A 56,774-nucleotide genomic window follows, 5' to 3' on the forward strand; every position below is an offset into this window, starting at 1 on the left:
CACATCAACGGTGTGATGAACCACTACAAGGGCAAGATCTACGCCTGGGACGTGGTGAACGAGGCCTTCGCCGACGGTAACTCCGGCGGACGGCGTGACTCCAACCTGCAGCGCACCGGCAACGACTGGATCGAGGTCGCCTTCCGCACCGCGCGCGCCGCGGACCCGGCCGCCAAGCTCTGCTACAACGACTACAACATCGACAACTGGAGCTGGGCCAAGACCCAGGCCGTCTACAACATGGTCCGTGACTTCAAGCAGCGCGGCGTGCCGATCGACTGTGTGGGCCTGCAGTCGCACTTCAACAGCCAAAGCGCCTACAACAGCAACTACCGCACCACCATCTCCAGCTTCGCCGCCCTCGGCGTGGACGTGCAGATCACCGAGCTGGACATCCAGGGCGGCTCTGCCCAGACCTACGCCGCGGTGGTCAACGACTGCCTGGCGGTGGCGCGCTGCACCGGCATCACCGTGTGGGGTGTGCGCGACAGCGACTCCTGGCTGGGCGCCAACACCAGCCCGCTGCTCTTCGACGGCAACGGCAACAAGAAGGCCGCCTACACCTCGGTGCTGAACGCGCTCAACGCCGCGAGCCCCAACCCGAACCCCACCCCGACGGTGACCCCGACCACGACCCCGCCGCCCTCGGGTAGCGGGGGACAGATCCGGGGCGTGGCATCCGGCCGATGTGTGGACGTACCGAACGCCTCGACCACCGACGGTACCCAGCTCCAGTTGTGGGACTGCCACACCAACTCCAACCAGCAATGGACCTACACCTCCGACCAGGAGCTCCGCGTTTACGGCAACAAGTGCCTGGACGCCGCGGGCACCGGTAACGGCTCCAAGGTGCAGATCTACTCCTGCTGGGGCGGCAGCAACCAGAAGTGGCGCATCAACTCGGACAACTCCATCGTGAACGTCCAGTCGGGTCAGTGCCTCGACGCCGCCAACTCCAACAACGGGGCCCTGCTCCAGACCTACTCCTGCTGGGGCGGCAACAACCAGAAGTGGACCCGAAGCGGGTCGTAGGACGGCACCTGCCGGTGCCGATCGGGGCCGGGGCGGCAACGCCTGAGAACAGCGGCCGGCGGCCTCCCACCGGCACGGCATATCCGCAGGAAGCAGGCTGAAGGAAGAAGGACGAGCCTCCCCTGGTCCGGGGTGATCCCCCGGACCAGGGGAGGCCGACTCCGTTCATGGTCCGCCACCGGGTCACAGGGTGGAGGTGAGCCCTTCCCCGATCTTCTTCAGCTCGGCGTCGACGGCCTCGGCGTCGGAGAACTCCTTGGCGTACACCGGGCTGAACATGATCTCGGCCCTCTGAGCTTTCCCGGCTTGGGATGCCTCACCTGAGTCGATCGCGTGCAGGCCGGGGAAGGGGAGTCCACGCCCGCACCATGGCCGGCATGGGGCCGATGAGGCCCTTACCTGGCGTCGGTGTGATGGGAGCGGGCCTCGTTGATGTCGGCCTCGTGGCGCACCGCCCAGTCGGCGAGGGCCGAGAGGGGCTCCAGCAGGGTCCGGCCGAGCGGGGTGAGGCTGTACTCGACGCTGGGAGGAACGGTGGGATACACCTCGCGCCGTACCAGACCATCGGTTTCCAGGGTGCGCAGCGTGCGGGTCAGCATGCGCTGGCTGATGCCTTCGATCGCGCGGTGCAGCTCGTTGTACCGATGAGGGCGACCGCCGAGCAGGACCAGCAGCAGCATGCTCCACCTGTCGCCCAGGCGTCGGAACACGTCCCCGACCGGGCACGCTTCGAACTCGTCGATCGGCACCGGACGAGGCAACGTGTGAGCCAGCACCGAGGGAACACCCGTGTGCGTACCGGACATGAAACTGCCTTCTTCCGTCTCCGACGTGGCAGCCCGACGATTGGACCGGCCGATCACCAGCCTATGGAGGACACGATGCCGGGCCAACGGGGAAAAACCGTGATCATCAGTGGGGGGACCGATGGCATGGGGCGCGCGACCGCTCTGGAACGGCTCGCGAGGGGCGACCGCGTCACCGTGATCGGCAGCAGCGAGGCCAAGGGGCGCGCGCTGCTCGACCACGCCGCGAATCCGAACCTGCGGTTCCTGCGCGCGGACCTGTCCTCGATCGCCGAGGTCGAACGGGTCGTCGCCGACATCGCCGAGCGCCACGACGCCGTCGACGCGCTCGCCCTGTTCGCCAACCGGATAAGCCCGAAGCGCAGGGAGACCGTGGACGGGCTGGAGTTCACGTTCGCCCTGTACTACCTGAGCCGCTATCTGCTCGGTTCTCGTCTGCGGCCGCTGCTGAACGCCGCACCCGCCCCGGTCGTCGTCAACGTCGCCGGGGTCGGCAACACCGCGGGCCGGATCTTCTGGGAGGACCCCCAGCTGACCCGCGGGTACGGCCAGGTGCGTGCACAGCTCCAGGCCGGGAGGGCGAACGACCTGCTCGGCGTCGCTTTCGCCAATCAGTCCGGGAGCTCCGGGAACGGCGGGGACGGCGGGGACGGCGGGGACGGCGGGGACGGCGGGGACACAGTCCGCTACGTTCTCTATCACCCCGGCTTCACCCGCAGCGGGGTCGACGGCCATCCGAATCCGCTGGTCCGCGGGACGATCAAGCTGCTCGCGACCTTTTTCGCGCGCCCGGTGGCCGACGCGGTCCGGCCGATCGTCGAGTGGATCGACAACCCGCCGACCGAACCGCTCTCCGCGATCGACCGGGGCAAGGCGGTCGACAGGTCACTGAAGACGCTCGACCCTGACGACGCCGCGCGCCTGGTCGCCTACACCGAGGACCGCCTTCGCCGTCTCCGCGATCTCGGAAGGCCGGAAGCTCCTCAGACCGGACGGTAGACGTCCTCATCCCTTCCGGGGGCGTCACTGTTTCCGCGGTGCTGCCGCGCGTAGTGGCGGACGGCCAAGCCTCCGGTGGCGAGGATGAGGAAGACGAGCGCGATGTCCAAGGGGTTCACCATGCGCGCCCTCTGCCCTGTTTCGGGGTGGATAGTCACGATTCATCCGCGCCTCCCGGGACCGGGGCGGGTCGGCTACGACGGCGGCGAGCGTCTCTACGGTGTGGCGAGCGCCTCCGTCGGGGAGAGCCGGGAGGCGCGGACGGCGGGGTAGAGGCCGGCGAGGGCGCCGATGACCAGGGTCGTCGCGAGACCGCCGATCGTCGCCCAGACGGGGAGCAGGAGCGGCCACCCCTGGTAGAGCGCGTATCCGGCGGTGACGCCCATGCCGAGGAGGACGCCGCCCGCCCCGCCCAGAGCCGAGAGCAGCAGCGACTCGGCGAGGAACTGCGTGCGGATCTGCCCGCGCGTCGCACCGAGCGAGCGGCGCAGGCCGATCTCCGGGCGCCGTTCCAGCACCGAGATGACCATGGTGTTCGCCACCCCGACGCCGCCGACGAGCAGCGCGACCGCGCCGACCCCGAGAAGGAGCCCGGTGAACGCCTGGCTGGTGGCCTGCTTGGCGGCGAGGGCGTCGGACGGGCGCGAGACCTCGACCTCGTTGGGCGCCTGCGGGTTCGCCGTACCGGCCAGGACCGAGCGGACGGACTCCAGCCTCGACTCGTCGGAGCGGGTGTAGAGGGTCGTGGGATACCCGTCGAAGTCGAGCGCCCTCTCCGCGGCCGGCCAGCCGATCAGCGCCGCGTCGTCCAGTTCGGTGGCGAGCGGCACCGGGTCGAGGATTCCGATGACGGTGAACCGCACGCCGCCGACGACGACCTGGGTGTCAGGTGCCGCCGCGCCCACCCCGAGCCGTTCCGCCGCCCGCGATCCGAGCACCACGGCCGGATAGCGTTCGGTCGCCCCGTTGAGCCAGGTGCCGCTGCGCACCGTCGCGCCCACCGTGGACAGCAGGTCGAGGCGGGCGGCGTGGGTGGAGATCCCCCCGGTCTGCGCCTCGGAGATCTCCTCGGACCGGTAGACCTTGGCGTCGTCGACGCGCCCGGCCGCGGAGACGGACTCCACGGGGCCGATCCGCTCGATCATCGCCTCGGCGTCCATCGGCATCTTCGCCGTCTCGCCCAGCAGCGTCCGGCCGGAGGAGACGGTGAGCAGGTTCGTGCCCAGTGCCGAGAGCGTACGGTCGAGTTCGGCCCCCGACGAGGAGGAGATGCCGACCACGCCGACCATCGCGGCGATGCCGATGGCCACCCCGAGTGCGGACAGGAACGCCCGCAGGGGGCGGGTGCGCAGGCCGACCGCGCCGACCCGCATCACGTCGCGCGGTCGCATCCTGGCCGGGACCAGCTTCGGAGGTTCCGTCCGATCGGTCACGGCCATCACGCCACACCGAGGCCGGCGACGATTCGGCCGTCGCGCATCCGTACCTGCCGGGGCAGGCTCGCGGCGATCTCCCGGTCATGCGTGATGATCACGATGGTGGTGCCCGAGGCGTTCAGATCGCGCAGCAGTTCCATCACCCCGGCTCCGGAGACGGAGTCCAGTGCGCCGGTCGGCTCGTCGGCGAGGAGCAGCGGAGGATCCCCGGCCACGGCGCGGGCGATCGCGACGCGCTGCCGCTCGCCACCGGACAGCTCGTGCGGCTCGTGGTCGAGGCGGTGGCCGAGCCCGACCCGTTCCAGCGCGGCCGAGGCCCGGCGTCGCCGTTCGGACAGGCCGAGACCGGTGTAGAGGAGGCCGTCGGCCACGTTGTCCAGCGCCGGAACCCTGGCGGCGAGGTGGAAGTGCTGGAAGACGAAGCCGATCCGCGTCGCCCGCAACGCGGAGAGCCCGCTGTCCGGCAGCGTCGAGACGTCGTACCCGTCGATGCGTACGGTTCCCGAGGTGGGACGGTCGAGCGTCCCGACGACGTTGAGCATCGTCGACTTGCCCGAGCCGGAGGGGCCCACGATGGCGACGAGTTCGCCGGGTCCGATCTCCAGGGAGACCGCGGCCAGCGCGGTGACCCCTCCGGGGTAGACCCTGGTCACATTCGACAGCGAGATCATTTCGGCATCCCCACGGTCATCCCCTCGTCGAGGCCGTCCCCGGAGATCTCGACCCGGCCGCCGGAGAACAGGCCCGTCTTCACCGTGAGATAGCGGGACCGGGCGCCCTCGACGACCTCGACGCCGAACCCGCCCTCCCTCAGCGCCACGAGCGCGGAGATCGGTACGGTCAGCACGTCCTCGCGCCTGGACGCCGTGAAGGTCACGTCCACCGCGGCCTGGTCGAGGCCGGCCGCCGCCTTCTGGCGGTCGAGGGAGACGAGCGCCTCAAGCCTCGTCTGCGGCTCCGCGTTCGGGCCCTCCCCGGGTTCGATGATCGTGGCGACCTCGGTGACCATGCCCGCCACCTTTCTGCCGTCGGGCATGGTGACCGACACCTTCGCCCCCTTCTTCGCCATCCGCCGGTCCTCCGCCTGCAGCCGGACGGTGACCACCTTGGTGGTGCCGGTGTAGGTGAGCACCTTCTGGCCGGGGGCGACGGGCTGGCCCGCCTCGGCCTGCAGGCTGTCCACACGGATCCTGCCACCGGCGAAGACGACCTGGCCGAGCTCGACGACGCCGGTTTCCGCCAGACCCCGGTCGTCCTGCCACCGCATGACCGCCGAGGCCGTGGCGCCGGTGTACTCGTCGTCCACGGTGAAGCCGGTGTAGCCCAGCTCGCGGAGGTTGCGCTCCAGGCGCCTGACGTCGGCCCCCTTGGTGCCGATCCGCAGGTCGCGATAGGCGGGCGTCGCGCCGTACATGAGTACCACCGGTTCGTTGTCCACCCTGTAGAGCGGCTTGCCGCGGGTGACCTGGTCACCGCTGTCCGGAAGCCAGGTGAGCGTGCCGGGCCGCCGGCTCACCGCGGTGGTGGCCGGGCCGTAGCCGAGCTCGCCGTCGGCGTCCCGCGTGTCGGTGAGCGTCTGCCGCTGCACCGTCGTGGTGGCCGGGGGCAGCACGTTCGCCGTCCTGTCCGTTCCGGTGCCGCCCGGCCGGAGCAGGCCGTTCGCGGCCGCGGTGGCCGCTCCGAGGACGGCGACCGCGACGACCAGTCCGGCGACCTTCCTGCCACGGCCTCGGCCGCGGCGTCGCCGCGAGGGGGGAGAGGACGCGTCCATGTCCGTTCCGTCGTCGAGGGTGTCCGTGCCCATCAGGAGTCCTCCCGACGGGGCGGATGGGGATGGGGGCGTCTTGGCAGGAGGGTGGTCGGGCTCATCGGGAGTCCTCCTGACGGGGCGGATGGGGATGGGGGCGTCTTGGCAGGAGGGTGGTCGGGCTCATCGGGAGTCCTCCTGACGGGTCGGATGGACTTGGCAGGAGGGTGGCCGCGCTCATCGGGAGACCTCCTGACGGGCCGGACCAGGGTGGGCGCGTCTCGGCAGGTGAGTGGTCGCGCACATCAGGAGCCTCCCTGACCCGCCTCGGGCAGGAACTTCTTCGAGCACTTCTCCTGCGCGGTCTGGAAATCGGGGTCCTCGCCGATGGCCCCGGTCACGCGCAGCCCGCCGCCCTCGGGGTCCGGGAACTCCTCCACACCGTTCTCGCGCATGCACTTCGCGAACTCGCGCATCGACTCGGCCCTCTGCGGGTCCGTACCCCCGCCCGGTCCGGCGTCGCCCATCGGGGAGAACTCCTTGCAGGCCGCCGTGGCCTTCTCCATCGCCTCCTTGGAGGTGCCCTTGCCGATCCGGACGGCGACGCCCTTGCCGGGTTCGGGATCCGGCATGTCGACGCCGTTCTCCCGCATGCACTGCGCGAACTTGATCCCCTTCTCGTGCTGGTCCAGGCTCGGCGCGGCGCTCACGGCGGGCTTGTCGCCGCCGGTCGCGGAGGCCACGTCCGCGTCGTCGCCGGCCGTACCGCACCCTGTCAGGACCAGGGCGAGCGCCAGGGCGCCGAGAACTCTCATGATCTTCTCCTCTTCCTTCGGCCGGCTCTCCACCGGCCGTTCGAGAGGCGATGCAACAGGGGAGCGCGTTTCGGTCGCGTTTCCATCGGAGCTAACGGCGAGCAAACACCGCGTACGCCACCATCGCCTCGTCCGTACACGACGAGGGAGTACGAGAACGCGATGCGAGTGCTGGTGGTGGAGGACGAGCGCGTGCTGGCCGGTGCGATAGCCGAGTGGCTGCGCGGCGAGACACACGCGGTCGACACCGCGCACGACGGCGCGGCGGCGCTGGAACGCATCGCGGTCAACGACTACGACGTGGTCGTTCTCGACCGTGACCTGCCCGTTGTGCACGGAGACGACGTCTGCAGGGAACTGGTCGCGTCGGAGTCGACCGCGCGGGTGCTCATGCTCACCGCCGCCGCGGAGATCGGTGACCGGGTGGCCGGACTGTCCCTCGGGGCCGACGACTACCTCGCCAAGCCGTTCGCCTTCGCCGAACTCGCCGCTCGTGTCCTGGCACTGGGACGGCGCTCGCGACCGGCCGTGCCACCGGTGCTGCGGCGGGCCGGGATCACCCTCGACCCCGCGCGCCGGGAGGTGTTCAGGAACGGGCGGTACGTGCCGCTGTCGAAGAAGGAGTTCGCCGTCCTGGCCGAACTGCTGCGCGCGGAAGGGGCGCTCGTCTCCGCCGAACGGCTGCTGGAGAAGGCGTGGGACGAGTACGCCGACCCCTTCACCGGCGTGGTGCGCCTCACCATACTCAAACTCCGGCGCAAGCTCGGGGAGCCGCCGGTCATCGAGACGATGCCGGGGGAAGGGTACCGGATCGCATGATCATCGACAGGTTGCCCGGTCTCACGCTGAGAACCCGCCTCACCCTCGTGTACGGCGCCCTGTTCCTCGCCGCGGGTCTGACCCTGCTCGGCGTCACCTACCTGCTGTTCGACCAGCAGCTGGTCCAGTCCTTCGCCGACAGGTACGGAGGGCTCGGGAGCGAGCGGAAGGTGGTCTTCATCACCTCGAAAGGGCACGTGTTCACCGGGCCGGAGGCGGTTCAGTGGCTGCAGCGGCAGGAGGAGGCGCTGCGCGCCGCCGCGACCACCTCGCTGCTCACCCAGGGGGCGGTCGCGCTGGTCGCGGTCGGTTCCGTCGCCGTGGGCCTCGGATGGGTGGTCGCGGGGCGGGTGCTCGCCCCGCTGCGCCGGGTGACCGAGACGGCGCGGCGGATCGCGGTCACCACGGTCGCCGACCACGGCCTGCACGCGCGGATCGCGCTACGCGGCCCGGAGGACGAGGTCAAGGAGCTCGCCGACGCCTTCGACACCATGGTCGAGCGGCTCGACCACTCCTTCGACGGCCAGCGCAGGTTCGTCGCCAACGCCTCGCACGAACTCCGCACCCCGCTGACGCTCAACCGGGCGCTGGTCGAGCTGGCCATGCACCGCAGGGCGGCGTCGTCCGACGTGAAGCAGCTCGGCGAGAGCCTGCTGGAGATCAACGCCCGGCACGAGCAGCTCATCTCGGGACTGCTGCTGCTCGCCCGCGCCGAACACGAGATCGCCGACCGGTCGCCGGTGGACATGGCCGACGTGGTTTCTCACGTGATCGCGCAGACCGCCCAGCAGGCGGAGCAGGTGAAGGTCACCGTCCACGAGTCGGCGGGGCACGCGCCCACCAGCGGGGACGCGCTCCTGCTCGAACGCCTGGTACACAACCTGGTCGAGAACGGGATCCGGCACAACACCGGCGACGGTACCGGCTGGGTGCGGGTCGTCAGCCGTACCGCGTCCGAGGGGCACGTCGAAGTGGAGGTCAGCAACACCGGACCCGCCGTACCGCCCTACGACATCCCGGAACTCTTCAAACCCTTCCGCCGCCTGGGGGCCGACCGCCTGGTCACGTCGAAGAGCGCGGGACTGGGCCTGTCCATCGTCCGCTCCGTGGCCCGTGCCCACGGCGGCGACGTCACGGCCCGCCCGCGCGGCGGCGGTGGCCTGGTCATGACGGCTGTTCTTCCCCGGGCCAGGGAGTGAGGCGCGGGTCGTGTCGCGGCTTCATGTCGGGGAGCGAGGGGTGGGTCGCACCGCGACGTCGCGCTGGAGAGTGAGACGCGGGTGTGTCGCGGCTCCGCGTCGGGGCGTGGGGTGTGGGTCGTGTCGCGGTTTCGCGCTGGGAGTGAGCTGTGGGACCGTTTCGCGCTGGAGAGTGAGCCGTGGGGGCCGTGTCGAGACTCCGAGCCGGTACGGCCACCGCGTGATCCTCGGTCCCCATTCCCGACGGATCACGCGGTGGCCGTACCGGCCGGCCTCGTCCGCGCCGCCACCAGGTGCTGTGACGGCGCGATCCGGGGTCGTACGGATTTCGCGAGGTCATACTCGTGTACCGAAGCGGCCTGTCCCCTGTCCCGTGCGGTTCTCACCGCGGCACGCCGCTTCGGTACGGCCTAGCATCCGACGGGTTCCGCCGTGCTGAGAACGCTGACGGTGCTGTACTGGCCGGGCAGGCAGAGAGAGCCGGCGTATGCGGTCGAGGCGACGGGAATGACGGGAACGCTGAGAGAGGTGACGGAGCACACCGGTGTAAGAGCGATCACGGGGCTGGCCGTGACGCATCCCGTGGGCTTGGTCGGCTTCGCGAGCGTTGTCGCGCCCGCCGGGCCTGTCGGTCCCGTTGGGCCCGCCGGTCCTGCCGGCCCTGTCGGGCCGGCGGGTCCCGCTGGCCCTGCGGGGCCTGTCGGTCCGTTCGCTCCCGGAAGTCCGTCCGCTCCGTCCGCTCCTGCGGGTCCCGCTGGTCCTGCCGGTCCCGCAGGTCCGGGTGGTCCTGCGGGTCCGGGTGGTCCTGCCAGTCCTTTCAGTCCTGCGGGTCCTGCCGGTCCTGCCGGTCCTGCCGGTCCCGCCGGTCCGGGTGGTCCTGCGGGTCCGGGTGGTCCTGCCAGTCCTTTCAGTCCTGCGGGTCCCGCCGGTCCTGCCGGTCCTGCCGGTCCCGCCGGTCCGGGTGGTCCTGCGGGTCCTGCGGGTCCGGGCGGTCCCGCGGGACCGGGAATTCCAGGCAGGCCCGGCAGTCCACGGGGCCCCGGGCGCCCAGGTCCGGCGGCATTGGTGGAGCTGGTCGCGGTGGGAGCCGGGGGCCTTCTCCTGACGGGGACGACGATCACTCTGCCGTCGTCGTCATCATCGTCGTCGTCCAGGTGTCGTGGCCGGTCTCGGTCGTCGTTCCAGCGGCACCCCTTCCCTCGACCGCCGGGTCCCGGCCCGCGACCGCCGGATGGGCAGTCGCAGTTACGCGCACCCTTGGTGGGGCGGCACGGGCGAAGAATGGACTTCTCGCCACGGTGTACGGAATTTTGAAGCCGGGCTTTCCCGCCGGCACCCCCGGTGTCCCCGTTGTCGCTGTGGGGTGCGAAATTGAGAAGATTCGTCTCCCCTGTGGCGTTCGCCGGTGCCTGATTCGACGACATCACGAGGATGCCGGCCATCGCTGCGACGGCCAGGGCGCCGACCCGCTTGCCGGAAAGGGCCGGCACCCGCTTGCTATTACGAGGAAGCACGTTATTTCCCCATGTCGTTACTAATTCCGAAACTATTCGGACCTGTCAGGTGATCACGAAAGTGATGACGCACAGGAGATACCCGGGGCTTATGTGGATAACGCGCCGCCATAGTTCGGGAAGAGCAAATAAACAGTGTTGTGAAGGAAAACCTGCACCTCATCTACGATTTAGCTACATTTATAATGATTGTTCGTTCATAGTGTTCAACGGCTGATTTCAGGATGGCCGGTGGAGAGGGGGTGGCCGGGTTCATGCGGGGCGACTCGCTTTTGCCCGGAACCGCTGTGGCCCGCTCGCTCCGGTACGCGGAATGCCGATGAGAGTGAAGCGGGAACGGTGGTGCGCGGCCGGTTCCTCGTCGTGTCGTACCGGTCGCCCGGTGGGCTTCGGCGGCCGGTCCCCGTCGCGGTGGTGCGCGGCTTTTCGCGTTCTGTCGCGACGGGGCACGGGAAATGGCCCGCCGGATTTATTTCTCGCGAACGATGATCTCTGGGAATGACGGGTCGTCCTGGAGCTCCCTCATCATCCGCTCCTCTCGGGAGAGGCGCTCGCGTCCCGCCGGCGCCGCGTTCTCGCCCCTGCGCCCGCGGTAGCGATCACGATCGCGGTCGCGGCCGTGGGGTCGGTCCTGATAGCGCTGCGGCTTTCCCCGCCACCTGTCGGAGGGCCTCATCTCACGTCCGCGATGCTGGTCGCGGGAGGGGTCGGGGCGTCGGGAGGAGTGGCCGTCGGGATGCGGCTGTGAGATCGAGCCGGGCGTCTGGGCCTGCCCGATGGTGGCGTTGGCCGGTACCTGGTTCGACGTCATGAGGATGCCGGCGACTGCCGCGATGGCGAGAACGCCCACCTGCCTGCCGGAGTTCGGCCCCGGTGTCCGTCCGCTCTTTCGAGGAAGCACGATATTTCCCCATCTCGTTTCTGGTTCCGAAAACATCTGATATCCCTTACTGCTCCATAAGTGGCAGCAGCTAGGAGATACCCCTCGGACCGTGAGATAGCGTATTGAAACGGTTGAGGCAGAGCAAATAAATGACACTGTGAATGCCGATGGGAGTTTATCTATTGTTATTTAGTGTTTTGTCGTAGTTGTTCGTACGGTAGGGGAAACGGGATTGCTTAAAGGAAATAAGAGAAAGATAGAGCCCTTCCTCCCCTCCCGGCAAGGTCCGGAAGCGGAGGAAGGGCTCGCGGGTCCTTACAGGTAGACGCGGCTGTCGGCCTGGAGCGGACGCGACAGGCGCACGGTGATGAACTCGTTGTCGTCGGGCCTGCCCGGCGTACGGCCTGCGGAGAACGGGAAGTTGTTGTCGTTCAGCACGCCCAGGGTCCGGTCGTCGAGGATCACGACGTCCTCGATGGTCTGGAACGGGAAGCGGAAGGTCTCCCCGAACCCGCCCAGCCCGCGCGGGTTGGCCAGGTCGAGCAGGTCGGCGACGAGGGTCTTGCGCAGGTCCGCGTGGCGGGTGTCCACCAGATAGACGCGCTTGGTCCTGGCCTCGTCCCCCTGGAGGTTGTCACGCTCGATGACGAGGAACCGGTGCCGGTCAACAGCGATCATGTCGCCGATCGCGTTGTCGGGGCTCTCCAGCCGGTAGGTCCAGCGCTTGCCGGTGTAGGACCGTTTGCGCAGGTCGAACTCGTTCATCCGCAGCGTACCCGCGGCGTCGCCGCTCACAGTGCCTTCGAGCAGCGGATACAGCGTACGGCCGTCGACCGAGCGCGCCATGCCCTCGAACCCCTTGCTCCGCCCCAGGTTCGGCTGCTCGCCGTTGAGGGAGGGGTTCTCCGGGGCCTTCACGCCGGGCAGCGGGATCGGAGCCTCGAGCAACCTGCCCGAGGAGGAGAAATGCAACAGGAACGGGCCGAACTCGTCCCCGATCCAGTAGGTGCCGTCGACGGTCCTCACGATCGACTCCACGTCGAAGTCGGCGCCGGTCAGCTTCCGGTCCGCCCTGGTCAGCGGCCAGGTAACGCGCCTGTCGGGGTCGCTCAGGTCGAATCCGCCCAGCACCGTCACCTTCTCGCGACGGAAGTCGGGCCTCACCCGGTGCACCCGCAGCAGGAAGTCCGCGCTGTTGGCCTGGGAGCCGAAACCGTTGTCGGACAGTGCCTCGAAGGTGCCGTCGTGCCGCCGCACGACGCCGCTGAAACCCTGCACAGGCTGCCCGGCGAACGGCGGGGTCACCCCGTTGACGGGAGTCGTACCGAGCTGGGATCCCGACGGCTCGCTGCCGGGGACGAAGGTGAGCGCGGGCAGGAATGCGAACCCGGTCAGCGTGGCACGTCCGAATCCGGCGCCGTCGGCCCCCGGATGATCGGAGCCGGGGTGCCCAGGTCCCGGGCGCCGCGAGTCCGCCCCCTGCGTCCCGGCGCTCTCGGTGGAGGGAAGGCCGGAGTCGGGCCGGCCGGGGTCGGCCATCGCCGGTGCGGACACCGCGAGTGCCAGTACGGCCGCGCCGATGCTGATCGTCATGCGTCGTCTCATGGCGGGCACGCTAGGGAAGCGGTGTGAACGGCCGGTGTTGCGACGCGGGCCGTACAGCGAAAACACGATGCGACCGTAGGACCGTCCCCACGTCATCGAGGAGCACGGGGCGACCGATGTCCGAGGCCCACCCGCTCGCCCGGGGCCGGGAGGCGAGGGGAGTTCGAGGGTGAACCTTCTCGCCGTGCGCTCAGCGAAATAAAGTCCCAGGCATGAGGACTTTCGCGAACATCATCGAGTTCAAGGCCGCCGTCGGGGAACACCTCGGCCATACCGAGTGGCGCGAGATCACCCAGGAGCAGGTCAACCTCTTCGCCGACGCGACCGGCGACCACCAGTGGATCCACGTGGACGTGGAGCGGGCCAAGCAGGGGCCGTTCGGTGCCACCATCGCCCACGGATACCTGAGCCTGTCACTGCTGCCCTCCCTGATGTCGGAACTGTTCGAGGTGGGCAACCTGGCGATGGGCATCAACTACGGGCTCAACAAGGTCCGCTTCCCCGCGCCGGTCCCGGTCGGCGCGCGGATCCGTGCCGAGGGCGAGCTCGTCGACCTCAAGGGCACCCCCTCCGGCTATCTGGCGAACGTACGCATGACCGTGGAGGTGGAGGGCGGGAAGAAGCCCGCCTGCGTCGCGGAGACCCTCGCCCTCTACGTCCCCGCGGAGAACCCCTGAGTCCCCTTCACCCCTTGAGTCCCCTTCGCGTCCCGGCGGAGCGCCTTTTCACCTCCGAGTGGCGGGCTCCTGAGCCGGACCCCTTTCACATCCGGGCGGAGGACTCCTGAGTCACGGGAGCTCCTGAGCCAGGATCGCGGCCTGTACGCGACTGCGGAGACCCAGCTTGTTCAGCAACCGGCTGACGTGGGTCTTCGTCGTCGCCTCCGCCATGTCCAGCTCCACGGAGATCTCCGTGTTCGACAGGCCCCGGCCGATACAGGCCAGCACCTCGCGCTCGCGCGGGGTGAGAGCGCCGATCTCGTACGACCTGCGCTTGGGGACCGACGCGCCGAAGGCCGAGATCAGCCGTCGGGTGACCGAGGGCGCGATGAGCCCGTCGCCCCTCGCCACCACCCTCACCGCGTCCACCAGGGCGTCGGCGTCGGTGTTCTTCAACAGGAACCCGGCGGCTCCGGCCCGCAGCGCCCCGAAGACGTACTCGTCGATGTCGAAGGTGGTCAGGATCAGCACGTCGGCGATCCCGCTCAGCTCGCGCGTCGCGGAGATCCCGTCGAGCTTCGGCATCCGGATGTCCATCAGCACCACGTCCGGACGGAGTTCGGAGGCCATCGCGACGGCCTGCTCGCCGTTGGCGGCCTGGCCGACGACCTCGATGTCGTCGTGACCGTCGAGGATGAGGACGATCCCGGCGCGGACCGCCGCGTGATCGTCGGCGACGAGGACTCTGATGGTCACGTGCTCTCCAGGGTGGGCAACTCGGCGCGAACACGCCAGCCGTCATTGTGCGGACCGGCCTCGAAGAGGCCGCCGACGAGGTTCGTACGCTCCCGCATGCCGATGATCCCCGCCCCCGCGCCGGGCAACTCTCGCCCCGCCGCGCCCACCGGGTTGTCCACGGTGAGCGTGACCAGCCCCGGCAGGTAGCCGATCACCACGTCGGCGGCCCTGCCGCCGTGCTTGAGCGCGTTGGTCAGCGACTCCTGGACGATCCGGTAACCGGCCAGATCGACCGAGGCGGGCAGCTCCCTGGCGTCGCCCTCCACCCGCATCCGCACGTCAAGCCCCGCCTCCCGGGCCCGTTCCACCAGTTCTCCGGCCTCGGCCACCCGGCGCCGGGTCGCCTCCGGCTCCTCTCCGTCCTGCCGGAGCAGCCCGATCATGGCGCGCATCTCGTTCATGCCCTCGACGCTGTTCTCCCTGATGGACTCCAGCACCTGCCGTACGACCCGCGCGTCCAGGTCCCGGCGGGAGAGGACGGCGGTGGACTGGATGGCGATCGCGCTGAAGTGATTCGCGATCATGTCGTGCAGCTCCCGTGCCATTCTGGCCCGCTCGGCCTGCACCGCGGCCGCCCGGTCCAGCTCCGCGAGCCGCGCCACCTGCTCGGCCCTCGCGCGCTCGGAGGACGCCAGGTCCTGCAGCTGCCTCATGAACATGGCGGTGAGGACGGGGGTCCCCCCGACCAGCCCCACCTGGACGGAGACGATGGCGGCGGCCGACCAGTGCCTGAACACGACCCCCGCGACCACGCCCGCCGCGACGGCGATCACCGAGGTGATGCCGAGCATCCACCGGCCCAGCGCCCGGGGACCGTACCTCACCCCCGCGTAGAGGTTGTCCGTGACGATCAGGACCGTGCCCAGCGAAGGACCCATCGCGAGGTCGCCGAGGAGGGCCACCACCCCCAGCCCGAGCGCGAGCAGCGGCCTGCTCCGCCGTACCGCGACCCCCGCGCACGCGACCGCCAGCGGCCCGGCGAACAGCAGAAGGGCGGCCCATCGTTGCTGGTAGGCACCCGCGGCGAGCAGCAGCAGGCCGACGAGGAAACACGCCACCGCCCACAGCGCGTCTCGTCTCATGCCTGTCATCTCACCATTTCGATACGGCCCGCAGGAGCGGCGCAGGGAGGATCGTCGGTACATATAAGGGTGTACGCCGGTTCATCAGCGCCGACGATGTCCCAGGCCGACCGGCCCGTGAGCATGGACTCATGATTCTGGCCATCATCATCGGCTGCGAGATCGGCTTCTGGATCCTGCTGGGCCTGGGACTCGCCTCACGTTACCTGTGGGGGATGCGCCGGCTCAGCACCGCGCTGCTGCTGGCGGTCCCGCTGCTCGACGTGATCCTGCTCATCGCCTCCGTCGTCGACATGCGCGGCGGCGCCCAGGCCGACTGGCGCCACGGCCTGGCCGCCGCCTACCTCGCCTACTCGATCGTCTTCGGCCACCGTACGATCACCTGGGCCGACGCGAAGTTCGCCCACCGCTTCGCCGGCGGCCCCGAACCGTGGCAGCCACCGTCCGGCGGCATGGCGAGGGCCCGGTACGAGTGGGGCATCTGGTTCCGGATCGTTCTCGCGTACGGCATCGCCTGCGCCCTGCTGTTCGGCCTGATCCTCATCGTCGGCGACCCGTCACGGACCACGGCACTGAACGAATTCATGATCGGTGCGCTCAAGATCCCCCTGATCGCCGTGCTCTGGCCGCTGAGCTACACGCTGTTCCCCAGGAAGGTCGGCGTCACCGGCGATCCCGGCAGCTGACCCGGCACGTCCGATCACGGCGTCACCGGCGATTCCAGCCGCTTCCCCCGCACGGCGGCTGTGGTGTCACCGGCGTTTTCAGCGGTCGGCCCCGCACGTGGGCCGCGATGTCACTGGCGATTTCAGCCGGAGACCCGCTTCCCCGGCGCCCTCGCCATGATCCTCCAGACCATCTGACCTCGCCCATCGCGACACGTTCCCTTCGGCCTCCCACCGGATCTTCGCCGGATTCCCCGCCTCCGCCGGGGAATCCGGCACGGACGGGCTGATCGGAGGGCGATGGCTTAACCGGTTCGAGGCATCGCCCAAAACCCGCTATGCTTGCTTACGCAGCGAGCGGCCGTAGCTCAATGGATAGAGCATCTGACTACGGATCAGAAGGTTGGGGTTTCGAGTACCTCCGGCCGCACAGCAGCAAGAAGGCCCCTGAACAGGCGTTATGCCATCAGGGGCTTTCTTGGTTTCTTGATCGTTCGGGCTTCTTGCTAACGCCCTTGCTAACAGGCTTGGCGCCCGGATGGCGCCCACTGTTCTCCGATGACCTTGGCAAAGATGTCGGCTGCAGAGGCTTCTGCCGCTCGGATCACATGGGCATAGACGCGCAGGGTGATGGATGGGTCGGCATGGCCGAGTCGAGCGGCGACGACGTGGACGGGGACGCCTGCCAGGAGCAGCGTCGTGGCGTGGATGTGTCGAAGGTCGTGGAGCCGGGCGTGTGTCAGGTCTCTGTCCAGTCCCAGGAGATGACGTGATCGGGTGAGGGCTGGTGTGGCTCGGTGACATTCTCCGGGTCATCGGTCACGAGACGGTTGGCTGGTCGCTCGACGGTGCGCCGATCAGAGTGCAGACGCAACGCTCGCGTGCCCGATGCGTGCCCGATCGCTAGGCGATCAAGGGGGGACCACGGGGAGCCGCGAGCAATTCACCGACTCCCCCGCAGGGCACCGCTTCCCCAGGTCAGGGGTCATGATCTCGAAAGGCTTCCCAAGCTGACAGTTCTCCTCCGCGTTGCTGGCTGCGCGATCATTGGGTGATGAGAGCACGCGTGCCCCTCTTCCGCTGGCCGGACCTTGAACGCAGTGGCATCGACGATCCCGCCAACGCATGCGAACTCCTGGAGATGTACGTCGGTCCGCAGAACGAGCCGGGTGACGAGCAGTTCCAGATCACCGTGTGCACTCCATCCGCCCTTGCCGAACAGTTGCGCCATCATCGCTTCCTCATCGGCCGGCACTACCTCTTCGTTCGCGAGCTGCGTCCCGCCGAGGTGACGCGCTGGTTGAGCGACCGTATCGCCGTACTGGAGGCCCCGACATGGGGCGAACTCGCTGAGAAGATCGGCCGGATCGGGTTGTGGGAGTTCGAGGATTACGAGGACTGACGCTCTGATCCGGGTTGCAGTTTGGGTTGCAGTTCACCGCCGTACCGGCGCGTTCCAGGAAGACTGGGGAGGGGACGTTGGTCCAGGTGGGACTGTCCTGAACGATGGCCTGCTGAGCTGCTAATGCGGTTCGGCGGACCTGTCGAAGCAATACCAGGACGGGCGGAGAGATCAGGCGAGCGATGTCGGACGTGACGCGCATGCTTGCAGAGCTTGATCAAGGACTTGGGGGCGTGGTTCGTTATCGTCCTGCCAGCCGTCAGCCTTGAGCTTTTGCAGGAGTGGCAGGAGATCCGGGTCGCCCAACTCAGCCGCGGCTTCGACGTAGAGGTTGCCCACGTCAGGAAGGGCGAGCATGCGTTTCAACGTGGGCAGGATCCGGGGATCACGTCGTATCGCCAGTGCTATCGCCGCCTCACCGGCTGTATTCTCGCCTGGATCGTTCAGACGCTCGACGAAAGCGTCCCGAATCTCCTGGGCGTCGTTTTCGGCACGGCTGCCCAGCATCATGGTGGCCCAGTCCCGTACCTCGGCATCCGGATCACGCATCAACACCAGCAGTACCTGCACCGCATCCTCAGGAAGCGGGTCGAGACCGACGGGAATCCCGCGCGCCACCTGCCAGCGGATACCCGCTTCTGGATCGTCAGCGAAGCGTAAGAGCGGAAACAGGACACGTTCGTCGTCGCAGATGATGGCGAGTGCATGGGCGGCAGCCGCGCGCACGTGCTTATGTGCCCTGTCCAGTGGAAGGGCATCCGCCGCTTCGATCAAGGACGGGACGTGCCAACGGAAGTCGAGTGCCTGAACCGCCAACAGGTCGAATCCGAGCGCCTGCACCCTCTCGTCAGGATCAGCCCACCAGGCCCGAGCCAGCGCTATGACTTCTTCAGGGGCAGAGAGCGATCCGAGGAGTCTGCCCATGGCGTCGAAATGCTCTTGAGATGATGTCTCATCCCAGTCGAGCAGCTCGGCAATCTGGCTGCTGGGGATCGAAGGCGTCGACATGTCCTTCCCTTCTTGACTGGCGGCGAGGAGAGGGACAGCTCGCGAGGAGACAAGCATGTCGAGGTGGTGCCGGGAAAGTCGATTGCATTTCGGGAGCCATCTTGGGAGCCACCTGGGCGGACGATCACGAACCGGAGGGCCTTTTCGTGCCTGTACAGCAGCGTTGTACAGCAACGCGGGCTCACACAGGCGATCTCCGTAGCGGTTTGTCCCCTCCGAACCGCTGGCCGCTCTGCTCAGACGTCACCGAAGCCCTCCTGTAGACGGCGAACCCAGTCCGCGGGGAAGACTCGCTCAAGCCGCTCCTTACTGGTCGCCAGCAGACCCTCTTTCGCCAAGGGAAGCAGGGCGCCGTCCTGGACGGCCTTGTGTTTCTCGGGTGCCGGGCAGATCAGTACGGCGAGGATCCGGCATGCCCGTTGGATCTCCGGGACTCCGGTAGCTTCGACCATCTTCTTGATGGGCTCCCAAGCAGTTCGTACGGCGAGGCGCACCAGCGCTTCCAGGAAGGGCTTGCGCCCCTCGTCCTCGCGAGACTGCATGATGATCGTCGTAACGCACTCCGGTATTCGGTCCATGGCTTTTTCGAACCCCTCCATAGCCTCGGCCATGGCCACGAGGAGGTCACACCAGAGGTGATCATTGATTCGTTTTCTGGCCCCTCGCGGATCGTTGCCACCGAATCCCTCGTCCAACTTCGTGATCACAGAGCAGACGAGGGTATCGCCGACTTCCTGGATATGATCGATGGTTTCTGGATTCTCGGACAACCAGTCGGCGAGATCTACTTTTGCGGTGTCCGTGGCGGCCTGTCGCGCCTTAGCGGGTTTCGGCCGTCCCTCGGGAGGCAGAGCCCTCGCCCATCTGGAGTCGCAGCGGTCTCTCGCCTTTTGACGAGGGACGGGGGATGGATCGCGAGCCAGTTTGAGACTGTGGGACCAGCCATGCTCTACCCCGCCACACGCACATTTGCAAGAGTGTCCTTCGGCGCTTTCGCAATTCTTCGGGTGCACCATACGCTCTCCGATTCGTTCGACACGACAGCGACCAAGCGACCAACCGGAAGCCCCATTTCTTTTAAATCACAAACTATGAATTGCGAAATGATCGCAACGGTCAGATCCGCCTGTCCCTTCAGACACGAGAAGACGTCGTGCACGCTAAAAAGCCCTTTGGGGTGATCCCTAAGAGCCTTTGGGGGTAATGCAAAATCCAATGGAGGCTTTTCTGAACGTCTTTGGGTCATCACACTGAGTGGGTGACGCAGCTTGGTGTGATCCTTCCAGCGCTCGTGGGTATGTTGGCGTCCCTGTTGGGCGTCCTTCTCGGAAGCCTCCTCACCCGCCGGGCGCACAACCAGCATTGGTCCCGTGACCGGCAGATCGATGCCTGTTTGATGATCATGCGGGAGTCGAACCGCGCGCAGTTCGCCCTGAACCGTCTGTGGCAGGGGAAGGGCAATCCGGACTGGATTCCGTGGAACGAGGCGTTGGTCACCCTGACATTGGTGGGTGAACCGGACATCGTCCGTGCCGCGCTCGCCGTTGACGAGACGTTCTGGGTGACCAATCGAAGGATCGAAACGGGAGAACTCCGCTCGGCGGAGGCATGGGCTCAGGCGCGAGAAGCGATCGAAGCGGCCCGGTTGAATTTCATCAACATGACTCGCTGGCGAATTGTCGGAGGGGCACAGGCACTCTCCCAGTTCGTGGCGCGACCTCCCCTACCGCCGCCTCCAGCGGCCTCCGACCAGGGCACAAGCGAGGAAACCCAGGCCACAATGAGGGAACACCGTACCGAGAAGCAGCCCGAAACGACGGCAGGTGACGAGAGATAGAGCAGCAGATCAGAGCCATGATCGGGACATCTTCGCAGGTCGCTACCTGACCGCTTTTGATTCACGAACTACTGCTGTCGTACAGCAGCCCAGTACAGCAACACCGCCTTACACGATCACATGCCACCGGCCCGCATCTACCACCCGACCAGGGCGTGAGCCCGCCGACCTGGGACATGCCCTTGCCTACGGATCAGAAGGTTGTGGTTTCGAGTACCTCCGGCCGCACACGTTTGACCAGGGCGTTCCTTGATCATCAGGGAGCGCATTGATCATTTTGTAGCAACGGGTGTAGCAACGCGCTCACGACGCCTCTTTCCCCTGCTTTGTCCGTCGCGTCGTCAGGCCGGACAAGACCCCGTCCATGCTGTCAGCCGCACCTCGCTTCACCTCCTCCAGCAGATGCACATAGATGTCGGACATCGTCGCCTGCCGAGTGTGCCGCAACACGCCCTGGATCGTCTTGATGTCGGCTCCCTCGGCGAACAGGAACGATCCGCAGGCATGCCGCAGATCATGAAGGCGGGTCGGCCGCCCGATCTTCGCGCGCTCGCACAACGCGTCCCACGAACGGTTGACGTTGCGCGGCTCCAGCGCCGTCCCTCGGCCCGTGGTGAACAGCCTACGAGCGAATCAAGCCTCGGCCGCTGTACGTCTTCTACCGCCCCGATGATCTCGACTGGATCGTCGAGGCATGCGAGGGCGTGCCGGACATGAAGGTCACCGCGAGCCAGTTCGTGCCCGCTGGCCAGGTCTACACCTTCCGGAGCGAGCTATGACACCTGCCGAGGAGATCCCCACGCTTGTCGCCGAGCTCAAGCCGCTCCTCGACCAGCTGCTCCCCGAGCAGGTCGCCGACGCCGCCTGCGGATCCACCCAGCACCACAAGGTCACCGGCAGCCCAGCACCCTGGCATCCAGAGGCGGGCCCGCTCCTCATGACCATCCACGCTAGCGTGCGGGAACTGGAAGCGGATCTGCGCTACCACGTGACGGGCCGCCTGGCCGAGGACCGCGGCGGCAGCGACGCCAACACCACGGCCCTCTCTGCCAGATCCCCAGGGCACCGACTCCCGCGAACAGGGCCTGAGCCAGGAGGAAATACACGCCGACTCGGGCGGGTAACAGGCGCGGGGCGCGATGTTGCACGCGATGCCGCGCAAGGATGTCATCCACCAGCTCGAACGGGATAAACGAGGTGAGCGCTCCCAGATGGCCTGGGACCAGAAGGCCGGCAGTTACACGGCCGCATCGCTCAATGGCAGACTCGTGACTCATCGGAACTCCGGAGCAACAGGTGGTCGTGGCAGACCATCGTTTACCGGAGTCCCGACCTGTGTGCGCCCGGTTGAGTCCAATGAGGTGATCTCAGCGACTTTCATTTCAAGTAGCCGTGTTCGAAATGGGTGAGAACGAGCGCGGCTTTGACGATGTCGCCGATTCGGCTGGGGCTGGCGGTGATGCGCTGGAGGGTGCGCCAGCGCTGTGTGAGCAGGGCGAAGCCTCGTTCTCCCAGGCAGCGCAGGGCGCGCAGGAGCGCGTTGCGGGTGCGGGTGTCGAGGTCGAGGGGCCGGCCGCCGGAGGGCTGTTTGACCGGAGTGAGAATGCCGATGCCGGCGCTGTCGTAGCCGGAGTCGGCCAGGGTGGGGAGCCCGTCGGCGGCGGCCTTGTACAGCGCTCCCAGGACGTGTGCGCGGGCGGCGGTCAGGTCGTGCACCGATCCGGGTTCGACGTCGGAGACCCACAGCGGCAGGCCGCAGGGCGTGGACAGCGCCTGGATGTTGCCGCCGTGGTGGTGGGCCTTTCCGGAGTACCACAGGTCGATGGGTTCGCCTTTGACGCTGATGGTCTTTTCGGCGCAGCGGTCGGTGGCGATGACCGTGCCGTCCAAGATCAGGTGGGTGAGGCCCTCGTCGCTGGCGCACCGCAAGACTTGGTGCAGGTCGGGCGCCTGGTCGGCCAGGACGTCGATGACCTCGTCGATGTAGCGGTAGGCGGTGGCGCGGGAGACGCCGTGGTCGCGGCCGAGAGCGCCCCGGTCGGTGCGGTCGCGAAACCAGCGCAGTCCCATCACCGCCTGCTCAAAACACAAAGCCGCGTAGTTAAGGATCTCGGGCGCTTGGCAAGCTGTTCGTGAGTACGGCAGGGACCCTGGTGTGAAGAGGAACGGGACCTCTGGTACACCAGGCGATCGACCAAGATCCACCCGAGCCCCGAGGTCCCGTTGCGTACCGATTCTGCCACCATGACCCTCACCCGCACCATCACGCTCGCCAGCGGCGTCTTCGCCCCCGGCCATCTGGGAGAGCTGACCCAGCACCTGCCGTTCGAGCTGGTTGACGCGGTCCTGGAGGACACCGGCAAGACCCAGCAGCGGCTGCGGAACCTGCCCTCACGGGTCGGGGTCTACTTCGTGCTGGCCTTGGGCCTGTTCCCGGAGCTGGGCTACCTGGGCGTGTGGGGCAAGCTGGTGGCCGCATTCGGGCAGCTCGCGGTGCCGCGTCCCTGCGAGAAGGCGTTGCGAGATCTCCGGCGCCGGGTGGGGGCGGCCCCGCTGCGGGAACTGTTCGAGATCCTGGCCGGTCCGTTGGCGCAGCCGCACACACCAGGAACGCGCTATCGGCGCTGGCGCACCGTCGCCTTGACGGCTGCAGCTCGATCAAGGTGCCCGACTGCGAGCGGAACCGTTCCTGGCTGACGAAGATCAAACATCGGCTGGCCTGGGCGGGCTATCCAACCGTGATGCTCATGACCCTGGTGGAGACCGGCACCCGCGGCCTGCTCGGCGCGGTGTTCGGGTCGATCACCACCGGCGAGACACGCTACGCGCGGCGGCTTTGCGGGCTGCTCGGCCCGGACATGCTGGTCCTGGCCGATCGCGCCTTCGACGGCAACCAGGTGCTGGGCGCGGTGGGCGGGAGCGGCGCGCAGTTCCTGGTCCGGCTCAAAAGCACCCGCCGCCCGCCGATGGCCGCCCGGTTGTGCGACGGCTCGTTCCTGTCCCGGATCGGCGAGATGGTCGTGCGGATCATCGACGCCGACATCACCGTGATCTGCGCCGATGGCACCAAGGTCGCCAGCCGCTATCGGTTGGCCACGACCTTGCTCGACCCGCGCCGTGACAGCGCCGCAGCGCTGATCCGGCTCTACCACGAGCGGTGGGAGATCGAATCGGCCTACCTGGCGTTACGGCACACGCTGCTGGGCGGGCGGGTACTGCGCTCGGGCGACCCGATCGGGCTGGAGCAGGAGCTGTGGGCGCTGCTGACCGTCTATCAGGCGTTGCGGATGGCCATGGTCGCCGCCGCCGAGTCGGTGCCCGGCACCGATCCGGACCGGGCCTGCTTCAAGACCGCCGCACAGGCCGCTCGTGACCAGGTCATCATCGCCTCGGGCGTCCTTCCCGCTGACCCGGCTGCCCCTCTCGACCTGGTCGGCGTTATCGGCCGCGCGGTCTTGGACGGCCTGCTGCCACCACGCCACCCGCGCATCAGCGTCCGCAAGGTGAAATCTCCCATCTCTCGCTACCACGCCCGCCCTCACAGTGATGAACGCCCACTGACCAGCCAGAACGTCACCGACGTTCTGGTCGTCGTCCACGAGGGGCAGACCGTCCCGCCCCCACCACCGCCATCCGAGCAGGAGCAGGAGCAGGAGCAGCCAGAGGATATGCAGCCGGCCTCGCCGAGCTCCGCCACGAGTGCTCGGTGACGGCTTCCGGGCACGCGGTCGTCCCCTTGACGTTGGCGCAGATCGACGAGTTCGCCGGCAATGCGATCGAGGTCGAGGGAACCGACGGGCGTTACCTGGTGATGTCGACCCGTGCTCGCAACAGCTTGACGGAGTCGCAACGTAGCGCCGTCGCCGAGCACCTGACGATTCTGGACGTCGAGGTGCCGACGATCGAGCTGGCCGGAGGGTCGATCCGGTGCATGATCGCTGGCATCCACCTGCCTCGCCCCGAGGCTCGGGCGTAGGCGGGTGCGGTCGCCACGCAGTGGACTGGCACAGCAGTTTCGCGGTAACATTTTATTAAACATGTTTATTGCGTCCATGGGGACGTCGTACGGAGGAGGGCTTATGGAGCCGACGCTCGACGCCCAGCTTCGAAAGGGAACGAGGCGCAGCAGCCCCCGGGCGGGGCTGGCCCTCGCGAACGTCGCCAACCTCGGCGATCTCGCCGGGGTGCACGGAGCATCGACGGACCGGCTCGCGGTCCTGGATTTGCGCGTCCCCGGTGTTCCAGTCGGGTACACGTACCCCGAGCTCAGCAGGCTGGTCACGGCGCTCGCTGCCGAGCTGGTCGCCAGCTCGTACGCCAGCGGAGACCGCATCGGGATCATGTCGGCCAACCGGGTCGAGTACGTGGTGGCGTACCTCGGCATCATGAAGGCCGGCCTGGTGGCGGTCCCGATCAACGTGCGGTCCGGCGGTGACGTTCTCGACCACGTCATCGAGGACGCCGGGGTGGTGCTGACCTTCGTCGACGCCGCAGGGCGGGAAGCGCTGGCCGAGCGAACTCCCAGTATCGACTTCGACGATCCTCAGACCCCGTTCCTCCAGGATCTGGCCACCACCTGCCAGGACTCGGCCGGTGAGGCCCTCGCCGGGATCGAGCCGCCGTCGGACGGGCTTGCCGAGATCCTCTACACCTCCGGATCCAGCGGCCTGCCGAAAGGCGTCCCGCTCACGCATGCGGGTCAGCTGTGGGCGCTTCGCACGTTGTCCTCGGAGCCTCCTCGGCGGATCGAGACCCAGATCATCGCCCAGCCGCTGTTCCACATGAACGGCTTGGTGACCCTGTGCCGGGGCCTCGCGCTCGGATTCACGACGGTGATCTGCCCGCGATTCGACGCCTCCGCCTATGTCGACGCGATCGAGCGCTACGGAGTGACCAGTGTCGCCGCGGTGCCCACGATGTGGATCCGCGTCCTGGGCGAGGTTGCCGACGACACATCACGTCTCAGGTCCGTCAGGTCGCTGTCGCTCGGCTCCGCTCCGATCACCCAGGAGCAGGTCGCCAGGATCGCCGACGCGATCCCTGACGCCGACGTGGTCGTGTCCTACGGCACGACGGAGACCGGTCCGGCGATCTTCGGAGCGCATCCGGACGGGATCGCCAGGCCGCCGCTCGCGCTCGGCTACCCGCTGCCCGGGTCGGAGGTCAGGCTCGTCGACGGTCCCGACGACACCCACGGCGTGCTCACGATGCGCAACCCCGCTGTGACCGATGGCTACCGCGGTCTGCCGCACCTCAATGCGACGTCGTTCGAAGACGGGTGGTACTACAGCGGCGACGTGATGCGTCGCGATGACAACGGGTTCTTCTACTTCGTGGGCCGAGCCGACGACATGTTCGTCTGCGGAGGGGAGAACATCTATCCGGGCGAGCTCGAGACGATCCTCGAGCGGCACCCCGCCATCGGACAGGCGGCGGTGGTCTCCCTCCCGGACGACGAACGCGGACGCATCCCGGTCGCCTTCATCGTGATGAGCGCGGGAGCGCACCTGACCGCTGGAGCGGTGAAGTCCTTCGTGATCGAGCAGGCGCCTGCCTACCTGCATCCACGGCGCATCGCGACCGTCGACGAGCTGCCCCTTGCAGGAACCAACAAGATCGACAAACGGAAGCTTCACGAGATCGCGATGCAGCTGGAGACGAGCAACGAAGGATGGTTGGCATGACGGACAACGAGGATCTGGACACGAGCCCGGCCGGGCTGAACGCGCTGCTCAGCACCTCGCCGTACAACGAGTTCCTGGGACTCCGGTGCACGGCCACGGACGCGGAGGCGGGCAGTCTCGTGCTGGAGATGCCCTTACGTCCGGAGCTGGAGCGCATCGGCGGCGAACCGCAGTTCCACGGCGGCCCTGTCGCGTCGTTGATCGACACCGCGGCGGTGTTCGCGACGATCCTGTCGACCGGTGTCGTGCCGCCCACGGTGAACCTGCGGGTCGACTACCTGAGGCCCTCCAGCGGCACCAGGCTGACCGCGACGGCGACGATGCGGCGGGCGGGCAGGAGCGTGGGCGTCGCGGACGTCAACGTCACCGACGATCAGGGCAGGTTGACCGCGATCGGTCGAGCCACGTTGAGCACCGCCTTCGGATAGCTCGAGCGCACCACCACGGCATCTGCCACATCCACGGAAAGGAAGCAGCGTGAGGGCTGCAGTCATCAGTGAGCACGGCCATTCGGAGCTCATCACGGTCCACGACGATTGGCCCGACCCCGTCGCCGGGGCCGGTGAGGTCGTCGTCGACGTCAGGACTTGCGCGCTGAACTACCACGACCTGTTCACCCTGCGTGGGATGCCCGGCATCACCATCCCGTTCCCGATCATCATGGGCATCGACATCGCCGGCGAGATCGCCGAGGTCGGCGCCGAGGTCGAGGGCTGGCACGTCGGTGATCGGGTCCTGATCGATCCCTGGGACGCGGTCGAGAACAAGCTGGTGGGCGAGACGATGGATGGCGGACTGGCCGAGCGCGTCGCCGTCAACGCCAGGACATTGATCCGGTTGCCGCACGACGTCTCGTTCACCGACGCCGCAGCGCTGCCGGTGGCCTACGGGACGGCGTACCGCATGATGGTCACCCGCGGCGAGGTCGGCCCCGGCGATAAGGTGCTGGTCCTCGGCGCGTCCGGAGGGGTCGGAACGGGTTGTGTCCAGCTCGCCAGCCTGGCCGGAGCGCACGTCATCGCTGCCGCGTCGACCGACGCCAAGCTCGAACAGCTTGCCGCGCTCGGCGCCGACGAAGGCATCAACTATCGAGACGACGACTTCATGAAGGCCGTGCACGAGCGTCATGGCAAGCCCCGGGTCTCGGGGGCGGGCGGTCTCGACGTGGTGGTCAACTTCACCGGCGGCGACACCTGGGCCCCCTCGTTGCGCTCCCTGCGGAAGGGAGGGCGCCTGCTCAACTGCGGAGCAACCGCCGGCTACGCGGTCGAGACCGACCTCCGCTACGTCTGGTCGTACGAGCTGGACATCCGGGGCTCGGACGGGTGGCTCCGATCGGACCTGGAGTCCTTGATCGAGCTCGTCCGCGTCGGCAAGCTGCGTCCCCCCATCGATCGGGTGCTGCCCCTGTCCGACGTCCGCACCGCCTTCGACCTTCTTGAGCAGCGTCAGGTCCTCGGCAAGATCGTCGTGGCCCCGGACCGTTGAGAGACACAGAGCCCACTGGTGGGCAGAGCAAGGTGGACCATGTCGTCGTGTCGGTGCGCGGACTCGACGAGGCAATCGCTCGATGGAGCCGGGCAGGGCTCACGGCGGTTCCTGGCGGCAGCCATCCGACCGGTACGACGAACGCGCTCGTTCGCGGCCCGAGGGACGCGTATCTGGAGCTGATCGACGCAGTCGAGGAGTCGTCCCACGCCACGGCCCGAGCGGTTCGTTCGCGGGTGGGACCGCTGACCTGGGCCATCAGCGTCCCCGAGCTCGACGCCTGCCGCCGGCGGCTCCTGGACTACGGTGTGGAAACGGGCGACCCGGTCGAGAGCAGCCGGGTCGCTCCTGACGGCGAGACCTACGTCTGGGAGACCTGCGAGATAGCCGGGCACGTCCTGCACCCGTTCGTCCCGTTCCTGATCCGATGGAAGTCGGGGATGCCGAGGGGGCCAGTACGCGGTCCGGCGATCAGCTCGTTGGACTTGGAGGTACCGGATCCGGCCTGGTTGCAGGGCCTCCTCGTCTGCTGCGGCCTGTCGCCCGACGACGCCGAACCGGGGACACCGGCGGTGACCGACGGTGACCTCACGGTCCGGCTGCGTGAAGGGAGTGCTGGAGTCGTCGCCGTCGACTGGGCGATCGCTCCTCCTGAACCTCACGTGCTCCTCGACGGCCTCGTGTGCAACGTTCGCTGGCACGCTGATCCGGTGGGCTCGGTACCCCGTGCCTAGGACGACCAGTGAGCAGCGTGCCTGGATTGCCGAGGCGATCCGGCGGCTCGATGCCGACGCGAACCGGAGTGCCGACACTCATCTGTATGTCGTACCGCTGTCGGTCGAGGGCATCGACCTGTACCTCAAGGACGAGTCGGTCCATCCGACCGGCAGTCTGAAGCACCGGCTGGCGCGATCGCTGTTCCTGTACGCGCTGTGCAACGGGTAGATCGGTCGCGGCAGCACCATCATCGAGGCGTCCAGCGGCTCGACGGCCGTGAGCGAGGCTTACTTCGCGCGGTTGATCGGCCTGCCCTTCGTCGCGGTCATGCCGAAGTCGACCAGCCCCGAGAAGATCTCCTTGATCGAGTTCTACGGCGGTCGGTGCCACCTGGTCGACGACGCCGTTGCCGTGTACGACGAGGCGCGCCGGCTCGAGGCCGAGACCGGCGGCCACTACCTGGACCAGTTCACCTACGCCGAACGTGCGACCGACTGGCGCGGCAACAACAATATCGCTGAGTCGATCTTCGAGCAGCTGCGCTCCGAGCGGCATCCGTGTCCGTCGTGGATCGTGGTGGGGGCGGGCACGGGCGGCACGTCAGCGACCATCGGACGGTTCGTCCGGTACCGCCGGTTCGACACCCAGGTCCTGGTGGCCGATCCGGAGAACTCGGCGTTCCTGGACGGTTGGGAGCAGGACACGTCGGGCGCCACGACCTCGGCTCCCTCACGGATCGAGGGTATCGGTCGGATGCGTGTCGAGCCGTCGTTCGTCGGTGGCGTGGTCGACGACATGATCCGGGTGCCCGACGCCGCATCCATCGCCGCGGTCCGCTGGGTCTCCGGGGTTCTGGGTCGTACCGTCGGCGGGTCCACCGGCACCAACATCTGGGCGAGCCTGAAAGTGGTCGAGCGCATGCGCGACGCGGGACAGACCGGAAGCATCGTCACGCTGCTCTGCGACGGCGGCGAACGCTACGCCCACACCTACTACAACGACGCCTGGCTCCTCGACCAGGGCCTCGACCTCGAGCCCTACCGCGGGTTCCTGGAGAGGTTTGACGTGCGTTGAGTGCAGCGCCGACGACCTAGGTGTCGCGCCAGGTCAAGAAGTCGTCGCATGGGATCAAGACGACTCCGATGGCGCCTTGGCACGCTTCGAGGATTCTGCCCTCACCCCGGGCCGGTTCCGGCCCGACGAAAGGATCCCGATGCGCCGCACGAAGCCTCGCCGGCTCGCGCCCCTGGGCGCCACCGTTCTGCTGGCAGCACTGCTCGGTGGAGCGTTCACCGATCCGGCCGTCGCCGACGACGCGTCGTACCGGCGCGGCTACCAGCTGGGCCTGGAGGCCTACCGCTACGGCCTGCCGCTGGTGACGACCGAGAAGACCTTGCAACCAGACCAGCATCGAGGTGTGTGGCAGTTCTCCTTTCGAGCGCAGTGAGGCGACTTCTTCGCGGTCGCTGTCCAGTGGCGGGTCTGTGAGGTGCTTGTCGGCACTGATAAATCGCGGATCGGAGGAACTGATGTGTAGCGAAACGACGAAGGCGCTGAGAGCTCGACGACGCGAAGCGTCGACGCGAGTCGATCAGCTGATCGCGGAAGCCGACGAGCGCACCCCGTTCGGTTCCGCGCGGCGGGCTCGGATCAACGCGGCGGTGCGTGAGGACCGCCGGGCGCTCACTGCGCTCGGTTCCGCCGAGGGTGCAGTTGCGGTCGCTGAGGCAAGGGCTGGGGCTGCGCTCTCGCGGCTCATCGAGGACGGATTATCGCGCAATGAGGTCTACGAATCGCTCGGCGTCAGCCGGGCAGCTGGGCGACGACTCATCAGTCTGTGCGTCTCTACGCGGCGCGCTCCCGATGGTCTGTCCACAGACACCGCCCGGGGTGGTCCTCAGCCGGGCTGCGACACCGGTGCTCTCACCGAGGTAGTAGTCATCCGCACGGGATCGATCGGCCTCGACATAGGCCCGTACTGCTGCCGCTGCGCCGCGGTAGAACTTCACACCGCCATGCACCCAGACCACCTCGGATCACCCGTCCAACGCGTCCGTCGATAACAAACGGACCCTCAGAAATGCGTCGTGGGCCGCCCGATCACGGGCGACCCATCTACGGTCCTTCGTAGCATGCGTGCCGACATCGTGGATCTTCGCGTGTTGGCAGGTGTATCCGGGCAAGATCCGCGGTGTCATCGACGACTAACAACTGTCAATCGTTTGGGGCCTTCGAGAAGTCCAGCAGATGTGATTTGGGGCGCTCCTGGAGTCCGTCGCTCGCAGCAATCGCGTTTGTGGGCTTGGTAGGGGTTCTCAAAGTCTCTACGGAGGTCCACCATTTGGTCGAAGTTCTAAGCCTGCCCCCGTGATCGGTGGGCAGGATTTCTTCGTGCCGGTCCAGGTGGATGTCGGGGTGGAGCTGGCCGGTGCGCTGCCAGAGCTCGGCGTGGAGCCGGTTGGTGGGGTTGAGGATGGTCTCGTAGACGCCGGTGAACTCAGAGCGCACGTCGAGGTCTTCGGTGAGGGTGATCTTGGTGAAAAACACCTGGTTGCACAGCCGCTTGTGTGCCTCGTCGCAGGCGAGGTAGAAGATGTGGGCGTTGTGCCCCCGGGTCCATCCAGGGATTGATGGAGTAGAGCACGTCGAAGTACTGCGGAGGACACATCAGGACGTGCTTGGCGCGAGCGCGGCGCTCGGTGGACGGCAGTACGGATGCGGACAGAATCGATGACACAGCAGATCTCTATCTGATGAGGAATGGGGCCACGAGCACCGACGTCGACACCCGCCGACAGGTCGTGGCCCGGCGCGGCTGTGGGCTCTCTACTTCAGGTAGAGCGGGTACGGCGATCCCATCGCGTACTGCGAGAAGTTCTCGAACGAGATCTTGGGATCGTGCGCGAAGACGGCCTGCTGCGTGTAGACCGGGATGTACCCGACCTCCGCCGCGTTGGCCTTCAACGCACCGACGACGGCGTCGAGCTGCTCCTTGCTCTGCGCTCTCGCAGAGCTTGCGGTTCGAATGAAGCCGTCAAGACCGGGGACGTCGAGGTTGGCGTAGTTCGATCCGCCTGCCGGCAACCCGTCGGCACGCATCAGGGTGTTCGGGTAGAAGTTCGGGTCCGGTGACAGACTCGAGTACGTCGACACGGTCAGCTCGATCTTGTGATCGCTCGAGTTGGTCAACCACTCAGCCCCAGGCTCTCCCTTGATCTTGATCGTGAGACCGATCTTGGCAGCCTCCTCCTTGAGGATCTCGGTCGCCCGCACGAAGGACGGGTAGGTCGAGATGACCTCGGCCACGATCGTCGCGCCGTCGGCGTACGCCGATTGCTCCAGCTCCCGCTTCGCGGCGTCGAGATCGTAGTCGTACGACGCGATCTGGTCGTACGCCGTCGCGACGTCCTCCTTCGGAAGCTCCGTCCACACCCGCTGCGACGTCATGTAGGGCGCCGGGTCTCCGAATCCCCTCAACGCCGACTTGATGATCGCCTCGCGGTCCACGAGGTGGGCGATGGCCCGTCGAACGTGCACATCGGCCAAGGGGCCCTTGTCGGTCAGGAGGGTGATGTAGCCGAGCGTCTCGGTGGGCGCCTTCGTGAGCTCCGAGCTCGATCCGGCGAACGCCGTTCCGTCACCACCGACGACACCGTCCACGTCGCCTGCTCGAAGTGCGGCTGCTCCCGGGACGGGCGCGGCGAAGACCAGCTTGACCGTCTTCCACGACTCCTTGAAGTCGTCCCCGGTCTCGGCAGCGCCCCACCACCCGTCGTTCTTGACAAAGGTCATGCCGGCGCTGGAGTTGAAGTCCTTCGGCTTCCACGGCCCGGTGCCCATCGTCAGCACACCAGGTCCACCGAGATCCTTCTCGTGAGCCTCGGCGAACTTCTTCTCGACGATCTGCCCGGCGTACGCCGGGGTGTACTGCCACGCCGAGTCGGGCTGCTTGAGCTTGACGGTGACTTCCATCGGGCCCGTGGCCGTGATCGTGTCGACGGACTTGTACTTGCTCGCGGTCTGCGCGGTCTGGTCCTGGTACCGGCGCAAGGAGTACACGACGTCATCGGGAGTGACTTCGGCGTCGTTCCAGAACTTGACGCCTTCGCGCAGGGTGTAGACGTAGGTAAGAGGATCTGGGTTGTCTACCTTGGTGGCGAGCGCAGGCTGCACCTTGCCGGTGTTGTCGAGCTTGATCAGGCCTTCGAGCGCGAGCCCGTTGACCCAGAGCGCCGGCTGATCGTACTGACGAGCAGGGTCCATGCTGCGAATACCGCTGGTGGCGATAGTCAGGGTCCCGGTCGACCGGTCTTCGCCGGCGCCGTCGTCCGAGGACGAACTACACGCACCTGCGACCAACAGAACTCCCAGGGCAGCGATGCCCATGCGAAGCCTGCGGACGGATCTGTTCATACCTGACCCATCTGTGAGTGCTTCCCCAGCCAGTCGGATGACGTTCTGGGCACTGCTTCAAGCAGCTGTTTCGTGTACCCCGAGTTCGGAGAATCCATAATTTCTGCGGTGCCCGCCTCCACGACCCGGCCCTTCTCGAGCACGTAGACGGTGTCCGCGACCTGGCGCACCACGGCCAGGTCGTGCGTGATGAAGAGGAGGGCGATGCCCGTCTCCCGACGGATGTCGTTGAGAAGGTTCAGGACCTGTGCTTGGACCGAGACGTCCAGAGCGGACACGGGCTCGTCACAGATCAGCAGCTCCGGATTGAGCGCCAGGGCCCGCCCGATCGCGATCCGCTGCCGCTCGCCACCGGAGAGCGCCGCAGGCCGACGTGCGGCGTAGTGCGGTCGGAGCCCGACGCGCTCGAGCACCTCGGCCACCGTCAAGACCCGGGGATCGCCGGACAGTGCCGCCTGGCGGCCGGCCTCCGCCAGGGTTTGACCGACGGTCATCCGCGGATTGAGCGAGGAGTACGGGTCCTGGAAGACGTACTGCACCTTCGAGCGCCAGGTTCGGAGGTCCGAGCGCGACATCCGGGACCCCTGGGTGATGTCGATCCCGAAGACCTCGGCGGCGCCACTGGTGATGGACTCCAGCCCGACCAGGCAACGACCCAGGGTCGTCTTGCCAGAACCCGATTCGCCGACGAGCGCGACGGCTTGCCCTTGGCGGACCGTCAGCGAGACCTCCTTGAGGGCGGCCACCGCCTTGTTGCCGTGGCCGTACTCCTTGGAGACACCCTCGAGCGAGACGACGACCGGCGCCGACACGTCCTGCGGCGCAGCCAGCTGCTCGCCCTTCTCGACGATCTCGAACCTGGCATCCAGGTCACGCCGGATCTCGTCGACGCGGATGCAGGCCGACGCACGGTCGTCGTCGATCTGCACCAGCTGAACTCGCTGCCGCGAGCAGTCCGGAGTGGCCCACTCGCACCGTTCGGCGAATCGACACCCGATCCGCCGTTCACGGACGTGCGGCAGCTCTCCCTTGATGACAGGAAGCCGGGCGAGCCGACGGCCCAGCGGTGGCTCCGAGGCAAGCAGGCCCAGCGTGTACGGATGTCTCGGCGACCTGGACAGCTCGTCCGACGGGCCGGCTTCCATCATGGCGCCGGCGTACATCACGTAGACGCGGTCGCAGGCCGCGAACGCGACGCGCAGGTCGTGGGTGATCATGATCATCGACATCCGTCGCTGCCGCTGGATCGAGATCAGGAGCTTGAGGATCTCCTGCTGCGTCACGGTGTCCAGCGCCGTCGTCGGTTCGTCGGCGATGATCATGTCGGGGTCCGTCGCCAGCGTGGCGGCGATGCCCACCCGTTGACGCATGCCACCCGAGAGCTGGAACGGGTACCGGCGCGAGACGGCGGGGTCCGTGATCCCGACCTCTTCCAACCGCCGCTGCACCTCGGCGCGACGTTCAGCCTTCGACATCGCGCGGTACTGCGGCTTCTCGCGCAGCACCTCTTCGAGGTGGTGCCCGACCCGCATCAGCGGGTTCAGCATCGTGAACGGGTCCTGAAGGATCATGCTGGCCTGCCGACCGCGCACTCGGCGCATGTCGCGCTCCGATGCGGTCAGCACGTTGATGCCACCGAGCTGCGCAGAGCCCGTGGTGTTGAACCCTGCCGGGAGCAGCTGGAGAAGGGACCGGACCGACAGCGACTTGCCGCTCCCGGACTCGCCGACGATACCGATCGTCTCGCCGAGATCGACGTGAAGGTCGACGCCGTCGACGAGTATCCGTTCTTCTCCGCCGACGCTGTGGCCGATCGTCAGGTCATCTACGTCGAGGAGCCTAGAAGCGTGCTCAGGCATTGCGGCCTTCCTTCGTGGACAGCCGGTCGAAGACGAAGTCGCCCAGGGCGTTCACGCTCACGGCGGCGAAGATGATCGCGAGCGCAGGGCCGACCGCGGTGAGAGGGTTGTCGAGCAGGATCGCCTGGCTCTCGGCCAGCATGGTGCCCCAGTCGGCGCTGCCCGGTGTCGATCCGAGACCGAGGAACGAGAGAGCCGACAGGTTGATGAGTGCGAATGCGAAGCTCAGGAACGCTTGCGAGACGGCCAGCGGCAGGACGTTCGGCCACAGGTGCCGGAACATGACGCGTGTTCGCGACATGCCGAGCGTTCGAGCAGCTTCGACGTACGGTCGCGACTTCTGCTCGATGGTGGCCGCACGAACCAGTCGGGTGTCATAGGGCGCGGACAGGAACATGATCACCGCGACGGCGACCCAGTAGCCGCCTCCAAGCACGCCGATGGCGACGATGGCGACCAGGACGCCAGGGAGCGCGTACATCAGGTCGACCCACCGCATGATGATCCCGCCCGGAATCCCGCCGACGTAGCCGGCGATCAACCCCAGCACGGAGCCGATGACGAAGGCTCCGAGCGCGATGAGAAGCGGGCCGTACAGCGCCGTCCGCGCACCGAGCACGACCCGCCCGAAGATGTCGCGCCCCAAGTCGTCGGTACCCAGCCAGTGGTCACCGGAGATCCCTTGCAACCCGTTGCTCAAGGACTGCACGTTCGCGTTCGGCACCAGCATGGAGCCGAACAGGCCGGCGACGACGATGCACGACAGGTAGCCGATGCACAGCATCACGCTGATCGACGGAATCCGGCGGCGAGCGCGTCGGTCGGTTGCTGCGTCCGCCGGCGCCTCGACGCCGGTGGTCGGTTCGATGCTCATCGGCTGTCCCCACTCAGGGCGATTCGCGGATCCACCGCGAGGTAGGCAAGGTCGGTCACCAGGTTGATGAGGAACACGGTCGCTGCCATCACCAACGTCACCCCTTGGACGACCGGGAGGTCCTTCTGCTGGACCGCGCTGATCAGGAGACTGCCCAGGCCCGGAAGGGCGAAGGTCGCCTCGACCACGACGGCTCCGACCATCACGAAGCTCAGGACGACGCCGGCAGCGGTGATGACCGGGACCAGGGAGTTCCGCAGGACGTAGTTGAACAGCAGGCGGGACGGCTTCACCCCTCGAGCCCTCGCGGCGATGATGTAGTCCTGGCCCGCGACCTCGATGACGGCTGTCCTCGTGTAACGGACGACCAGAGCAATGGTCGCTGTGCTAAGAGCCACCGCCGGCAGGATCAGGTGCCGCAGCCGATCGACTCCGCCCTCACCTGCACCGATCGCAGGCAACCAGTTGAGCTGACCGGCGAGCACGATGATCAGCAGGATTCCGATCGCGAACGACGGCGCGCTCACCGAGATCATCGAGATCTGGGAGACGAACCGGTCCACGAACCTGCCTCGCTTCAGGCCGGCCAGCATCCCGAGCGGAATACCCAGGGCCATCGTGATCAAGAAGGTCAGGGTTCCCAGCTGCACGGTGACGCCGCCGCGCTCCAGGATCGCGGACGAGACTCCCTGGCCGGTGAGGACCGACTGGCCCAGGTCGAAGTGCAGGGCGTCGGTCAGCCAGTTCCAGTACTGGACCAGGAACGGGTCGTCCAGGTTGTAGCGCGCGCGAATCGCTTCCATCGTGTCCGGGGTCGCGGGCAGGGTGCCCAGCAGCAACCGCACCGGATCGCCGGGCGCCAGTGCCAGCAACGAGTAGATCCCGAACGAGTAGACGACCAGCAGGATGGCCGCTCCAGCGAGACGTCCGAGGACGTATCGAAGTGTGGAGCGCAATGTCATGGGTCGATCGCTCATTTCGGTAGACGGAGTAGCGAGTATCGCCGGTAACAGCCTTGTCGGACCGTACTCGCGTGTTAATAAACATGTCAACAGATTCGACGATGGTTTTCCCATCGAATTGGGGACGGACGAGGGCACGACGACACCCACGACCGATGCCGCCGCTCGTCGCGGTGCCCGGGACTCAGACGTCTCGCAACCGGCAGGGCGCATCGGGGTAGCGCACCTGCGACCACGTGCGGTGGGAAAGTCGATCGCAGTCGACCCGGGTCGTGTTGCCGGTGCCCGCGTTCGCCGTCAGGCGGGTGCCGGGCCGAACGCACAGGTCATGCCTGCGCGCCCTAATCGCTCTTGGCCGTGGACGAGAGCCACCGCGGGTCGTCCAGGGCCGACGGAGTTCTCGAATGCTGAGACGGCTGGGTGAGGCGGCAGGTCACAGGTCGATCGCGTACGGCGTGGCGAAGTCCTGATATGCAACAAGGCCCCGTAGAACGGCGGTTTCCACACCAAGCCGACCAACGGAGCCTCGTTGTCCGTGCAGTTTGCCATGCCGCCCGTGCTGTCCGCCATCACCACCGCTGTCGACGACGCTGGACAGTGTGAACATCCGGATTCCAGCGGCGAGGCCGTGGACATGGCCGATCTTCGCCATGTGTGGGCGCAGATCCCGATCCGCGTGATCCTCACGGGCGACGACACCGGCTGGTCGTCATCCTCGCGCTGGTCCAGGCGGCGATCACCTCCGGCGCGACCTCCTACGCGGCGATCCGGCACTGGATCGCCAGATGCCCTCAGCATGTCCTGGAGCAGATCGGAGCCCGGCGCGATCGGCGGACCGGCCGCTACCAGGCTCCGCATCCCGACACGGTGTGCCGCACGATCGCGCGGGTCAACGCGGCGCATGTGGACGCCGCCTACGCCGCGCACCGGGCCGGACAACTGCGGGAGCTGTACGACGACCCCGGCGAGTTGATCCCTATGACCGTCGACGGCAAGACCCAACGCGGCACCGCCACCCCCGGCAAGTCCGCCCGCCATCGCCTCGGCGCGCAGTTGGCCGTCGACGCCCTCATGGTCGCGACGATCGACGTCGGCTCCAAATCCAACGAGATCACTGCCTTCGCCCCCGCTGCTGGACCAGATCGGCTGCCTGAAGAACGTCGTGATCAGCGCCGACAGGCTCCATACGCAGCGGGAGCACGCCCGCTACCTGCACCGGCGCGAAGCGTTCTACGTCTTCCCGGTCGGCGGCAACCAGCCGGGCTTGTTCGATCAGCTCGACGCCCTGGCCTGGAAGGACGTGCCGATCGGATGGACCACCTACGACCGTGGCCACGGCCGCACCGAGGTCCGCACCATCCAGGTGATGCCCGCCCCGCCCGGAACCCGCTTCCCGCACGTCAAACAGGTCTTCCTCCTCGAACGGCACGTCTATGACCTGCGCTGGAAGCCGTTGTCGAGCGTCGCGGTGCTGGGCGTCACCCACCTGCCCGCGACGCTGGCCACTCCACGTCGCCTGGCCGAGCTGGTGCGCGGCGAATGGTCGATCGAAAACAAAGATCATTACGTGAGAGACGTCACGCTCGGGGAGGACCGGTGCAGGGTCCGTACCGCCTCGGCACCGTCGATCCTGGCCACCATGCGCAGCTACGCGATCGGCGCGCTACGCCTGCTCGGCTTCACCGACATCGCCGACGGCACCCGATGGGCGCGCGACGACTTCCGTAACCCGCTGATCGCCCTGGGTCTCACGATGTGAGAACTCCTTCAGCCCTGGCGGGTTGTCGGCGACGTCCCACGGCAGGTCGATCGGCTCTCCGGACGGCGGCTCGTCCGGGAACAGCGCGTCGAACAAGGTGCGCAAGTTGTCACGGAGGTGCCGCACGACCGAGGCGCGTGCCCGGTCGGCGTCCTTGGCAGCGATCGCGTCGAACGTCTCCTGGTGCTCGGGGTCGTTGAAGAAGACGTAGGACTGGCTAAGGTACCCCGGCACCAGGGCCCAGAATCGTTGCATCTCGTCCTGGAGCGTGCCGATCATCGCTGTCAGGCGCCCGTTCCCCGAGATGCCCGCGATCATCTGGTGAAACTGACGGTGCAGCCCGCTCATCGTCTCGACGACCTCCGGGTCGTTCGGTGAGCGTCCTTCCAGGCGCTGCACCTCCGACATCGCGTTGGCGTGAGCGAGCTCGAACGCCGACGCGTGCGCCGGCGTGAAAGCGGCGGCTGCCAGTTCCGCAGCCAGGCACTCGAGCCGAATTCGAATCTGGAACAGGTCACGAATCTCGTCGAGGTTGATGGGCGTGACCGTGTAGCCGACTCGCGGCTGAGCGACGAGGTAGCCCTCGGCGACAAGACGCTTCAGCGCCTCGTGGGCAGGCGTCCGGCTGACCTCCATCTCCTGCGCGATCTGATGGGCCGCCAGCACGTGCCCCGGCCGAGCCTGGCCGGTCAGGATCCGAGCCTTGATGTTGGTGTAGACCATGGCGGCCAGGCCACCATGCGCGGCGTCCTTCATCGTGCCTTCTCCTACGATTTCTGACGTTCGTGTTTCGACCGAACCAACCTGCAACTGGACGGAGGATGGCGTCGCAGCCCGCCCATCATGACAGCGACTCCTCCAGGAAGTCGATCAATGCCGCCCAGGCGGCGACGCGCGCCTGAGCCGTCCCCCGGCGTGTCCCGCCGTACGCGTACGCCACACCGTTGACCGGATGGACCGTGGTCGTCACGACCGGCGTGAACGGCAGACCCAGGTTGTGGCCGGCGCCGGGGAACACCAGTCGACGGGTCGCAGCCGGCGCACCCGCGGCTCGCCTGCGACTCAGCAGAACGTCGCTGAGCTCCACCGAGTCCCACATCAGGTCGTCGCCCCCGCAGAGGAGGAGCACTGGCCCGTCGAACTGCTCGATCGGGATCGCCGCCTTCTCGAGGTCGTTCTCACCCGTCGACTCGATCGCTGCACGGAATCCCGGCGCCGCGGCGATGCCGCCCGCCGTCTCGACGGAGCGACCAGGCACGAGACCCTCCCCCAGGACCGCTGGCAATGGCCTACCGGCCAGCGTCCAGGCGGCGCCGTCCCGGCCGTCCGAGGTGAAGGAACCCCAGACGTAGCCGGTGGGGACGACCGCGGCCACGGCCTTGACGCCCGGAACGTGCGCCCCGACCAGCAGACTAAGCTCGGCTCCCCGCGACTGACCCTTGACGGCGATCGCTCCCGGCCGGACCTCGTCGAGAGCGGCCAGCCACTCAACGGCCGTCGCGACGTACTCGATCGGCAGCTCGAACAGATCGTCGGGTCGGCCGGGGTAGTTGAAGCAGGCCAGGGCCAGGCACACGAACCCCCGACTGGCGAGCAGCTCTGCTTCCTCCTCGTTGATCCCACCCCCCGATCCGGACAGGGTGATGACCGCGGGTCTCGGTCCGGGATCCGCCGGGACGAACAGTCGCCCGGCCAGCGGCGCCTCCAGCTCGCGCGAGGTCACCCCTTGACGCCGGAACTCGCGGACGTAGCGAGCCTCGGCCGAGCGATCGCCCTGCTCCACCTGGAGGGTCCAGGCGAACTCGTCGTTCGCCGGCGCTGGCCCGGTGGCGGTGCCCGGACGTGCCTCCAGCGACCACAGGAGCGCGGTGGGATCCGGCTCCTCGAATCCGTCGAGAGCGGTCGTTCCGAGGTCCACGACTCCGTGTTCGTCGGCCACCGCCGTGAACCTGCCGACCCAATCAGCGCCCTGGAATCCGGGCAGGTTGACGAGGAAGGTGACCGGGTCGTGAGGAACGGCACCGGTGACGCGCACCTCGAACGGCGTGTCCGCGAGCGACCTGGTCGCCGGACCCTCGATCCTGAAGCTCATCCGGGGTTGCTCATGTCTTGGCCTCGCGACTTCATGGTGCCGTCGAACCAATCGATGATGGCATCGAGACGCAGCTCCCGGTGACGGGGCGACCCGCTGTCGTGGAACATGTGGCTCGCTCCCGGGAACGACAACAGCTCGGTGTGCTGGCCAGCACGTTTCAGCGCCGAGAAGAACCGGCGGCCCTGGCTCGGGGGGCAGCGCAGGTCCTGCTCGGCCACCATCACCAGGACGGGGATCGAGACGTCCTCGGCAAAGGTCAGCGGAGACTTGATCCGCTGCGTCTCAGGATCGGCTCCGATGTAGAGGTGCGTGTAGTCCACGTCGTCATCGATGTCGGAGTCGCACCAGTCCACGGTGGCTCGGTCGACGATCGCCGAAGCGAACCGGTCGGACGTCGCCGCCAGCCACGCTGCCATGAATCCGCCGTACGACGCCCCGATGACGCCCACCCGATCGGGATCGCCGCCGAAGTCGTCGACAGCGATGTCGACGAGCGCCATCAGGTCCTGGACGTCGACGTCACCGAACGCATGACGCACCGCTCGGCCGTGCTCGGCCCCGTAACCTGCCGAGCCACGCGGATTGCCCATGACGACCACGTAGCCGGCGTCAACACACGCCTGAGCCTGGTCGAGCAGCCGCCACCCGAAGTACCGGTGAGGTCCGCCGTGCACCGCGAGGATCACCGGGAAGGGGCCGGCGCCCAAGGGGCGGAGGATCCACCCGTGCACCGGGTGGCCGTCGGCAGCGGTTCCGGCCACCTCGCGCATCGGCGCCACCGGTGCCGCGGCCGACAACGTCGCACCGAACGCCGTGAGGCGCCGCGCTCCGGTCGGCGTGACGCAGCTGAGCTCGCCAGCCTCCGTGTCGCTCGCCACCGCGGCCACGACCAGCCCGCCGACCGCGTCGTACCCCAGCACTTGAGTCGGCCCGGAGATCACGTCAACGACGTCGCCGCCTGCCTCCACACGCACGAGGTCGACGGCGCCTCGCCGAGCGACCATGGCCAGGACGCCCTGATCGGTCACCGCAAGTGCGGGTCCTGCGGCCGTCGGGACCAGGTCCATCGTCTCCGCGTCGGTCAGGCGTTCCGCTGGCAGTGCACCGGTGTCAGTCAGCTCGGCGACCCACAGGGACGTCGGGTTCAGGTAGGTCTCGTTGAACCGGTCGCCGATCTCGGTCCCCAAGAAGTACACCTGGTCACCGCGCGCGCTGAAGACGGGATGGCTCGCCCTCAGGCTCGTCTGCGTCACCGGCGTCACGTGGCCGTCACTCGTCGACATCACGAACACGTCCCGCGCAGGCACCGTGTCCCGATCAGCATGGCGAGCTGCCACGAACGCAAGTCTCGTGCCGTCCGGACTCCACGCAGCGAACTCGTGGTCGGCGTCCCCGGCAGTGTACTGGGAGACCGCACCGTCGGCTAGGTCCACACCGAAGATCTGCTTCCTTCGGCCGATCGTGTAGCCGACGCCATCCTCGCGATAGCGCAGCTCAGTGATACGACGCGGCGGCTCGGAGGCCGCTGTCTGCGCGATCGGTGCGACGTAGCGCCCCGCCTCCGGAACGCGCGCGACGTAGGCAAGGGTGGCCGAGTCCGGCGCCCACCGCGGCGAGGAGACACCCAGGGGATGACTGGTGAGCCGGCGGGGGTCGCCTCCCGCCGCAGGAAGCAGGTAGAGCTGAGGTCCGGAACCCGCGACCGAGCGGGTGAACGCCAGCCAACGGCCGTCGGGCGACCAGCACGGTTCGCGATCAAGCTCGCCGGAGGTGAGCCGGGACGGGGCGGGGCCGCCGTCAAGCGGAACCAGCCACAGGTCTGCGTAGTAGCGGTCCGCCGCCAGGTCCACGCGTTCGACGGAGACCACCGCGTGACCACCGTCCGGGGACAAGGACGGCGAGCCGATCGACTGGATGAGCCCGAGGTCGGACGCTTTCATCGCCGGGCCCCAAAAAATGCACCAGAAAGTGCCCCAGATACTGCCCCAGATACGGCCACTGCCATTTCGGCTTCCTCACAGATCGAGCTGCGCGTACGACGATCAGAGCAGGGGCGAGAACCCGGGCGCCCAGTCGACCGTTTGTCATGTTAATCAACATGTTAGCGCAGTCCTCGATCAAGATCCTCGATCAGGTCACGGGTTGACTCGAGTCCGATCGACAGGCGCACCAGGTTCTCCGGTGGGCGCGCCTCAGCGCTGACGGGACGATGGGTCAGGGCCGCGGGATGCTGGATCAGCGAGTCGATCCCGCCGAGCGAGACAGCATGCGTGAACAGCCTGACGCTCGAGGTGAGCCGCACAGCAGCCTGGTATCCGCCAGCCAAGGAGACAGCGAGCATGGCTCCGGTCCCGCGCAGCTGGGAGGAGAGCAGACCGCGCGGATCGCCGTCCAGTCCGGGGTAGTAGACGCGCTCAACGGCTGCCTGCTCCACCAGCCATGTCGCGATCGTCGCCGCGCTGGACTGCTGAGCCCTGATCCTGACCGGCAAGGTGCCCAGCCCCCGGTGCGCGAGGTACGCGGCAAGCGGATGCAGCACACCGCCGGTGATGGCTCGCACCTGCCGCAGCCGTTGGGCATCCGCCGCTCCGCACGCGATCACTCCCGCGACGACGTCGCCGTGTCCGCCGATGTACTTCGTGGCGCTGTGCAGCGACATCGCAGCCCCGTGGCTCAAGGGGTTCTGAAGCACCGGCGTGGCGAAGGTGTTGTCCACCAGTACCGGGACGCCGCCCGCACTGTCGACGACGCCAGCGATATCCACCAGCTCGAGCGTGGGATTGGCCGGGGTCTCGACAACGACCAGAACCGTATCGGTCCTCATCGAGGCACGGACCTCGGACTCAGCGCAGAACGTCACCTCGACCCCGGCCACCGCCCCCGAGGCCAGGAGGTGGTCGGTTCCGCCGTAGAGCGGCCGGACGGCCACCACGTGTCGCGCGTCCCTCGAGGAGGCGAACGCTGAGATCGCTGCGGTCATCGCCGCCATCCCTGAGCTGAATGCCACCGCCTCATCTGCGCGCTCCAGCTGCGCGAGGGCCGACTCGAAGCGCGCGACCGTGGGGTTCCAGAGCCGGGCGTAGACCGACCCGCCGTCACGCAGCGGCCGGCCCCCGGTCGCCAGGGACTCGTACGAGTCGCCGCCACGGGCGATGTCCGGAAGGGGATTGGTGGTGGACAGATCTATCGGCAGGGCGTGAATGCCCAGCTCGGCCAGGTCCTCCCGACCAGCGTGGACAGCCAGCGAATCAAGGTTTCCCCAGACATCAGTCATCACGCGACCAGAGTAGTGATTCCACGAAACATAGCCACAAGATTCAGCGGATCAGCAACTCATCACGGAGAATCTGAGATTCTGGCTCATATCCAAGGCGGAGGGAGCAGGTCTGTTGCAGAGAACGCAACCACCACGGCTCGACGACATCGACCGGCGCATCCTCGATCTGCTCCACCACGACGCGGAGCTGACGAACAAGGCCCTGTCCGTCCGGCTGGGGATCGCCGAATCGACGTGCGCCTACCGGATCCGGGCACTGCGTGAGGCCGGGACGATCATCGGGCGTCGGCTCACCGTCGACTTCAGGCATCTCGGTCGTCCGCTGCAAGCGGTGATCAAGGTCCGGCTGGGAGCCCACGACGAGAGGAGCGTGCGCGAGCTGTACGACGACCTCACGCACGCACCCGGGGTGATCCAGGCATTTCACGTCGCCGGCGAGGACGACTTCCACCTCCATGTGGCCGTCGCGGACGCGGAGGCACTGCGTGACTTCGTCCTCCACCACGTCACGGTCCATCGCGTCGTTCGTCAGACGGAGACGCAGCTTATCTTCGAGCACCGCAGTGGCTCGGGCCCGCACGTCGCGGAACCGTGAGCCCGGCGTTCACCGCGGCGAGGCGCCCAGGCCCGCCCCAGCACCTGCTGACGGACGACCGCTGGTCACTCCTACCGGGTCCAGCCAGGCGACGATCGCGTCTGCGGTGCCACCGGCACCGTCGGCCGCACCCGGACCGAGCAGCTCCTGCACAACTCCGTCCTCGAGCAGTTGTCGGGCACCGATCCGCTGCACCTCTGCCGCATCTCGGACTCGGGTGGGATCGCCGAACAGCAGTGTCGCCGTGCCGGCTGGAGGGAGAGGTGCCAACCACGCCCCTTCCACGGCGGCACTCCGATCGGCACCCATCAACGCCAGTGCACCGCCGCCAGCCCCTCGATCGAGCAGCACGGTGGCGGTCGGCACGGTCAGGCTGGTCATCAGGCCGATGGTCGCGGAGATCTCCCGCGCCATGCCGTGCCGCTCGCCGTCGACGGACAGCTCCGCCCCCGCGGTGTCCACGAGCGTGACGAAGGGCAGACGCAGCGACTGGGCGATCTCCATCCCGCGTCGAGCCAGATGAAGATCGGCGATCGACGTACCGGACGTGTCAGCCGCTCCTCGCGACTGGCTGAAGATGACCCATCCTCGGCGCCCGAGCCTGCCGAGGTGCAGCTGCGCTCCCCCTTCGCGGTGCCCGAAGCGAGAACCGCTGACCCTCACGACGTTGCTGAACCGGGCGCGGACCTGGCTCGCGAGATCCAGGTCGTCGGCCCGTTCCGGTCCCGCGCCACCCGCGGTCGGGCCGCGACCGCCGATCGCTCGCGCCGATTCTGCGACCACCGCCGCCAGGTCTGGCAGTGAGAAGGCACCGTCGATCACGCCAACGGAAGCCAACGCGCCCCCCTGCTGCACGCCGTCCGGCAGTGCCGCAGCTCCCAGCGCGTCAACCACCTTCGGACCGAGGAAGGCGACGAGGGCCAGCGGATCCGCCCAGGTCAGGTGTCCTTGCGTCGCCCAGGAGGCATACACACCGCCGGTCGTGGGATTCCTCAAGTAGCTGACGTAGAGCAGTCCGCTCGCGGCGTGCTCGCGAGCGGCGCCTGCGAGCTCGATCATCCGGTGGAAGGCCGAGGCGCCCTCCTGCATCCGGGTGCCCCCGGACGCTGGCAGCGCGAGCACCGGCAGCCCTTCGACCCTCGCACGGTGGAAGGCGCGAGCGATGCGATCGGCGGCGACATGTCCGATGGTCCCGCCCAGGAAACGGAACTCGCTCACGATCAGCGCGAACCGCTCGCCCTCGATCTGTGCCGATCCGGTGATCACGGCCTCGTCGGTCCCGGCCTTCGCCGCTGCCTGCCGGAGGAGGTCCTGGTAGGCGACGGGGAGGCCCTGGAGATCAGGAGGCGCGTCCCACGACTCGAACGAGCCGCGGTCGGCAACCGTGGAGACCACGTGAGCCGCACTCGGCACCGTCATCCCTGTCCCTCGATCGCCGCACGAATCGCCGCTCCGTGCTGGTCCAGGACCGGCGGAGGGGTGTGGGACCGGGGCGTGACTTCTGCCCCCTCCACATCGAAGAAGCGCAGCGGCGGACCGGGCAGCTCCAGCCGGCCCAGGGTCGCGTGCTCGACGTCGATGAGCAGGCCCTGGCTCCTGGTCTGCTCCCAGTCGTACACCTCATCGATGCTGCGCACACGGCCCGCTGGTATGCCGATGGCCGTCAGGCGATCAAGGAGCTCCGCAGCCGACCACCGGGAGAAGACCTCCTCGATGTACGGCACCAGGGTGTCGAGGTTCGCCGCACGGTCGCCGTTCGTGCCGAACGGCGGCCGGGCCGGGTCCAGCCCGAAGCCCGCGCAGAACTCCCGCCACAGCTTCTCGCTGCCGACCGCGATCTGCACGGCGCCGTCCCGGCACTGGAACAACCCGTACGGCGCGATCGCGGAATGGTGGTTCCCCTGGGCGCGGCCGACCTCACCGGCAACCGTACACCGGGTCCCTTGGAAACCGTGAACGCCGACTACAGCCGAGAGCAGCGAAGTCCGTACGACGCTGCCCGCACCCGTGCGATCTCGCTCCCGCAACGCTGCCACGACACCAAATGCTCCGTACATTCCGGCCAGCAGGTCGGCGATCGGTGTGCCAACCTTCTGCGGCTCGTCCGGAGACGGGCCGGTCAGCGACATCAGCCCGGCTTCGCCCTGCACGACCTGGTCGTATCCCGAGCGGCCCCCTTCGGGACCGTCATGACCGAAGCCGGTGATGGAGAGGATCACGAGACGAGGATTCACCTGGTGGAGGCGCTCGACCCCGAGCCCCAGTCGGTCCAGCACGCCGGTGCGAAAGTTCTCGACCAGAACATCGGCCTGGCGGATCAGCCCCAGGAGCACGCCTCGTTCCGACTCCTGCTTGAGGTCGATGACGATCGATTCCTTGTTCCGGTTCGCGGACAGGAAGTAGGTGGACTCCCGGCCGCCGACGTCGCCACCCTCGGGGTCGCCGGCCGACTCGGGCCAGCGGAACGGTGGCCCCCAGCCGCGGGTGTCGTCACCGCGTTCCGGGATCTCGACCTTCACGACGCGCGCACCGAGATCGCCCATCATCATCGTCGCGTGCGGTCCCGCGAGAGCTCGGGAGAGATCGACCACGAGGAGGCCGCTCAGAGGTCCGTTGCCGGTCATGCGCGCGCCTCCGCGGACGGGGTCAGGTCGCCGAGGTCCCACAGCAGCCCGGCCATGATTCCGAGGGACTCCTTCGCCAGACTCGCCAGGAGGTGCTCATCAGGAGCATGTTGTGAGCACCCGGGGTACGAGTGCGGGATCCAGATGGTCGGGATGCCCAGTACGTCGGCGAAGCAGTCGTTGGGGAACGTGCCCCCGAGATTCGGAAGGATCGTCGGCACCTTTCCCGTCGTACGCTCGACCGACGTCGCAGCCCACGAGACCCACTCGTTGTCCTGGTCCAGCCGGGTAGCCGCTGTGCCTTCGTCCACCTCGACGTCGACCAGCTCGAACCCGTGCGCGTCCAGGTGCGTGCGCACCGTCTGCTCGAGGGCGGACCAGTCGGTTCCGACGACGAACCTCAGCTGGCACCTCGCCGCGGCCATGCCGGGGATCGCGTTCTCCGGCCCGGTTGATGAGCCTGCATCCAGGCTCAGGACCTCGAGGGTGTTCCAGCCGTAGAGCCGTTCGGGAGCACTCAGCCCCGGTTCACCCCAGTCCTCGATCGCCGGCGCCGTCGGTCCGCCGTCGATCTCGATCCTGCTCAAGATCGTTCGGATCGACTCCGGGATCTCGGCGGGCCGCAACCCCGCCACCAGGATCCGGCCTCGCGCGTCGACCATGGTGGCGAGCGCGTTCGCGAGCAGGACGGCTGGATTGCTGAGCAGACCACCCCAGTTGCCCGAGTGGTAGTCACGCGGTCGCAACGCCGCCCGAAGCGTGAAGGACACCTCACCACGGGTGCCGAGCACGAGAGTGGGGCTCTGCTCCGAGACCCGGGTCCCGTCCGAGGCCAGCAGGACGTCGGCGGCGAGCTCGCCCTCGGCCAGCGCCGTACAGACGTCTCGCAACCCGGGCGAGCCGATCTCCTCCCCCATGTCCATGAGGACCGTGACGTTGAACCCGAGCCGCCCCTCCCGCGCGACCAGCACCTGTTCGAGCGCCGCGAGATTGATGGCGTGCTGGCCCTTGTTGTCACAGGATCCGCGGCCGTACCACCGGTTGCCGTCCACCACGAGCCTCCACGGCGACCACGGTTCGCTCCAACGCGCGGCGTCTCCCAGGACGACGTCACCGTGGCCGTAGACGAGAACCGTCTGCAACGACGGGTCCTCGATGCGGCGCGCCAGCAAGAAGGGCGGCATCCCGGCGACCGGGTTCTCGACGAGCCGCCACTCGAACCCGCACCGCTGGAGGACCGGAACAATCTCGTCCCTCAAGTAGCTCAGGTGCACCTCGGCGCGCTCACCGGACTCGCTCTCGGTCGGGTAGGCGACCTTGCGTTCCAGCTCCCGGAGCAGACCACCTGACTCCAGGTAGCCCTCCGCGAGCTCGATCGCGCGCGAACGCGTCATGACACCCTCCTCCGGCTGGATCTCGATCGGGTCGGACGCCCCGTCGTCGCCGACAAGCCAAGCGCACCCACGGGCGCGCGACCATCACCGATTCTGGAAGCCTCTGTTGCCGATTCGGGAACGCTCGATCGGCGGCTGCGGTCGGCGCGAAGGGCGAGAACTACTGTGTCCGTGTGTACCTCATCAGCGATTCCCTTCGATACTTCCTCGAAGTGGCGCGCACGGGAACGATCGCGGAAGCCTCCGAGAGACTCCACATCGCGGCCTCGGCGATCAGCCGGCACATCGCTCGACTGGAGCAGTCAATGGGTGTGCAGCTGTTCGACCGGCATCCGCGCGGCATGATCCCGACCGAGGCCGGTCAGCTGCTGGCCGACCATGCACGCCGCAACCTCATGGAGGAGGGCGACCTCCTCGACAGGCTCCGGGACCTCCACCGCTCGGGCCGTTCACTCATCACGGTGTCGTGCACCGAAGGCTTCGCCGAGGACTTCCTCCCGGTCGAGATCGCACGCTTCCGTGAGCGTCATCCCGCCGCGCGTGTGCACCTGACGGTCACCGAGCCGGAGGCGGCCACCCAGTCGGTTGCCGACGGATCATCCGATGTCGCCATGACCTTCAGCCTGGCACCGGCGTCCGGGGTCCGTATCGAGTACTCGTGCCAGGAACCGATCGTGGCGCTGGTGCCGGACAGCCATCCCCTGCGCGAGCTCGACAGCGTCTCGCTGGCGGACCTCCAGGACTATCCGCTCGCGCTGATGGCTGGGGGAAGCACCCTCCGCGAGCTCTTCGACGTCTGCTGCTCCGCGGGAGGCCTGTACTTCGAGCCCGCGCTGACCAGCAACTCGTCGAGTGCGCTGAACGCCCTGGCCAGGCGAACCGGTGCGGTGACCCTGACCGGACTTCTGAGTTCTCGGCATCTGGTCCAGGACGGTTTCAGCACCGTCCCGCTGACGAATCCCGAGCTGCTCCGCCGCAACCTCCAGGTCCAAACCATGGCCCAGCGCACGTTGCCCGCACCGGTCAGCGCCTTCGTGCAGCAGCTCGTGACAGCCGTCGAGGCCAGCGGTCTCGGCTGAGCCCCGTCGTCAGGGATCGGACACGGCCAGCTGGCACGGTGCTCACTGTCGTCACCGCCAATGCAGTCTACTGAGGTCGAATCGGAAGTTCTCGTGATGGTTCATCGCGATTCATGTCAGGATTTCCGGCGAGGAGGAATCCACCGCGCTCGACATCCGCCGCCTGCGCCTCCTCAGCGAGCTGCGCTCGCGTCAGACCATCGCCGCGGTGGCGATCGCACTGCACCAGAGCCCGTCGTCGATCTCCCAGCAGCTGTCGATCCTGGAGCGCGAGGCCAGGACGCCACTACTGGGGGAAGCTCAGGGAGCCTTCCTCTCCATGGAAGGAGTACGGCGCTACCGAGGCAGAGCACTCCGGCCATGAGGAGTGACCAGCGACTGGTCGAGGCGGTCGCGATCACGCCGCCCAGGGTGATGAACAGCGGTTGGACCGTCCGGGAACTGACCGACCAGGCAGTGGTGACGCGAGCCATGAGTCCGTCCGGGGTGGAGTTCATGCGGTAGGTCGCGAAGATCGGATTGAAGATCCCAGCGCACAGGAGCAGGCAGAAATCCACCGAGGTGATGATGGGTACGGCCCAGGGGCCGGTGCCGACGAAGGCCATCGGGATGATCCATACCGTCCGGGCGACTCCGAAGACGAGCAAGGTGCGTTGCACGCCCAGCAGGGTGACGACTTTGCGGGAAAGCGTCGCGCCGAGCAGTCCCCCGAGGCAGGGGACGCCGAGGGCGATGCCGTACTCCAGCGGTGTAGCGCCTATGTCCTTGAGTATCAGGACGGCCATGATGGGAGAACTCCACATGATCGCGCCACCGAAGAGCATGGCGTTGAAGTAGAGGGGCCGAAGGCCGCGGTGGCGGAGGATGAAGGTCCACCCGGCAAGGAGTTCTCTCCTGGACTTTCCGTCCTTGACTTCATCGGCTGGGAAGGGGGCCAGCCGGCGCAGGAGCACAGCCGACGCCAGGAAGCTCACCGCGTTGACGGTCAGGGTTGCCAAAGGGCCGGCAACGCCTATCAACGCGCCGCCGACGGGTGGTCCGGCTGATTGGGTCGTCCAGTTCACGGTGTCGAGCCGAGCGTTGGCCGATGTCCGGTGCGCAGGAGCGACCACGTGCTTGATGTAGGCCTGACTGGCTGAGCCGTTGACGATCGTGCTGCTCGTTTGCACGACCGCGACCACACAGAGGTGGACATAGGTCAAAGCGCCGAATGTTGCTGCAAGTGGGACGCTGGCCAACGTAGTGAATTGCAGAAGATCGGCGGCTACCATCGTGGACCGCTTCTCCCTCCGCTCCACAAGGTTGCCCAGCGGCAGAGTGATGATCGCGCTGGAGATGGCACCGATCGCGGCGAGCAGGGAGACCTGTAACGAACTTGCGTCCAGCACCATGATTGCGATCAGAGGAAGCGCGCCGACGCTGAGAGCTGAGCCGACCGCACTGACCGTGTACGACTGCCAGAGTCGAAGGAAGTCCCTTTCGAGTCCGCCGCGCCCAGATGTGAGTTCTGTCGCGGACGGCGCACTCACGGGTGATCCTCCCTGACGCTGATCAGCTTCAGCAGTGTCGCATCAGCACGCTACGACTCAGTGGAACATCATGCTCCTGACCAGCCCCAGTCTGGTATTGCTTTTGCGGTCGCCGCTGATGACACGACCCGACGTCGCGTAGGTGATGTTGGCGTCAGGTCGCAGGTGTTGGCCGTTCGCGAGCGTCTGCTTGACCCGAATAACGGACATCTTCGAGTTATCACATGATCACATTGCGCGATGTTTCTGCGTGATCGATGATGACGGGTATGCGCGGAGGTGTGCTCTTATGGGGCGGCGCCGGGGTTGCGGTGGTCGCCATGACGGGGCTGGGTGTCTACCTGGTCCGGGTGGGGCTGGACGCGGCGGACAAACTGGCCAGCGTCTGTGGGCTGTTCGTCGCGGTGGCCGGGCTGGGGGTGGCGGTGTACGCGCTGATCGCCGACCCGGCGCGCGGCGGCGGCGGAGTGCGGCAGCGGGCCACGGCCACCCGGCGGGGCCGGGTACGGCAGGCCGGCCGCGACATCAGCGAAGGATCACGGCCTGTGGTGTTCGACAACGGCTCCGCAGCCGACGAGGCGCACCGTGAGGTGCGGCAGCGAGGCAAGGCCACCGGTGATGGCCAGGTGGATCAGGCCGGCCGCGATATCCACCAGCGGTGAGCTGGCGACGCAGGTCACCCAAGGTGACCCAGCACGCGCGGGCGACCGGACTGGCCAGTATCGTCCAGGCGGCCGGCGACGTCATCGTTTACGGCGGGGAGGAGCCTTACCGGTGGGCGCCGTGGCCGGCGCCGGCGGTGCCAGAGGCGCGGGCGCAGCCCAGTGAGCTGCTGCGGGCGGCGAACGCGCTGGTCGGCTTCACCGGTCGTGACGCGCTGCTCGCGCGGTTGCGGCAGTGGCGGGGCGGGGATGCCACGCTGGCGGTTCATCTGATCCATGGGGCGGGCGGGCAGGGCAAGACGCGTCTGGCCCATCGGGTGGCACGGCTGTGGCAAGGCGAGGGGTGGGTCGTGCTGGCGGCGCACCATCAGCGCGACCGCTCGGTGCCCGCAGAGTTCGAGGTTCCCGATTTCGACGGGGCGGCCGGGGTGCTAGTGGTGGTGGACTACGCCGAACGGTGGGAAACCGCGGACCTTCTGACGCTGTTGGCCGACATGCGAGCACGTGCCGGGCTGGCGGTGCGAGTGCTGCTGCTGGCCCGCCCGGCCGGCACCTGGTGGCAGAGCCTGAAGGGGCGGATCCAGCGTGATATGCACCTGGTGCCCACCCGGGAGGAGCTGGCGCCGCTGGAGCAGGAGAGCGGCATCACCCGTCGCGGGTTGTTCACCGAGGCCCGCGACCGCTTCGCCGAATTGCTCCAGGTGCCCGGCGCCGACGGCGTCGCGCCGCCACCGGCATTGGAGCGGAACGAGGCGTACCGGCTGGTGCTGACCGTGCACATGGCCGCCCTCGCCGGGGTGCTGGCCCATGACCGGGGCCAGCCATCTCCCGCCGATCCGGTGCAGGTGTCGGAGCTGTTGCTGGCACGTGAGCGAGACCATTGGGAGGCGATGTCGACCCCGAGCCGAGCCACACCACTTGCCACCACGGCGGACACGATGGGTCAGGTTGTCTATACCGCCACTTTGACCGGCCGGCTCGGCTACGTCGACGGCAAGACCGCCCTGGAACGGGCGGGTATCGATTCCGCACTGGCCGCCGGGCAGCTCCTCAAGGACCACGCGGTGTGCTACCCGCCCGCGGGGACGCCCGGACCGGCACACCTGGAGCAGCGGTCCCCGGCGGGCCGGGGCGGCGTCACGGTGCTGGAGCCGTTGTACCCAGACCGGCTGGGCGAGGATTACCTCGCGCTCTGCACCCCGGGCCACTCCTTCGACTTCCCGGCCGATCCGTGGGCGGAGGAGGCGCCGGCCCGCTTGCTCGCCCCGCCGGACGGCGACCAATGCGCACAGCCAGGTGACGGCGTCGCGGTCTGGGTCCGCCAGGGGCTTACCACGTTGATCGAAGCATCGCGCCGCTGGCCGCACCTGGCCACCACGCAGCTGTATCCGCTGCTGAGCGCCCATCCACACCTCGCGCTGCACGCAGGTGGGGCCGCGCTGGCAGAGCTGGCAGGGCTGGAAACCATTGACACCACGCTGCTGGAGGCCATCGAATCCGTACTGCCCGCGCACCGGCATATCGATCTGGACATCGGCATCGCGGCGGTCACCGATCGCCTGGCGAAGCACCGACTGGCCGCCACCGACGATCCGGTCACGCGCGCTCGCATCCACGAGGGTCTGGCGGTCCGCATGTCCTACGCCGGCCTGCACGTCCGCGCACTGGCCGAAGGCCAACAGGCCACCCAACTGTGGGATCACCTGGTTCAGACCATCTCCTATGCCTACCTGCCCAACCTGGCCCTCTCGTTGACCAATCACGCGGGCCGGTTGGCAGATGTGGGTTGGCGGGCCGACGCGGTCATCTTCTCCGAGGCAGCCGTCGGCCTGTGGCGGGAGTTGGTGTCGGTCGACCGGGAGGCATACCTGCCCAACCTGGCCTTCTCGTTGACCAATCACGCGGTCTGGTTGGCGGAGGTGGGGCGACGGTCCGAGGCGCTCACTCTCTCCCACGAAGCCGTCGATCTGTGGCGGGAGTTGGTGTCGGTCGACCGGGAGGCATACCTGCCCAACCTGGCCAACTCGTTGACCCTTCGCGCGGTCCGGTTGGCGGAGGTGGGGCGGTGGTCCGAGGCGCTCACTCTCTCCCACGAAGCCGTCGATCTGTGGCGGGAGTTGGTGTCGGTCGACCGGGAGGCATACCTGCCCGACCTGGCCGCCTCGTTGCACAACCACGCGGTCCGGCTGGCGGAGGTCGGGCGGCAGGCCGAGGCGCTCACTCTCTCTGAGGAGGCCCTCCACCTGCGGCGGGAGTTGGTGTCGGTCAACCGGGACGCCTACCTGCCCGACCTGGCACTCACGTTGACCAATCATGCCAACCGGCTGGCGGAGGAAGGGCGGGCCGAGGCAGTGATCCATTCGCAAGAAGCACTCGACCTGTATCGGGAGTTGGTGTCGGTCAACCGGGAGGCATACCTGCCCAACCTGGCCGCCTCGTTGCACAACCACGCGAACCGGCTGACAGAGGAAGGGCGGCAGGCCGAGGCGCTCACTCTCTCCGAGGAGGCCCTCCACCTGCGGCGGGAGTTGGTGTCGGTCAACCGGGACGCCTATCTGCCCAACCTGGCCAACTCGTTGACCAACCACGCGAACCGGCTGGCGGAGATGGGGCGGGCCGAGGCGGTGACTCTTTCGCAAGAAGCCGTCGATCTGTGGCGGGAGTTGGTGTCGGTCAACCGGGACGCCTATCTGCCCAGCCTGGCCACCTCGTTGCACAACCACGCGCTCCGGCTGAGGGAGGTCGGACGCCTGGCCGAGGCGGTCACCATCTTCGAGGAGGCCGTCGGCCTGTACGGGCATTTGATGACGGTCAGCCGGGACGCCTACGTGTCCGACTATGCCGGAACTCTCGCAGTTCTTGGGGACCTTCTGATCGAAGTGGAACGGTTTCGTGAGGCGATCGAGCCCCTGCTCACAGCGTTTGTCGCCGCGCACGTGATGCCCGAGTACGCCGGAGACAAGCTCGGCACGGTCGTCGAACTGCTGCGCCGCTCCTACGCGGGCGATGCCGGCGGAGTGAGCGAGATGCACCTCTCGCTCACCGGTGAAGACGTTCCCGAATGGATGAAACACCCGCCCACCGACCCCGCAAGCTGAACGCCACGAGAAGGCCCATTCGTACTGACCTTGCCGTCCAGATAGGTATGGCTCTCCAGCGTCTTTTCGCGCACGTACTCCCGTTCCCCGGGCTGGTGGTGTCCCCTGGAGTGGTGTAATTCGTAGCGATAGGTGATCGATACCTACCAGAAGGTGAGCCATCGTGTGACGGTCACAGGGAAGGGCTGAATCCTCCATGGAAGGACACGTACACGATCCGGGAATGAACGCCGAGGCCAGCCCGCCTACCGCACACGTCACCATCGACAACCGACTCGGCGCCGTTCAGAAATCTGGGTCGTTGTGCTTCTATCGTGTCGGGGTGAAGGACGAGGCGACCAGCCAGACGACGGTGGCCGTGATGACGACCGCGACGGCGACTTTTTTCGCCTGTCCCAGAATCCTGTCCTTCGACGGTCCGTGGAACATCTGCCGTGCTAGGCGGGCGGTTTCGGCCCAGGAGATCCGCTGTCGGGAGTTCCGGACGGCCGACGCGACGAGGACGGCCGCGAGAAGCAGGTGCCATCGCACCGAATCGACGAGAGACATCCGGAAGTCCTCGTCGTAGCAGCGGACGTACTCCGCGACGTCGAGGAGTGGGAAAAGGAGAAGAACAGCCGCGACTGCGGTGCCGATCGGCCGTGCCCAGCGGGTGGAGGCCGCCGTCGCCGCCAACGCGACGAGAACGACCGGCAGGCCGATCTTGTCGGCATCACCGGACCACCGTGCGAGGTCGTTCGAGAACGACTCCAGAGTCTCGACGTCGGTGTAGAGGACCACGAGGAACCTGCCGGACGTGACCGGGAAGCGGTGGAACGCCGCCGCCCACGCCGCGGCGCCGATGGCACCCGCCCACAGGATGGTCCTGTGCCATCTTGGGGGAAGTGGTTTCCGGTGCAGCGGTGACCGGGCCGCCAGGAGCAGTGCTCCCGTGGCCGTCGAATAGCAGACGATCAAGGGCCAGGGCGGTACGGTCACACGCTCCTGCCCGGTGCACGGGTCGAGGCCCGGCAGGAGAAAGGCGATGAAGAGTCCGAACGCGAGCACGGTGCCGACCGCTGCGACCGCCGTGAGCGTGGCCCGACGCGACCCGCGCAGGAGAAGACCCGCCACGATGACCGGCAGCAGGAGAACATTCCAGAACAGCAGCTCGCCCGGCACGCTCACCAGCGCGTAAGGGCCCTCCGACGAGTAGAGGGCGGGGTTCGTCGCGGAACAGAACCAGCCGACGCTCTGCCTGCCGGCTCCGAACGTCGTCAGGATCACCGGCCCTGACACCACCAGAACCGCACCGAAGCGCAGCGCCGCCACCATCGGGGCTCGCGTTTCCGATCCGGGTTCCTGTGTCACGGCACCCTCTTCCGAAAACGATCAATTCGAGTGAGGGTAGCGGATGACCGTTGAGGAGCGGTCGGCTCACTAACGCCACTGGCCGTTCCGTTGTCGCTCAAAGCTCTGGAACGGAAGATCTTCCCGCGCGTCTTCCTTCCAGCCAGTGGCGAGCGGCCCCTCATCTCACGTGTCCCGGGGAGCATTTTCAGGGCTGAGGTTGCTCCAGCAAGCGGGCCTGGAGCGCTTCGCGCTGGGAGGCGGTCAGCCGGTCGGGGCTGGGCTCCATGGTGTAGGTACCGCCCTCAGCCTGGAGCATGAGCGGGTCGGCCAGGTCCGGATGCCGATCGATCGTGTCGAGAGCCTCGGCCGTACGCTCGGGTGGCCACCCCAGGGATGTGGCGAGTTCGTCCAGGGTGAGCGCTCGCGCGGCGTACACCAGTGCGGCGATGACGGTCAGGGCGTCACGCACGGCGGCGTCGGTGAGGCTGCTGCCGTGCATCTGCTCGCTGAGCCTGGCGAAGAAGTGATTCATCTGGGTGAGCCGGACCCCGGCGGGCGTGTCGGCGCCGAAGAGCTCGATCCCGCGCCGGGTGGCCTCCGTGACGTTCGCGTGCGCCTTGGTGTCGGCCTGCCAAGCCCGCAGCCAGGCGTCCTCGTGGACGGTGTAGCGCTCCCGCCGCCCACCGGGGTCGGAGGTCCGCCCCACCAGTTCCATCGTCTCCAGGTAGCCGATGGACTTGGACACCGAAGCTGGGCTTACCCGTAGCCGTTTCACCAGTTCGGCCGCGGTGAGGCCGTCGGCTTCCGCGGTGAGCAGGCTGGCGAGGACCCGAGAGGCCATCCGCTGCAGGCCGGTCCCTGACAGCAGCACCGCGAACTCCTCCACGAACTCACGCACCCGCTCGCCGGCTGACGGCAGCGGCTCGGGCTGGATGGTCCTACGGCGGCGCGCGCGCTTCGCGGCGGCTTGCTGGGCACGATCGGCGAGGTAACCGCCGGAGCGGGAGTTCCGTGCCACCTCCCGCGA

52 protein-coding genes, 1 tRNA gene and 6 pseudogenes (1 of these 59 running past the window's edge) are annotated in these 56,774 nt (G+C 67.6%); 25 read left to right on the plus strand and 34 right to left on the minus strand.

What is annotated here, in order from left to right; genetic code table 11:
* On the plus strand, positions 1–1,032 hold a 1,032-nt coding region (locus tag AB0B96_RS27920), incomplete at its 5' end, for a ricin-type beta-trefoil lectin domain protein (protein WP_362903282.1).
* 395 nt (positions 1,033–1,427) lie between these two features.
* On the opposite strand, the gene AB0B96_RS27925 is transcribed toward AB0B96_RS27920, so the two are convergent.
* Positions 1,428–1,838 (minus strand): helix-turn-helix domain-containing protein, encoded by a 411-nt coding sequence (locus tag AB0B96_RS27925; RefSeq protein ID WP_362903284.1) that lies wholly within the window; start codon positions 1,836–1,838, stop codon positions 1,428–1,430.
* A 99-nt stretch (positions 1,839–1,937) separates the two neighbouring features.
* Between AB0B96_RS27925 and AB0B96_RS27930 the strand changes: the two genes are divergently transcribed.
* Positions 1,938–2,837: an SDR family NAD(P)-dependent oxidoreductase gene (locus AB0B96_RS27930; RefSeq protein ID WP_362903286.1), complete on the plus strand. Its 900-nt coding sequence runs from the start codon at positions 1,938–1,940 to the stop codon at positions 2,835–2,837.
* Here AB0B96_RS27930 and AB0B96_RS27935 read toward each other — a convergent pair.
* The 5 genes from AB0B96_RS27935 to AB0B96_RS27955 form a co-directional block, all read right to left on the minus strand.
* Complete coding sequence (locus AB0B96_RS27935) at positions 2,822–2,959, minus strand: hypothetical protein (RefSeq protein ID WP_362903287.1); 138 nt, start codon at positions 2,957–2,959, stop codon at positions 2,822–2,824. The genes AB0B96_RS27930 and AB0B96_RS27935 overlap by 16 nt on opposite strands.
* A 93-nt stretch (positions 2,960–3,052) precedes the next feature.
* Positions 3,053–4,228, minus strand: a complete 1,176-nt coding sequence (locus AB0B96_RS27940; protein WP_362903516.1) for an ABC transporter permease — start codon at positions 4,226–4,228, stop codon at positions 3,053–3,055.
* A gap of 47 nt (positions 4,229–4,275) precedes the next feature.
* Positions 4,276–4,944: an ABC transporter ATP-binding protein gene (locus AB0B96_RS27945; RefSeq protein WP_362903288.1), complete on the minus strand. Its 669-nt coding sequence runs from the start codon at positions 4,942–4,944 to the stop codon at positions 4,276–4,278.
* The gene (locus AB0B96_RS27950; protein WP_362903290.1) at positions 4,941–6,077 is read right to left on the minus strand and encodes a peptidoglycan-binding protein; all 1,137 of its coding nucleotides are present in this window, start codon (positions 6,075–6,077) and stop codon (positions 4,941–4,943) included. The genes AB0B96_RS27945 and AB0B96_RS27950 overlap by 4 nt, the downstream gene beginning before the upstream one ends.
* Before the next feature lie 248 nt (positions 6,078–6,325).
* On the minus strand, positions 6,326–6,835 hold the full coding sequence (locus tag AB0B96_RS27955; protein WP_362903292.1) for a hypothetical protein: 510 nt from the start codon (positions 6,833–6,835) through the stop codon (positions 6,326–6,328).
* 162 nt (positions 6,836–6,997) lie between these two features.
* Between AB0B96_RS27955 and AB0B96_RS27960 the strand changes: the two genes are divergently transcribed.
* The 3 genes from AB0B96_RS27960 to AB0B96_RS27970 all read left to right on the plus strand — a co-directional run bounded on the left by AB0B96_RS27960 (position 6,998) and on the right by AB0B96_RS27970 (position 9,958).
* On the plus strand, positions 6,998–7,654 hold the full coding sequence (locus tag AB0B96_RS27960) for a response regulator transcription factor (RefSeq protein WP_362903294.1): 657 nt from the start codon (positions 6,998–7,000) through the stop codon (positions 7,652–7,654).
* Positions 7,651–8,853, plus strand: a complete 1,203-nt coding sequence (locus AB0B96_RS27965) for a HAMP domain-containing sensor histidine kinase (RefSeq protein WP_362903296.1) — start codon at positions 7,651–7,653, stop codon at positions 8,851–8,853. Before AB0B96_RS27960 ends, AB0B96_RS27965 begins: the two co-directional genes overlap by 4 nt.
* A gap of 607 nt (positions 8,854–9,460) precedes the next feature.
* A complete protein-coding gene (locus AB0B96_RS27970; RefSeq protein WP_362903298.1) occupies positions 9,461–9,958 on the plus strand; it encodes a hypothetical protein in 498 nt (165 codons plus the stop codon).
* Positions 9,959–10,836: 878 nt separating this feature from the next.
* Here AB0B96_RS27970 and AB0B96_RS27975 read toward each other — a convergent pair.
* Together AB0B96_RS27975 and AB0B96_RS27980 are read right to left on the minus strand one after the other, a co-directional pair.
* A complete protein-coding gene (locus AB0B96_RS27975; protein WP_350942138.1) occupies positions 10,837–11,268 on the minus strand; it encodes a hypothetical protein in 432 nt (143 codons plus the stop codon).
* A gap of 297 nt (positions 11,269–11,565) precedes the next feature.
* Positions 11,566–12,855 (minus strand): esterase-like activity of phytase family protein, encoded by a 1,290-nt coding sequence (locus AB0B96_RS27980; protein ID WP_362903300.1) that lies wholly within the window; start codon positions 12,853–12,855, stop codon positions 11,566–11,568.
* A 212-nt stretch (positions 12,856–13,067) separates the two neighbouring features.
* Here AB0B96_RS27980 and AB0B96_RS27985 point away from each other — a divergent pair, with 212 nt between their 5' ends.
* Positions 13,068–13,532 (plus strand): MaoC family dehydratase, encoded by a 465-nt coding sequence (locus AB0B96_RS27985; protein WP_362903302.1) that lies wholly within the window; start codon positions 13,068–13,070, stop codon positions 13,530–13,532.
* Positions 13,533–13,643: 111 nt separating this feature from the next.
* On the opposite strand, the gene AB0B96_RS27990 is transcribed toward AB0B96_RS27985, so the two are convergent.
* Both AB0B96_RS27990 and AB0B96_RS27995 read right to left on the minus strand, forming a co-directional pair.
* A complete protein-coding gene (locus tag AB0B96_RS27990; protein ID WP_362903304.1) occupies positions 13,644–14,270 on the minus strand; it encodes a response regulator transcription factor in 627 nt (208 codons plus the stop codon).
* Entirely contained in the window at positions 14,267–15,394 is a 1,128-nt protein-coding gene (locus AB0B96_RS27995) for a histidine kinase (RefSeq protein WP_362903306.1), read from the minus strand. Before AB0B96_RS27995 ends, AB0B96_RS27990 begins: the two co-directional genes overlap by 4 nt.
* A 131-nt stretch (positions 15,395–15,525) precedes the next feature.
* Here AB0B96_RS27995 and AB0B96_RS28000 point away from each other — a divergent pair, with 131 nt between their 5' ends.
* Both AB0B96_RS28000 and AB0B96_RS28005 read left to right on the plus strand, forming a co-directional pair.
* Positions 15,526–16,080 (plus strand): hypothetical protein, encoded by a 555-nt coding sequence (locus AB0B96_RS28000; protein ID WP_362903308.1) that lies wholly within the window; start codon positions 15,526–15,528, stop codon positions 16,078–16,080.
* A 336-nt stretch (positions 16,081–16,416) separates the two neighbouring features.
* A tRNA-Arg gene (locus AB0B96_RS28005) sits at positions 16,417–16,489 on the plus strand.
* Positions 16,490–16,577: 88 nt separating this feature from the next.
* On the opposite strand, the gene AB0B96_RS28010 is transcribed toward AB0B96_RS28005, so the two are convergent.
* Positions 16,578–16,820: a tyrosine-type recombinase/integrase gene (locus AB0B96_RS28010; RefSeq protein ID WP_362903518.1), complete on the minus strand. Its 243-nt coding sequence runs from the start codon at positions 16,818–16,820 to the stop codon at positions 16,578–16,580.
* A gap of 293 nt (positions 16,821–17,113) precedes the next feature.
* Between AB0B96_RS28010 and AB0B96_RS28015 the strand changes: the two genes are divergently transcribed.
* Positions 17,114–17,461, plus strand: a complete 348-nt coding sequence (locus AB0B96_RS28015; RefSeq protein WP_362903310.1) for an Imm8 family immunity protein — start codon at positions 17,114–17,116, stop codon at positions 17,459–17,461.
* Positions 17,462–17,632: 171 nt separating this feature from the next.
* Here AB0B96_RS28015 and AB0B96_RS28020 read toward each other — a convergent pair whose 3' ends face one another.
* Both AB0B96_RS28020 and AB0B96_RS28025 read right to left on the minus strand, forming a co-directional pair.
* Positions 17,633–18,469: a HEAT repeat domain-containing protein gene (locus AB0B96_RS28020; RefSeq protein WP_362903312.1), complete on the minus strand. Its 837-nt coding sequence runs from the start codon at positions 18,467–18,469 to the stop codon at positions 17,633–17,635.
* Positions 18,470–18,705: 236 nt separating this feature from the next.
* A complete protein-coding gene (locus AB0B96_RS28025) occupies positions 18,706–19,239 on the minus strand; it encodes a hypothetical protein (RefSeq protein WP_362903314.1) in 534 nt (177 codons plus the stop codon).
* 488 nt (positions 19,240–19,727) lie between these two features.
* On the opposite strand from AB0B96_RS28025, the gene AB0B96_RS28030 reads away from it, so the two are divergent.
* A complete protein-coding gene (locus tag AB0B96_RS28030) occupies positions 19,728–20,306 on the plus strand; it encodes a hypothetical protein (protein WP_362903316.1) in 579 nt (192 codons plus the stop codon).
* 303 nt (positions 20,307–20,609) lie between these two features.
* On the opposite strand, the gene AB0B96_RS28035 is transcribed toward AB0B96_RS28030, so the two are convergent.
* From AB0B96_RS28035 to AB0B96_RS28050, 4 genes and pseudogenes are all read right to left on the minus strand, one after another.
* Entirely contained in the window at positions 20,610–20,927 is a 318-nt protein-coding gene (locus AB0B96_RS28035) for a tyrosine-type recombinase/integrase (RefSeq protein ID WP_362903520.1), read from the minus strand.
* A gap of 133 nt (positions 20,928–21,060) precedes the next feature.
* The gene (locus AB0B96_RS28040; protein ID WP_362903318.1) at positions 21,061–21,192 is read right to left on the minus strand and encodes a hypothetical protein; all 132 of its coding nucleotides are present in this window, start codon (positions 21,190–21,192) and stop codon (positions 21,061–21,063) included.
* 163 nt (positions 21,193–21,355) lie between these two features.
* Positions 21,356–21,583, minus strand: a pseudogene (locus tag AB0B96_RS28045) (transposase domain-containing protein); the annotation flags it as partial.
* 100 nt (positions 21,584–21,683) lie between these two features.
* Positions 21,684–22,403 (minus strand): annotated as a pseudogene (locus tag AB0B96_RS28050) (transposase family protein); the annotation flags it as partial.
* A 147-nt stretch (positions 22,404–22,550) separates the two neighbouring features.
* Here AB0B96_RS28050 and AB0B96_RS28055 point away from each other — a divergent pair.
* The 8 genes and pseudogenes from AB0B96_RS28055 to AB0B96_RS28090 form a co-directional block, all read left to right on the plus strand.
* Positions 22,551–23,833 (plus strand): annotated as a pseudogene (locus tag AB0B96_RS28055) (IS4 family transposase); the annotation flags it as partial.
* A 179-nt stretch (positions 23,834–24,012) separates the two neighbouring features.
* Positions 24,013–24,282 (plus strand): arginine deiminase-related protein, encoded by a 270-nt coding sequence (locus AB0B96_RS28060; protein WP_355613670.1) that lies wholly within the window; start codon positions 24,013–24,015, stop codon positions 24,280–24,282.
* 103 nt (positions 24,283–24,385) lie between these two features.
* Positions 24,386–25,990 carry a class I adenylate-forming enzyme family protein gene (locus AB0B96_RS28065; protein WP_362903320.1) on the plus strand — a complete coding sequence of 535 codons (1,605 nt, stop codon included), beginning with the start codon at positions 24,386–24,388 and terminating at the stop codon, positions 25,988–25,990.
* Entirely contained in the window at positions 25,987–26,418 is a 432-nt protein-coding gene (locus AB0B96_RS28070) for a PaaI family thioesterase (RefSeq protein WP_355613666.1), read from the plus strand. Before AB0B96_RS28065 ends, AB0B96_RS28070 begins: the two co-directional genes overlap by 4 nt.
* Before the next feature lie 49 nt (positions 26,419–26,467).
* Positions 26,468–27,478, plus strand: a complete 1,011-nt coding sequence (locus tag AB0B96_RS28075; RefSeq protein ID WP_362903322.1) for a zinc-binding dehydrogenase — start codon at positions 26,468–26,470, stop codon at positions 27,476–27,478.
* Between the two features lie 32 nt (positions 27,479–27,510).
* Positions 27,511–28,212: a VOC family protein gene (locus AB0B96_RS28080; RefSeq protein ID WP_355613689.1), complete on the plus strand. Its 702-nt coding sequence runs from the start codon at positions 27,511–27,513 to the stop codon at positions 28,210–28,212.
* Positions 28,205–29,269, plus strand: a pseudogene (locus AB0B96_RS28085) (PLP-dependent cysteine synthase family protein). The gene AB0B96_RS28080 and the pseudogene AB0B96_RS28085 overlap by 8 nt, the downstream one beginning before the upstream one ends.
* A 76-nt stretch (positions 29,270–29,345) precedes the next feature.
* On the plus strand, positions 29,346–29,642 hold the full coding sequence (locus tag AB0B96_RS28090; RefSeq protein ID WP_355613662.1) for a hypothetical protein: 297 nt from the start codon (positions 29,346–29,348) through the stop codon (positions 29,640–29,642).
* Positions 29,643–30,409: 767 nt separating this feature from the next.
* Here AB0B96_RS28090 and AB0B96_RS28095 read toward each other — a convergent pair.
* The 6 genes from AB0B96_RS28095 to AB0B96_RS28120 form a co-directional block, all read right to left on the minus strand.
* Positions 30,410–30,742: a hypothetical protein gene (locus tag AB0B96_RS28095; protein WP_362903325.1), complete on the minus strand. Its 333-nt coding sequence runs from the start codon at positions 30,740–30,742 to the stop codon at positions 30,410–30,412.
* 279 nt (positions 30,743–31,021) lie between these two features.
* A complete protein-coding gene (locus AB0B96_RS28100; RefSeq protein ID WP_362903327.1) occupies positions 31,022–32,458 on the minus strand; it encodes an ABC transporter substrate-binding protein in 1,437 nt (478 codons plus the stop codon).
* A gap of 146 nt (positions 32,459–32,604) precedes the next feature.
* Complete coding sequence (locus AB0B96_RS28105) at positions 32,605–34,467, minus strand: ABC transporter ATP-binding protein (RefSeq protein ID WP_362903329.1); 1,863 nt, start codon at positions 34,465–34,467, stop codon at positions 32,605–32,607.
* Positions 34,460–35,341: an ABC transporter permease gene (locus AB0B96_RS28110; protein WP_355613655.1), complete on the minus strand. Its 882-nt coding sequence runs from the start codon at positions 35,339–35,341 to the stop codon at positions 34,460–34,462. The genes AB0B96_RS28105 and AB0B96_RS28110 overlap by 8 nt, the downstream gene beginning before the upstream one ends.
* Entirely contained in the window at positions 35,338–36,303 is a 966-nt protein-coding gene (locus AB0B96_RS28115; protein WP_355613653.1) for an ABC transporter permease, read from the minus strand. Before AB0B96_RS28115 ends, AB0B96_RS28110 begins: the two co-directional genes overlap by 4 nt.
* A 433-nt stretch (positions 36,304–36,736) precedes the next feature.
* Entirely contained in the window at positions 36,737–36,955 is a 219-nt protein-coding gene (locus AB0B96_RS28120; protein ID WP_362903332.1) for a hypothetical protein, read from the minus strand.
* 2 nt (positions 36,956–36,957) lie between these two features.
* Between AB0B96_RS28120 and AB0B96_RS28125 the strand changes: the two are divergent.
* A pseudogene (locus AB0B96_RS28125) lies at positions 36,958–37,212 on the plus strand (transposase family protein); the annotation flags it as partial.
* Between the two features lie 223 nt (positions 37,213–37,435).
* Positions 37,436–38,062, plus strand: coding sequence for an ISAs1 family transposase (locus tag AB0B96_RS28130; RefSeq protein WP_362903522.1), 627 nt, complete (start codon positions 37,436–37,438; stop codon positions 38,060–38,062).
* Here AB0B96_RS28130 and AB0B96_RS28135 read toward each other — a convergent pair.
* The 4 genes from AB0B96_RS28135 to AB0B96_RS28150 all read right to left on the minus strand — a co-directional run bounded on the left by AB0B96_RS28135 (position 37,967) and on the right by AB0B96_RS28150 (position 43,431).
* Complete coding sequence (locus AB0B96_RS28135; protein WP_362903334.1) at positions 37,967–38,818, minus strand: GntR family transcriptional regulator; 852 nt, start codon at positions 38,816–38,818, stop codon at positions 37,967–37,969. The genes AB0B96_RS28130 and AB0B96_RS28135 overlap by 96 nt on opposite strands.
* An 85-nt stretch (positions 38,819–38,903) precedes the next feature.
* Positions 38,904–40,154, minus strand: coding sequence for an acyl-CoA thioester hydrolase/BAAT C-terminal domain-containing protein (locus AB0B96_RS28140; RefSeq protein WP_355613649.1), 1,251 nt, complete (start codon positions 40,152–40,154; stop codon positions 38,904–38,906).
* The gene (locus AB0B96_RS28145) at positions 40,151–42,025 is read right to left on the minus strand and encodes an alpha/beta fold hydrolase (RefSeq protein WP_362903336.1); all 1,875 of its coding nucleotides are present in this window, start codon (positions 42,023–42,025) and stop codon (positions 40,151–40,153) included. The genes AB0B96_RS28140 and AB0B96_RS28145 overlap by 4 nt, the downstream gene beginning before the upstream one ends.
* A 233-nt stretch (positions 42,026–42,258) precedes the next feature.
* On the minus strand, positions 42,259–43,431 hold the full coding sequence (locus AB0B96_RS28150) for an aminotransferase class I/II-fold pyridoxal phosphate-dependent enzyme (RefSeq protein WP_362903524.1): 1,173 nt from the start codon (positions 43,429–43,431) through the stop codon (positions 42,259–42,261).
* A 115-nt stretch (positions 43,432–43,546) separates the two neighbouring features.
* Here AB0B96_RS28150 and AB0B96_RS28155 point away from each other — a divergent pair, with 115 nt between their 5' ends.
* The gene (locus AB0B96_RS28155; RefSeq protein WP_355613645.1) at positions 43,547–44,029 is read left to right on the plus strand and encodes an Lrp/AsnC family transcriptional regulator; all 483 of its coding nucleotides are present in this window, start codon (positions 43,547–43,549) and stop codon (positions 44,027–44,029) included.
* Positions 44,030–44,038: 9 nt separating this feature from the next.
* On the opposite strand, the gene AB0B96_RS28160 is transcribed toward AB0B96_RS28155, so the two are convergent.
* From AB0B96_RS28160 to AB0B96_RS28170, 3 genes are read right to left on the minus strand one after another with little or no spacing between them, the layout of a single operon-like run.
* Positions 44,039–45,448, minus strand: coding sequence for a carboxyl transferase domain-containing protein (locus AB0B96_RS28160; RefSeq protein WP_362903338.1), 1,410 nt, complete (start codon positions 45,446–45,448; stop codon positions 44,039–44,041).
* The gene (locus tag AB0B96_RS28165; RefSeq protein WP_362903340.1) at positions 45,445–46,653 is read right to left on the minus strand and encodes a CoA transferase; all 1,209 of its coding nucleotides are present in this window, start codon (positions 46,651–46,653) and stop codon (positions 45,445–45,447) included. The genes AB0B96_RS28160 and AB0B96_RS28165 overlap by 4 nt, the downstream gene beginning before the upstream one ends.
* Complete coding sequence (locus AB0B96_RS28170) at positions 46,650–48,047, minus strand: M20 family metallopeptidase (protein ID WP_355613638.1); 1,398 nt, start codon at positions 48,045–48,047, stop codon at positions 46,650–46,652. The genes AB0B96_RS28165 and AB0B96_RS28170 overlap by 4 nt, the downstream gene beginning before the upstream one ends.
* Positions 48,048–48,220: 173 nt before the next feature.
* Between AB0B96_RS28170 and AB0B96_RS28175 the strand changes: the two genes are divergently transcribed.
* Positions 48,221–49,126: a LysR family transcriptional regulator gene (locus AB0B96_RS28175; protein WP_362903342.1), complete on the plus strand. Its 906-nt coding sequence runs from the start codon at positions 48,221–48,223 to the stop codon at positions 49,124–49,126.
* Positions 49,127–49,334: 208 nt separating this feature from the next.
* Positions 49,335–49,490: a hypothetical protein gene (locus AB0B96_RS28180; protein WP_362903526.1), complete on the plus strand. Its 156-nt coding sequence runs from the start codon at positions 49,335–49,337 to the stop codon at positions 49,488–49,490.
* Here the strand turns inward: AB0B96_RS28180 and AB0B96_RS28185 are convergent.
* Together AB0B96_RS28185 and AB0B96_RS28190 are read right to left on the minus strand one after the other, a co-directional pair.
* A pseudogene (locus AB0B96_RS28185) lies at positions 49,438–50,655 on the minus strand (MFS transporter); the annotation flags it as partial. The gene AB0B96_RS28180 and the pseudogene AB0B96_RS28185 sit on opposite strands and share 53 nt — an antisense overlap.
* A 57-nt stretch (positions 50,656–50,712) precedes the next feature.
* The gene (locus AB0B96_RS28190) at positions 50,713–50,865 is read right to left on the minus strand and encodes a hypothetical protein (RefSeq protein ID WP_362903344.1); all 153 of its coding nucleotides are present in this window, start codon (positions 50,863–50,865) and stop codon (positions 50,713–50,715) included.
* Positions 50,866–50,924: 59 nt separating this feature from the next.
* Here AB0B96_RS28190 and AB0B96_RS28195 point away from each other — a divergent pair, with 59 nt between their 5' ends.
* Entirely contained in the window at positions 50,925–51,317 is a 393-nt protein-coding gene (locus tag AB0B96_RS28195) for a hypothetical protein (protein WP_362903347.1), read from the plus strand.
* 23 nt (positions 51,318–51,340) lie between these two features.
* Positions 51,341–54,415: a tetratricopeptide repeat protein gene (locus AB0B96_RS28200; protein WP_362903349.1), complete on the plus strand. Its 3,075-nt coding sequence runs from the start codon at positions 51,341–51,343 to the stop codon at positions 54,413–54,415.
* 309 nt (positions 54,416–54,724) lie between these two features.
* Here the strand turns inward: AB0B96_RS28200 and AB0B96_RS28205 are convergent, their stop codons facing one another.
* Both AB0B96_RS28205 and AB0B96_RS28210 read right to left on the minus strand, forming a co-directional pair.
* Complete coding sequence (locus tag AB0B96_RS28205; protein WP_362903351.1) at positions 54,725–55,765, minus strand: hypothetical protein; 1,041 nt, start codon at positions 55,763–55,765, stop codon at positions 54,725–54,727.
* A 187-nt stretch (positions 55,766–55,952) separates the two neighbouring features.
* A protein-coding gene (locus tag AB0B96_RS28210) for a helix-turn-helix domain-containing protein (RefSeq protein WP_362903353.1) crosses the window boundary here: on the minus strand, positions 55,953–56,774 show its 3' portion. 114 nt of this gene lie beyond the right edge of the window; only the last 822 of its 936 coding nucleotides appear in the window; its start codon lies off the right edge, out of view; its stop codon occupies positions 55,953–55,955.

It is taken from the genome of Streptosporangium sp. NPDC049046, from assembly GCF_040649155.1.
Classification (GTDB): domain Bacteria; phylum Actinomycetota; class Actinomycetes; order Streptosporangiales; family Streptosporangiaceae; genus Streptosporangium.

Bases quoted from the DNA above. Each gene is read 5' to 3' on its own strand.
- AB0B96_RS28120 (WP_362903332.1), bottom strand. From the start codon at position 36,955: ATGGCGAAGATCGGCCATGTCCACGGCCTCGCCGCTGGAATCCGGATG.
- AB0B96_RS27985 (WP_362903302.1), top strand. From the start codon at position 13,068: ATGAGGACTTTCGCGAACATCATCGAGTTCAAGGCCGCCGTCGGGGAA.
- AB0B96_RS28110 (WP_355613655.1), bottom strand. From the start codon at position 35,341: ATGAGCATCGAACCGACCACCGGCGTCGAGGCGCCGGCGGACGCAGCA.
- AB0B96_RS28015 (WP_362903310.1), top strand. From the start codon at position 17,114: ATGAGAGCACGCGTGCCCCTCTTCCGCTGGCCGGACCTTGAACGCAGT.
- AB0B96_RS28105 (WP_362903329.1), bottom strand. From the start codon at position 34,467: ATGCCTGAGCACGCTTCTAGGCTCCTCGACGTAGATGACCTGACGATC.
- AB0B96_RS28150 (WP_362903524.1), bottom strand. From the start codon at position 43,431: ATGACTGATGTCTGGGGAAACCTTGATTCGCTGGCTGTCCACGCTGGT.
- AB0B96_RS27965 (WP_362903296.1), top strand. From the start codon at position 7,651: ATGATCATCGACAGGTTGCCCGGTCTCACGCTGAGAACCCGCCTCACC.
- AB0B96_RS27980 (WP_362903300.1), bottom strand. From the start codon at position 12,855: ATGAGACGACGCATGACGATCAGCATCGGCGCGGCCGTACTGGCACTC.
- AB0B96_RS28190 (WP_362903344.1), bottom strand. From the start codon at position 50,865: ATGTCCGTTATTCGGGTCAAGCAGACGCTCGCGAACGGCCAACACCTG.
- AB0B96_RS27955 (WP_362903292.1), bottom strand. From the start codon at position 6,835: ATGAGAGTTCTCGGCGCCCTGGCGCTCGCCCTGGTCCTGACAGGGTGC.
- AB0B96_RS28135 (WP_362903334.1), bottom strand. From the start codon at position 38,818: ATGAAGGACGCCGCGCATGGTGGCCTGGCCGCCATGGTCTACACCAAC.
- AB0B96_RS28020 (WP_362903312.1), bottom strand. From the start codon at position 18,469: ATGTCGACGCCTTCGATCCCCAGCAGCCAGATTGCCGAGCTGCTCGAC.
- AB0B96_RS28140 (WP_355613649.1), bottom strand. From the start codon at position 40,154: ATGAGCTTCAGGATCGAGGGTCCGGCGACCAGGTCGCTCGCGGACACG.
- AB0B96_RS28000 (WP_362903308.1), top strand. From the start codon at position 15,526: ATGATTCTGGCCATCATCATCGGCTGCGAGATCGGCTTCTGGATCCTG.
- AB0B96_RS28170 (WP_355613638.1), bottom strand. From the start codon at position 48,047: ATGACGCGTTCGCGCGCGATCGAGCTCGCGGAGGGCTACCTGGAGTCA.
- AB0B96_RS28195 (WP_362903347.1), top strand. From the start codon at position 50,925: ATGCGCGGAGGTGTGCTCTTATGGGGCGGCGCCGGGGTTGCGGTGGTC.
- AB0B96_RS27960 (WP_362903294.1), top strand. From the start codon at position 6,998: ATGCGAGTGCTGGTGGTGGAGGACGAGCGCGTGCTGGCCGGTGCGATA.
- AB0B96_RS28115 (WP_355613653.1), bottom strand. From the start codon at position 36,303: ATGACATTGCGCTCCACACTTCGATACGTCCTCGGACGTCTCGCTGGA.
- AB0B96_RS28065 (WP_362903320.1), top strand. From the start codon at position 24,386: ATGGAGCCGACGCTCGACGCCCAGCTTCGAAAGGGAACGAGGCGCAGC.
- AB0B96_RS27935 (WP_362903287.1), bottom strand. From the start codon at position 2,959: ATGGTGAACCCCTTGGACATCGCGCTCGTCTTCCTCATCCTCGCCACC.
- AB0B96_RS27925 (WP_362903284.1), bottom strand. From the start codon at position 1,838: ATGTCCGGTACGCACACGGGTGTTCCCTCGGTGCTGGCTCACACGTTG.
- AB0B96_RS28070 (WP_355613666.1), top strand. From the start codon at position 25,987: ATGACGGACAACGAGGATCTGGACACGAGCCCGGCCGGGCTGAACGCG.
- AB0B96_RS28165 (WP_362903340.1), bottom strand. From the start codon at position 46,653: ATGACCGGCAACGGACCTCTGAGCGGCCTCCTCGTGGTCGATCTCTCC.
- AB0B96_RS28160 (WP_362903338.1), bottom strand. From the start codon at position 45,448: ATGACGGTGCCGAGTGCGGCTCACGTGGTCTCCACGGTTGCCGACCGC.
- AB0B96_RS28100 (WP_362903327.1), bottom strand. From the start codon at position 32,458: ATGGACCCTGCTCGTCAGTACGATCAGCCGGCGCTCTGGGTCAACGGG.
- AB0B96_RS27945 (WP_362903288.1), bottom strand. From the start codon at position 4,944: ATGATCTCGCTGTCGAATGTGACCAGGGTCTACCCCGGAGGGGTCACC.
- AB0B96_RS27950 (WP_362903290.1), bottom strand. From the start codon at position 6,077: ATGGGCACGGACACCCTCGACGACGGAACGGACATGGACGCGTCCTCT.
- AB0B96_RS27940 (WP_362903516.1), bottom strand. From the start codon at position 4,228: ATGCGACCGCGCGACGTGATGCGGGTCGGCGCGGTCGGCCTGCGCACC.
- AB0B96_RS27995 (WP_362903306.1), bottom strand. From the start codon at position 15,394: ATGAGACGAGACGCGCTGTGGGCGGTGGCGTGTTTCCTCGTCGGCCTG.